This window comes from Paenibacillus oryziterrae (assembly GCF_042610485.1).
Classification (GTDB): Bacteria; Bacillota; Bacilli; order Paenibacillales; family Paenibacillaceae; genus Paenibacillus_AQ.
Window position 1 is genome coordinate 1 of record NZ_JBGJZO010000026.1, and the last position, 57,671, is coordinate 57,671.

General features: G+C 48.4%; 58 protein-coding genes, 1 tRNA gene and 1 other RNA gene (1 of these 60 running past the window's edge). 35 read left to right on the top strand and 25 right to left on the bottom strand.

Annotated features, from left to right (window positions below; genetic code table 11):
* Positions 1–122: 122 nt before the first annotated feature.
* The 3 genes from ACAN55_RS20370 to ACAN55_RS20380 are packed head-to-tail and all read right to left on the bottom strand — an operon-like array spanning position 123 to position 2,067.
* Positions 123–809, bottom strand: a complete 687-nt coding sequence (locus ACAN55_RS20370; protein WP_379137142.1) for a hypothetical protein — start codon at positions 807–809, stop codon at positions 123–125.
* On the bottom strand, positions 806–1,702 hold the full coding sequence (locus ACAN55_RS20375; protein ID WP_379137145.1) for an ABC transporter ATP-binding protein: 897 nt from the start codon (positions 1,700–1,702) through the stop codon (positions 806–808). The genes ACAN55_RS20370 and ACAN55_RS20375 overlap by 4 nt, the downstream gene beginning before the upstream one ends.
* Complete coding sequence (locus tag ACAN55_RS20380; RefSeq protein WP_379137148.1) at positions 1,699–2,067, bottom strand: GntR family transcriptional regulator; 369 nt, start codon at positions 2,065–2,067, stop codon at positions 1,699–1,701. The genes ACAN55_RS20375 and ACAN55_RS20380 overlap by 4 nt, the downstream gene beginning before the upstream one ends.
* 206 nt (positions 2,068–2,273) lie before the next feature.
* Between ACAN55_RS20380 and ACAN55_RS20385 the strand changes: the two genes are divergently transcribed.
* The 3 genes from ACAN55_RS20385 to ACAN55_RS20395 all read left to right on the top strand — a co-directional run bounded on the left by ACAN55_RS20385 (position 2,274) and on the right by ACAN55_RS20395 (position 4,220).
* Positions 2,274–3,002: a hypothetical protein gene (locus tag ACAN55_RS20385; RefSeq protein ID WP_379137151.1), complete on the top strand. Its 729-nt coding sequence runs from the start codon at positions 2,274–2,276 to the stop codon at positions 3,000–3,002.
* Between the two features lie 74 nt (positions 3,003–3,076).
* A tRNA-Leu gene (locus ACAN55_RS20390) sits at positions 3,077–3,160 on the top strand.
* Positions 3,161–3,464: 304 nt separating this feature from the next.
* Complete coding sequence (locus ACAN55_RS20395; protein WP_379137154.1) at positions 3,465–4,220, top strand: SDR family oxidoreductase; 756 nt, start codon at positions 3,465–3,467, stop codon at positions 4,218–4,220.
* Positions 4,221–4,380: 160 nt separating this feature from the next.
* On the opposite strand, the gene ACAN55_RS20400 is transcribed toward ACAN55_RS20395, so the two are convergent.
* Positions 4,381–5,019 (bottom strand): HAD family hydrolase, encoded by a 639-nt coding sequence (locus tag ACAN55_RS20400; protein ID WP_379137157.1) that lies wholly within the window; start codon positions 5,017–5,019, stop codon positions 4,381–4,383.
* Positions 5,013–5,522, bottom strand: a complete 510-nt coding sequence (locus tag ACAN55_RS20405) for a DUF5677 domain-containing protein (protein ID WP_379137161.1) — start codon at positions 5,520–5,522, stop codon at positions 5,013–5,015. The genes ACAN55_RS20400 and ACAN55_RS20405 overlap by 7 nt, the downstream gene beginning before the upstream one ends.
* 164 nt (positions 5,523–5,686) lie before the next feature.
* On the opposite strand from ACAN55_RS20405, the gene ACAN55_RS20410 reads away from it, so the two are divergent.
* The gene (locus ACAN55_RS20410; protein WP_379137164.1) at positions 5,687–6,646 is read left to right on the top strand and encodes a LacI family DNA-binding transcriptional regulator; all 960 of its coding nucleotides are present in this window, start codon (positions 5,687–5,689) and stop codon (positions 6,644–6,646) included.
* A gap of 192 nt (positions 6,647–6,838) precedes the next feature.
* Positions 6,839–10,324: a PAS domain S-box protein gene (locus tag ACAN55_RS20415; RefSeq protein WP_379137167.1), complete on the top strand. Its 3,486-nt coding sequence runs from the start codon at positions 6,839–6,841 to the stop codon at positions 10,322–10,324.
* 54 nt (positions 10,325–10,378) lie between these two features.
* Here the strand turns inward: ACAN55_RS20415 and ACAN55_RS20420 are convergent, their stop codons facing one another.
* The 3 genes from ACAN55_RS20420 to ACAN55_RS20430 are packed head-to-tail and all read right to left on the bottom strand — an operon-like array spanning position 10,379 to position 13,302.
* A complete protein-coding gene (locus ACAN55_RS20420) occupies positions 10,379–11,248 on the bottom strand; it encodes a TIGR03943 family putative permease subunit (RefSeq protein WP_379137170.1) in 870 nt (289 codons plus the stop codon).
* Positions 11,249–11,287: 39 nt separating this feature from the next.
* Positions 11,288–12,277: a permease gene (locus ACAN55_RS20425; RefSeq protein WP_379137173.1), complete on the bottom strand. Its 990-nt coding sequence runs from the start codon at positions 12,275–12,277 to the stop codon at positions 11,288–11,290.
* Positions 12,274–13,302, bottom strand: a complete 1,029-nt coding sequence (locus tag ACAN55_RS20430; RefSeq protein ID WP_379137176.1) for a CobW family GTP-binding protein — start codon at positions 13,300–13,302, stop codon at positions 12,274–12,276. The genes ACAN55_RS20425 and ACAN55_RS20430 overlap by 4 nt, the downstream gene beginning before the upstream one ends.
* A 192-nt stretch (positions 13,303–13,494) precedes the next feature.
* Here ACAN55_RS20430 and rpmG point away from each other — a divergent pair, with 192 nt between their 5' ends.
* From rpmG to ACAN55_RS20450, 4 genes are all read left to right on the top strand, one after another.
* The gene (gene rpmG, locus ACAN55_RS20435) at positions 13,495–13,644 is read left to right on the top strand and encodes a 50S ribosomal protein L33 (RefSeq protein ID WP_379137180.1); all 150 of its coding nucleotides are present in this window, start codon (positions 13,495–13,497) and stop codon (positions 13,642–13,644) included.
* 46 nt (positions 13,645–13,690) lie between these two features.
* Complete coding sequence (locus ACAN55_RS20440; RefSeq protein WP_379137184.1) at positions 13,691–14,899, top strand: GTP-binding protein; 1,209 nt, start codon at positions 13,691–13,693, stop codon at positions 14,897–14,899.
* A 295-nt stretch (positions 14,900–15,194) separates the two neighbouring features.
* Positions 15,195–15,929, top strand: coding sequence for a GNAT family N-acetyltransferase (locus ACAN55_RS20445; RefSeq protein WP_489685781.1), 735 nt, complete (start codon positions 15,195–15,197; stop codon positions 15,927–15,929).
* Positions 15,922–16,551, top strand: coding sequence for a class I SAM-dependent methyltransferase (locus ACAN55_RS20450; RefSeq protein ID WP_379137190.1), 630 nt, complete (start codon positions 15,922–15,924; stop codon positions 16,549–16,551). The genes ACAN55_RS20445 and ACAN55_RS20450 overlap by 8 nt, the downstream gene beginning before the upstream one ends.
* Before the next feature lie 107 nt (positions 16,552–16,658).
* Here ACAN55_RS20450 and ACAN55_RS20455 read toward each other — a convergent pair whose 3' ends face one another.
* Together ACAN55_RS20455 and ACAN55_RS20460 are read right to left on the bottom strand one after the other, a co-directional pair.
* Positions 16,659–17,462 carry an MBL fold metallo-hydrolase gene (locus tag ACAN55_RS20455; RefSeq protein WP_379137192.1) on the bottom strand — a complete coding sequence of 268 codons (804 nt, stop codon included), beginning with the start codon at positions 17,460–17,462 and terminating at the stop codon, positions 16,659–16,661.
* 101 nt (positions 17,463–17,563) lie between these two features.
* Entirely contained in the window at positions 17,564–18,154 is a 591-nt protein-coding gene (locus ACAN55_RS20460) for a helix-turn-helix domain-containing protein (protein WP_379137195.1), read from the bottom strand.
* Between the two features lie 165 nt (positions 18,155–18,319).
* Here ACAN55_RS20460 and ACAN55_RS20465 point away from each other — a divergent pair, with 165 nt between their 5' ends.
* The 9 genes from ACAN55_RS20465 to ACAN55_RS20505 all read left to right on the top strand — a co-directional run bounded on the left by ACAN55_RS20465 (position 18,320) and on the right by ACAN55_RS20505 (position 24,077).
* Entirely contained in the window at positions 18,320–18,607 is a 288-nt protein-coding gene (locus ACAN55_RS20465; RefSeq protein ID WP_379137197.1) for a Dabb family protein, read from the top strand.
* 221 nt (positions 18,608–18,828) lie between these two features.
* On the top strand, positions 18,829–19,269 hold the full coding sequence (locus ACAN55_RS20470) for a DUF86 domain-containing protein (RefSeq protein WP_379137199.1): 441 nt from the start codon (positions 18,829–18,831) through the stop codon (positions 19,267–19,269).
* 76 nt (positions 19,270–19,345) lie between these two features.
* Complete coding sequence (locus ACAN55_RS20475; RefSeq protein WP_379137313.1) at positions 19,346–19,942, top strand: helix-turn-helix transcriptional regulator; 597 nt, start codon at positions 19,346–19,348, stop codon at positions 19,940–19,942.
* A gap of 135 nt (positions 19,943–20,077) precedes the next feature.
* Positions 20,078–20,527 (top strand): YtxH domain-containing protein, encoded by a 450-nt coding sequence (locus ACAN55_RS20480; RefSeq protein ID WP_379137202.1) that lies wholly within the window; start codon positions 20,078–20,080, stop codon positions 20,525–20,527.
* Between the two features lie 226 nt (positions 20,528–20,753).
* On the top strand, positions 20,754–21,560 hold the full coding sequence (gene racE, locus ACAN55_RS20485) for a glutamate racemase (protein ID WP_379137205.1): 807 nt from the start codon (positions 20,754–20,756) through the stop codon (positions 21,558–21,560).
* A gap of 209 nt (positions 21,561–21,769) precedes the next feature.
* The gene (locus ACAN55_RS20490) at positions 21,770–22,981 is read left to right on the top strand and encodes a M14 family zinc carboxypeptidase (RefSeq protein WP_379137208.1); all 1,212 of its coding nucleotides are present in this window, start codon (positions 21,770–21,772) and stop codon (positions 22,979–22,981) included.
* 127 nt (positions 22,982–23,108) lie between these two features.
* Complete coding sequence (locus ACAN55_RS20495) at positions 23,109–23,372, top strand: hypothetical protein (protein ID WP_379137211.1); 264 nt, start codon at positions 23,109–23,111, stop codon at positions 23,370–23,372.
* Between the two features lie 115 nt (positions 23,373–23,487).
* The gene (locus ACAN55_RS20500; protein WP_379137213.1) at positions 23,488–23,790 is read left to right on the top strand and encodes a HesB/IscA family protein; all 303 of its coding nucleotides are present in this window, start codon (positions 23,488–23,490) and stop codon (positions 23,788–23,790) included.
* 41 nt (positions 23,791–23,831) lie between these two features.
* Positions 23,832–24,077, top strand: coding sequence for a YuzB family protein (locus ACAN55_RS20505; RefSeq protein WP_379137216.1), 246 nt, complete (start codon positions 23,832–23,834; stop codon positions 24,075–24,077).
* Between the two features lie 58 nt (positions 24,078–24,135).
* Here the strand turns inward: ACAN55_RS20505 and ACAN55_RS20510 are convergent, their stop codons facing one another.
* Together ACAN55_RS20510 and ACAN55_RS20515 are read right to left on the bottom strand one after the other, a co-directional pair.
* Positions 24,136–26,085 carry an LTA synthase family protein gene (locus ACAN55_RS20510; protein ID WP_379137219.1) on the bottom strand — a complete coding sequence of 650 codons (1,950 nt, stop codon included), beginning with the start codon at positions 26,083–26,085 and terminating at the stop codon, positions 24,136–24,138.
* 94 nt (positions 26,086–26,179) lie between these two features.
* Entirely contained in the window at positions 26,180–27,325 is a 1,146-nt protein-coding gene (locus tag ACAN55_RS20515) for a THUMP domain-containing class I SAM-dependent RNA methyltransferase (RefSeq protein WP_379137221.1), read from the bottom strand.
* A gap of 149 nt (positions 27,326–27,474) precedes the next feature.
* Here ACAN55_RS20515 and ACAN55_RS20520 point away from each other — a divergent pair, with 149 nt between their 5' ends.
* Complete coding sequence (locus ACAN55_RS20520) at positions 27,475–28,104, top strand: O-methyltransferase (protein ID WP_379137224.1); 630 nt, start codon at positions 27,475–27,477, stop codon at positions 28,102–28,104.
* A gap of 105 nt (positions 28,105–28,209) precedes the next feature.
* Here the strand turns inward: ACAN55_RS20520 and ACAN55_RS20525 are convergent, their stop codons facing one another.
* A complete protein-coding gene (locus tag ACAN55_RS20525; RefSeq protein ID WP_379137226.1) occupies positions 28,210–29,427 on the bottom strand; it encodes an MFS transporter in 1,218 nt (405 codons plus the stop codon).
* A 216-nt stretch (positions 29,428–29,643) separates the two neighbouring features.
* On the opposite strand from ACAN55_RS20525, the gene hemE reads away from it, so the two are divergent.
* From hemE to ACAN55_RS20575, 10 genes are all read left to right on the top strand, one after another.
* A complete protein-coding gene (gene hemE / locus ACAN55_RS20530) occupies positions 29,644–30,705 on the top strand; it encodes a uroporphyrinogen decarboxylase (protein WP_379137228.1) in 1,062 nt (353 codons plus the stop codon).
* A gap of 32 nt (positions 30,706–30,737) precedes the next feature.
* A complete protein-coding gene (gene hemH / locus ACAN55_RS20535; protein ID WP_379137232.1) occupies positions 30,738–31,694 on the top strand; it encodes a ferrochelatase in 957 nt (318 codons plus the stop codon).
* Positions 31,691–33,124, top strand: coding sequence for a protoporphyrinogen oxidase (gene hemG, locus ACAN55_RS20540; RefSeq protein WP_379137235.1), 1,434 nt, complete (start codon positions 31,691–31,693; stop codon positions 33,122–33,124). Before hemH ends, hemG begins: the two co-directional genes overlap by 4 nt.
* Positions 33,125–33,301: 177 nt before the next feature.
* Positions 33,302–34,618 (top strand): CapA family protein, encoded by a 1,317-nt coding sequence (locus tag ACAN55_RS20545; RefSeq protein ID WP_379137238.1) that lies wholly within the window; start codon positions 33,302–33,304, stop codon positions 34,616–34,618.
* 27 nt (positions 34,619–34,645) lie between these two features.
* A complete protein-coding gene (locus ACAN55_RS20550) occupies positions 34,646–35,380 on the top strand; it encodes a glycerophosphodiester phosphodiesterase (RefSeq protein WP_379137241.1) in 735 nt (244 codons plus the stop codon).
* A 33-nt stretch (positions 35,381–35,413) separates the two neighbouring features.
* Positions 35,414–36,037: a fumarylacetoacetate hydrolase family protein gene (locus ACAN55_RS20555; protein WP_379137243.1), complete on the top strand. Its 624-nt coding sequence runs from the start codon at positions 35,414–35,416 to the stop codon at positions 36,035–36,037.
* 73 nt (positions 36,038–36,110) lie between these two features.
* Positions 36,111–36,914, top strand: a complete 804-nt coding sequence (locus ACAN55_RS20560) for a DUF92 domain-containing protein (protein WP_379137246.1) — start codon at positions 36,111–36,113, stop codon at positions 36,912–36,914.
* Positions 36,915–37,011: 97 nt separating this feature from the next.
* Positions 37,012–37,611, top strand: coding sequence for a TetR/AcrR family transcriptional regulator (locus ACAN55_RS20565; protein ID WP_379137249.1), 600 nt, complete (start codon positions 37,012–37,014; stop codon positions 37,609–37,611).
* Between the two features lie 42 nt (positions 37,612–37,653).
* Positions 37,654–39,588, top strand: coding sequence for an ABC-F family ATP-binding cassette domain-containing protein (locus ACAN55_RS20570; RefSeq protein WP_379137252.1), 1,935 nt, complete (start codon positions 37,654–37,656; stop codon positions 39,586–39,588).
* A 143-nt stretch (positions 39,589–39,731) separates the two neighbouring features.
* Positions 39,732–40,685 carry a stalk domain-containing protein gene (locus ACAN55_RS20575; RefSeq protein ID WP_379137255.1) on the top strand — a complete coding sequence of 318 codons (954 nt, stop codon included), beginning with the start codon at positions 39,732–39,734 and terminating at the stop codon, positions 40,683–40,685.
* Positions 40,686–40,724: 39 nt separating this feature from the next.
* Here ACAN55_RS20575 and ACAN55_RS20580 read toward each other — a convergent pair whose 3' ends face one another.
* The 6 genes from ACAN55_RS20580 to ACAN55_RS20605 form a co-directional block, all read right to left on the bottom strand.
* Positions 40,725–41,552, bottom strand: a complete 828-nt coding sequence (locus tag ACAN55_RS20580; protein WP_379137258.1) for a hypothetical protein — start codon at positions 41,550–41,552, stop codon at positions 40,725–40,727.
* Entirely contained in the window at positions 41,536–42,582 is a 1,047-nt protein-coding gene (locus ACAN55_RS20585) for a M42 family metallopeptidase (protein WP_379137261.1), read from the bottom strand. The genes ACAN55_RS20580 and ACAN55_RS20585 overlap by 17 nt, the downstream gene beginning before the upstream one ends.
* A 21-nt stretch (positions 42,583–42,603) precedes the next feature.
* Positions 42,604–42,909: a LapA family protein gene (locus tag ACAN55_RS20590; protein ID WP_379137264.1), complete on the bottom strand. Its 306-nt coding sequence runs from the start codon at positions 42,907–42,909 to the stop codon at positions 42,604–42,606.
* Positions 42,910–43,025: 116 nt separating this feature from the next.
* Positions 43,026–44,816 carry an oligoendopeptidase F gene (pepF, locus tag ACAN55_RS20595; RefSeq protein ID WP_379137267.1) on the bottom strand — a complete coding sequence of 597 codons (1,791 nt, stop codon included), beginning with the start codon at positions 44,814–44,816 and terminating at the stop codon, positions 43,026–43,028.
* Positions 44,817–45,030: 214 nt separating this feature from the next.
* Complete coding sequence (locus ACAN55_RS20600) at positions 45,031–45,201, bottom strand: hypothetical protein (RefSeq protein WP_379137270.1); 171 nt, start codon at positions 45,199–45,201, stop codon at positions 45,031–45,033.
* A 6-nt stretch (positions 45,202–45,207) separates the two neighbouring features.
* Positions 45,208–45,441: a hypothetical protein gene (locus tag ACAN55_RS20605; protein ID WP_036654325.1), complete on the bottom strand. Its 234-nt coding sequence runs from the start codon at positions 45,439–45,441 to the stop codon at positions 45,208–45,210.
* 172 nt (positions 45,442–45,613) lie between these two features.
* Between ACAN55_RS20605 and ACAN55_RS20610 the strand changes: the two genes are divergently transcribed.
* Complete coding sequence (locus tag ACAN55_RS20610) at positions 45,614–45,811, top strand: cold shock domain-containing protein (protein WP_379137273.1); 198 nt, start codon at positions 45,614–45,616, stop codon at positions 45,809–45,811.
* A gap of 219 nt (positions 45,812–46,030) precedes the next feature.
* On the opposite strand, the gene ACAN55_RS20615 is transcribed toward ACAN55_RS20610, so the two are convergent.
* Together ACAN55_RS20615 and ACAN55_RS20620 are read right to left on the bottom strand one after the other, a co-directional pair.
* Positions 46,031–46,678, bottom strand: a complete 648-nt coding sequence (locus tag ACAN55_RS20615) for a nitroreductase family protein (protein WP_379137276.1) — start codon at positions 46,676–46,678, stop codon at positions 46,031–46,033.
* A 55-nt stretch (positions 46,679–46,733) separates the two neighbouring features.
* Positions 46,734–48,038 (bottom strand): MFS transporter, encoded by a 1,305-nt coding sequence (locus ACAN55_RS20620; protein ID WP_379137280.1) that lies wholly within the window; start codon positions 48,036–48,038, stop codon positions 46,734–46,736.
* Between the two features lie 191 nt (positions 48,039–48,229).
* Here ACAN55_RS20620 and ACAN55_RS20625 point away from each other — a divergent pair, with 191 nt between their 5' ends.
* Both ACAN55_RS20625 and pfkA read left to right on the top strand, forming a co-directional pair.
* The gene (locus tag ACAN55_RS20625; protein WP_379137283.1) at positions 48,230–49,312 is read left to right on the top strand and encodes a tetraprenyl-beta-curcumene synthase family protein; all 1,083 of its coding nucleotides are present in this window, start codon (positions 48,230–48,232) and stop codon (positions 49,310–49,312) included.
* Between the two features lie 64 nt (positions 49,313–49,376).
* On the top strand, positions 49,377–50,348 hold the full coding sequence (gene pfkA, locus ACAN55_RS20630) for a 6-phosphofructokinase (protein ID WP_379137286.1): 972 nt from the start codon (positions 49,377–49,379) through the stop codon (positions 50,346–50,348).
* 101 nt (positions 50,349–50,449) lie between these two features.
* On the opposite strand, the gene ACAN55_RS20635 is transcribed toward pfkA, so the two are convergent.
* From ACAN55_RS20635 to ACAN55_RS20650, 4 genes are all read right to left on the bottom strand, one after another.
* Positions 50,450–51,823, bottom strand: coding sequence for an MATE family efflux transporter (locus tag ACAN55_RS20635; RefSeq protein ID WP_379137289.1), 1,374 nt, complete (start codon positions 51,821–51,823; stop codon positions 50,450–50,452).
* A 128-nt stretch (positions 51,824–51,951) separates the two neighbouring features.
* Positions 51,952–53,163 carry a putative glycoside hydrolase gene (locus ACAN55_RS20640; RefSeq protein ID WP_379137291.1) on the bottom strand — a complete coding sequence of 404 codons (1,212 nt, stop codon included), beginning with the start codon at positions 53,161–53,163 and terminating at the stop codon, positions 51,952–51,954.
* Positions 53,164–53,405: 242 nt separating this feature from the next.
* Positions 53,406–53,594: a hypothetical protein gene (locus ACAN55_RS20645; RefSeq protein WP_379137295.1), complete on the bottom strand. Its 189-nt coding sequence runs from the start codon at positions 53,592–53,594 to the stop codon at positions 53,406–53,408.
* Between the two features lie 166 nt (positions 53,595–53,760).
* Positions 53,761–54,552, bottom strand: coding sequence for a YitT family protein (locus ACAN55_RS20650; protein ID WP_379137298.1), 792 nt, complete (start codon positions 54,550–54,552; stop codon positions 53,761–53,763).
* 346 nt (positions 54,553–54,898) lie between these two features.
* On the opposite strand from ACAN55_RS20650, the gene cshA reads away from it, so the two are divergent.
* The 3 genes from cshA to ssrS all read left to right on the top strand — a co-directional run.
* Positions 54,899–56,572 carry a degradosome RNA helicase CshA gene (cshA, locus tag ACAN55_RS20655; protein ID WP_379137315.1) on the top strand — a complete coding sequence of 558 codons (1,674 nt, stop codon included), beginning with the start codon at positions 54,899–54,901 and terminating at the stop codon, positions 56,570–56,572.
* Between the two features lie 179 nt (positions 56,573–56,751).
* Positions 56,752–57,555 (top strand): YesL family protein, encoded by an 804-nt coding sequence (locus ACAN55_RS20660; protein ID WP_379137301.1) that lies wholly within the window; start codon positions 56,752–56,754, stop codon positions 57,553–57,555.
* A 102-nt stretch (positions 57,556–57,657) separates the two neighbouring features.
* Positions 57,658–57,671, top strand: a non-coding RNA gene (gene ssrS, locus ACAN55_RS20665) — 6S RNA; it runs 178 nt beyond the window's last position.

Sequence of the window (57,671 nt, forward strand, 5' to 3'; positions counted from 1 at the left end):
TGCTGGCATAAAAAATGCACCCCTTGGAATTACATCGGATTTACCCAGGGGTTTTTCCAATGTCTATTCTAAGGGGTGCACTTCAGAAGAAGCAGCCGAGTATTTTAATTGAATAGTTTGAATTAAACCGTTGATCTGCGCAGCAGAAGGTAAGAGAGGAGGGAATAGATCAGGCTGAGTCCGAATAATCCGGTGGCTAATTCGACTGAATTAACACCTGAGAACCAGTCCCCTAGATCACTCCAGAGTTTGTAGTAATTAATAAGGACAAGGGTGACCGTTAAGATCAATGGTATAGCTGTTAATAAGGTGAACGTTCCAGCTCTTCCGAACCTCCGGTGAATGCAGGAAATGATAAAGCCAAGGAAAAAGAAGTGAATCAGCAAGGAGAAACTTACCCAGATCTGTGCTATGGCAGAACCGTCACCGATATAAGGCAGATGGAAAAAGTGTACATGCGCTCCCCAGCCTCCGGTGAGCTCACTTTCTACATAACCCAGCACCCAAAGCAGTACAGCGAATACGGCGCTCATAGAGGTAATCGTAGCCAATGTTCCCCAGAAATAATCTTTTCTTCGGACCCCAAAGCCAATTACGAAAGGAAAGCTCTGGATCACACTCATAACCCCAAGAACCAGCATGTAGACATAGATGGAGGCTAAGCCTCCGGTATAAAATTGTTCTTCCTGCATGGTGTACCCTAGAATCCAGTTAATAGCAAAGCTGCTGAGCATAATGATCCACGGTAAAAAAATCCATCCCAATCGGTCTTGAAGCTGCGTCCTCATGACGCCGGCGATCCGGTTCATAGTGTGTTCTCCGCCTTTCTGTCCCATTTTCCGTTCGTCAGGTGTACGATCATCTGCTGCAGCGAAACTGGTGAGAATTCAAGTCCTAATTCGGCTGCTTGCTTGAAGTCTGCGGAAGACATATTTCCCATAATGGTTGCCGAGAGTAGTCCTCCAAGCGGTTCACGGTGGATCACCTGTCTGCCGGATACAAAAGAATCAACTTTCGCAGCTGCTCCTACAACGGTTTGGGCTCTGCCGCGCAGAGTCTCCGCATCTTCATCGATAATCAGCTTGCCCTGGTCAATGACGATTACATGCTCGAGCAGTCTGCTGACCTCGTCAATCAAATGCGTCGATAAAATAATCGTGCGCGGGTTCTCTGCATAATCCTCAAGGAGCCGGTCATAGAACAAGCCCCGGGATACTGCATCTAAGCCTACATACGGCTCATCGAATATTGTAAGCGGCGCCCGGCTGGCGAGGCCGACGACAATTCCGACGGAAGATAACATCCCTCTGGAGAGCTTTTTCATTCTACGGTCTACCGGAAGGCGGAAATCCTGTAGCAGAGACTGGGCGTACGCTTCATCCCAATGGGGAAATAACAGACTTGCTACATTCAATACATCCATGATCCGGAAATTGTCAGGGTACCGCTGGCTTTCCTTGATGAAGCAAATTTGATTGAGCACGCGGTTGTTCTCGTATGGCTCTTCCCCAAACACCTTTAATTGTCCGCTCGACGGAAAGAGCTGGGCCGTAATCATATGCATGATCGATGTTTTACCGGCGCCGTTTCTGCCCAGTAGGCCGTAGATCTGGTTCTGCTCAATCGTAAAACTGACGTTATCCACTGCTTTGAATTTCCCGTAAGTCTTAGTCAAATTGCTGATTTCTACAACTGTACTCATCGCGATTCCCCTCTCCGGATCATTTCCGACAACTGCTCGGTCGTGATGCCGAGCTTATCTGCCTCGCGCACCATGGTTACAATATATTGCTCGTAAAATTGTTCTCTGCGCTTATCCATCAGCTTCTCCTTCACACCTGTTGCCACGAACATACCGATCCCTCTTTTCTTGTACAAAATGCCTTGATCTACAAGGAGGTTAACACCCTTGGCTGCGGTAGCAGGATTGATCTGGTAGAAGGCGGCGAACTGGTTCGTGGAGGGAACCTGCGATTCCTCCGGAAGCACGCCTTCGATAATATCGTTCTCAATCCGTTCGGCGATTTGTACGAATATCGGGCGGTTGTCATCGATTAGCAAAGCCAATATTTTCACCGCCTGTTCATTGGTTAGTTACTTGTGTAATTAACCATACAAGTGAATGACTTGAATGTCAAGCCCAATAAATTTATTGATTGCATATTTTACAGAAGATTTCGATTAGGTTATATTGGGAGGATATGGAAACCGGACTTATCCCGTAAGATCTGAGCGCCGTATCCATGAGTTGTACGTTGAAGGGGGAATAAAGATTGAGTAAATCACTTGTTGTTATAATTACTGTAATACTTACACTGATTTTATTATCCCCGGTTATTTATGCAGAAGATGAAGTGCCGCAGGATATTAGAAGACAGGTAGAGGCAGATTTTGAAAAGTATAAAGGCGCACTGAATGCAGATAGAGAAAATTACGGACTGTCAGAACAGGATACTGCAGTTGGTTCAGTGCTTGGGGAGGGTTATGCCTATTATGTGGTCTCTAAAGCTTTCCTTGATGATAAGAGTGCAGAAATGTTTTCTTTCGCAGGATATATCTTTCCGATAATAGCGGGTTCGAAATCTGCAGGGATTGTAATTGCAGAACAACAAGAGGGGATATGGAAGGTCTCCAGTATTTCAAGCGATCTGACACTCGAACAAGATATTAAGGAGGGGCGGACAAATTTCAAGGATCCCAGCCGTAGTTTTCTCGTGTGTGATGAATCATTTCGCTTAACTGCCCTTACTGATGGTAAAGACAGTTTGGTATCCATCAAGGACAGAATCTATTCGGATTTGAAAAAGAATGAGGTTCATTCGCTCAAGGAGATCGGTATACAAATTAAATCGGAGTACGAGATAAATAAATTACAGAATAGGAACGGTGGATTGATTATAGAGGAAAGAGAATCGAATTCCTTATTAGTCTGGATTCTTATAGGTAGTATAGCTGCTGCCGGATTAGCTTATATTGCATTCAGATTATATAAAGAAAAATAATATTAGCTTGCATTTCTTTCTGCAAAGGAGTATTATCTTATATACAGTGATTATATCGCTGTGATACATAATGTGCGGTCGTGGCGGAATTGGCAGACGCGCACGGTTCAGGTCCGTGTGGTAGCAATATCGTGGAGGTTCGAGTCCTCTCGACCGCATCCTGCTTAACAAAAGAGGTTCCTTGGTTGGCGTAAAGCCGACAAGGAACCTCTTTTGTTGTGTTTAACATTTAAACCTATGCTGCTGATATCCGCATGAGCTTGTTAGTTTCAGCTTTTNCCTGCTTAACAAAAGAGGTTCCTTGGTTGGCGTAAAGCCGACAAGGAACCTCTTTTGTTGTGTTTAACATTTAAACCTATGCTGCTGATATCCGCATGAGCTTGTTAGTTTCAGCTTTTTGTGTCACAAAAGAATACTCTTCCTTGTCTAACTGTAAGTAGACCTAATCTGAGGAGGATAATCATGAAAATTGTAGTTTTCGGCGGAACTGGACTTATCGGAACAAAATTGGTGAACAAGCTGCTTGTTCTTGGCCATGAAGTGGTTGCAGCTTCACCTTCGAGAGGGATTAATGCAGTCACAGGTGTGGGACTGGCTGAAGCGCTCAGCGGAGCTCAGGTGGTTGTTGATGTGACGAATTCGCCTTCGTTTGAGGACAATGATGTTATGGAGTTCTTCACTACATCCACACGAAATCTTCTGGCCGCTGAAGCAGCGGCAGGAGTGGAACACCATATCGCACTTTCAGTTGTTGGCACCGACCGCTTGCTTCAAAGCGGTTATTTCCGGGCGAAGATGGCTCAGGAAGAGCTGATTCAGGAGTCGGGTGTTCCTTATACCATCGTTCGTGCGACACAGTTCTTCGAGTTTGCAGGAGGCATTGCTTATACAGCTACAGAAGGCCAGACCGTACGCCTGCCATCCGCTTGGGTACAGCCAATCCTTGCAGAAGATGTTTCTGCTGCACTGGTTGACTATACACTTGGCGTGCCTGCGAACGGCATATCAGATCTGGCAGGTCCGGAACGTCTGCGCCTTGACGAATTTGTCAGACAATTCTTGAGTGCTAATCAGGATCCACGGCAGGTGATCGCGGATGCGGACACCGGTTATTTCGGTGCAGAGCTGAGCGAAGACTCACTTGTTCCAGTTCAGGGCAACGCCCGCATCGCAACTACCCGTTTTGGAGAGTGGCTCGCCACCTTTGTGACGAAATAAGCCAGGAATAAGGAATAACAGTGACGGTGATCGTTGAATTCGCTGAAACTGAATATTCCAGATAGAGCCGTTATCTTTCCGCCAAGTAGAAATGACTTGGATGGAAGGGATGACGGCTCTTTTTTTGCGTGCGGCGAATGGAGTCTGTTATCGATTCGTATTAGACAGCCTGCTTTATGAACTGCATAAATTCCTGAGTATTCTTAAAGAGCCAACCCGGCTTCAGGGCAGTAAGCTCTTCAATCTGAGTAGTCTCTGCCCACGCGGCGGCTACTACGGGGACCCTGACTTCACGGGATTCAATAATATCGCTTGGCGAATCTCCGACATAGATGCATTCCTCAGGAGCGAGACCCAATTGCCGGAGCACATTCTGTATTCCTTCTACTTTACGGGAGCCTTGGGGCGATCCTGTCTCAATATGATCAAAATAGCTGTGAATCCCAAATGTGGACAGTGTAATGACTGTACCCTGCGCTCCTTTGCCGGTTACGAGAGCCATTTGAATGTTACGGGTTTTGATATAATCGAAGATTTCTGTCATCCCGGCAAAGGGAGCAACGCACATCGTATGCAGATTTTGATAATGTAACAGGTAATTATGCATTCCCTCCTCGCGGTATTCAGGGATTAAGGCTTCCATGATTCCCTCTTCAGAAGGTCCGAAGGTAGCACGGATCTCTTCGTCGGTGAACAATCTGCCGGCTAATGGCTCAATCGATTGTTTCAGTGCAGCAATACAGAGCGGGAGTGTATTTCCAATCGTACCGTCCAAATCGAAGATGATGCATTTCAACATATAAATCTCTCCTTTAGCATTAGTGCAGCCAACTGACACGCTTTAGATAACATATCATTGGCGTTAAAGGGGGCAGGGCCCGCCGGAAGAATTAGCTCTCCAGCCTCCATTCTTAAATGTGGATGAAACCAATCTGTTATGTTCGCTTCACAGGTGATGTCTATGGGCTGTCCGTCATGGTTGTGCAATAGAAGAGGGTCTTCCGCAAACCGGGCAGCCCGTTCTTCCGGGTCTTTCCGTATCCACTGCAGGGTCACTGAATATTCCTCCATCATGCGAAGGATCACGTATGCCTCATCAACGAAGCCGGACACCAGTATTAAGCGCAGGGCAAGCATAGACTTATGAAACTTCGTGATCAGGTACACCGTTACGTGGGACAAAAGATTGTGCGGTTGTTCTTCCATCAGATACTGATCCATCCGACGGGCCCAATCCTCATAAAGCTCCAGTGCTTTGCGATGACAGTAATTCATTTCCGCGGCGATCTCAAGATCGTACATACCCCTCTCCCCCTACTCAGTCTTCCGGTTTTCCGGCAGAACCACTGTAATTTATGAAACGCCTTTCATGTCAAATCTTTTATTTGTTTTTGAAAAAAACTAAGGTTTATGCTTAAATAAATGAATCTCGGTTCGATGTACGTTCTAAAGAGAAGGGTGACATTATGGCGAATATCAAGGATATTGCCAGGTTAGCTGGCGTGTCGGTAACAACAGTGTCCCGGGTTATTAACGGCCATCCTTACGTGAGTTCGGTGAAGAAGGAAGCGGTTAAGAGAGCCATGGAAATGGCTGATTATGAACGTAACATCAACGCGGTTCATTTGAGTAAAGGGAAGACGAATTTGATCGGTGTCGTCGTCCCCTCGATACGTAGGCCTTATTACGGAATGGTCGTAGAAGGAATCGCTGAAGAGGCGATCAAAGATAATTATAAGCTGGTGTTTATCCAGACGGGGTATGAGGTCGAACGGGAGATGGATGCGCTGATGATGCTGAAGCTCAAGCAGATTGACGCGCTGATTATTTGTTCCAAGACTATCAGTTGGGATATCGTTGAGGAGTATGTGCAGTTTGGTCCTATTGTTGTATTGGAAGATGGCCGCGGCCGTAGTGTCTCCTCCATATTCATTGACCATTATCAGAATTTCTCGCAAGCGTTATCCTATCTAAGAAGCAAAGGTCATAATAAAATCGGCTACTGTCTGGCCCGTTCGTCCAGTCCGAACAGCAGACAAAGAGCAGCCGCTTACCATGATTTCTATAGCCGGTTGAACGAAACCTACAATCCGGATTATTTCTTCTATGATTGCGTACATCTGGAAGACGGAGAATGGATTATGCAGCGGATACTTCAGATGCAGAATCCCCCGACTGCGCTACTAGTTACCAGCGATCAAGTGGCGGCGGGTATATTAGCGTTCTGTAAGGATCATAACATCGTTGTTCCGGATCAGTTGGCTATTGTAGGGTTTGATAACCAGCCGATTGCGAAAGTAATGCATATTACGACGTTTGAAATCCCTTTGGTAGAGATCGGAAGAAGAGCCTTTCTACGAGTATTGGAAGGGGATCATACACATGAGGAGATTCCAATTCATTTAATCGAACGTTTAACGGTGTAGAGTCTGTAACGAAGTTATCCGATGTAGCTATTAATCTGTTCCTCCACGGATCTTGGCCCCTGATTCTGGAATGTCGTTTGATTACCGAATCAGGGGAGTTTCCGGTGTCTTTTATATAAAGATTATTTGAATAAAAGAAGGTATACTGTTAATAATCTTTGTCCCCTATCTTTTTAAGAGGAGGCTCTGCCTATGTCAGTAACTATCTATCAACACCTGTATAAGCAATCTTCGATTGGCTTTGCGGAAGTCTCTACGAAAGACGGGTCACTACTTCAAATGAATCCTGCATTTTGCAGAATTCTGGGATATGAAGAATCAGAACTTTTAAATATACGGTACAGTGACATAATATCCCCGGAAGATACGCTGTCAATAGATCATGGATTGATCATGAATGACTTAATGCAATCTCACGAAGAGGCGGTTCATACCGAAAAAAGATTCATTCGCAAGGATGGTAGAGTTATTTGGGTCTCCCTACATATATTTCTCATTCTTGACGAATCTTCTTCTCAGAAGCCGCTCCATTTAATTGTAGAAATGTCCGAAATAACTGATCAGAAACTTGCGGAACAGAAGGTTGAAGAGCATCGTCAATTATTTGAACTGATTACCCGGAACACTCCGGATATGATCTCATTTGGGGATGCAGAAGGTACTCTGCAATATGTGTCTCCATCCGTTGAGGAGATTTTAGGGTATACGCCTCATGAAATGATAGGCAAGAAACGGCCGGAGTTCTATCATCCGGATGATGCCTTTGAAATGAAGAAGCGGGGAACGGATTATTCGGATGGTGATGTATACACACGCCGTGCTAAACATAAGAGTGGGCATTATATATGGATAGAGTCTTCCTTTCAAGTGATCCGCAATAAAGAAGGTGAAGTAGAGCAAGTACTCGCCATTGCCCGCGATATTACGGAACGGAAGAAATATGAAGAAATGCTGGCTAAAGCTCAGAAACTTGCACAGATAGGCTCCTGGGAATGGGATACCGTGAATAAGCGGTTATCGATCTCTAAGGAAATGAGGCAGATATTCGGTATTTCAGCAGCGAATACCAGCTACTCGGCCTATACGCCTGAGCTGCTTCAAGCTTTTATACTGCCAGAGGATCTGGAAGGCGTTCTTCATGTGATCCGCCACTCGCTGGTGAACGGTGTCAATGGACATGTAGTGTTCCGCATCAAGGCAACTGGAGGAACTATTAAGTGTGTACAAGCTTACTGGGAAGCGGTCCGGAATGAAGCAGGACATACCGTACAGATTAGCGGAGTTGTTCAGGACGTGACTGATCAATACCGGATGGAGGAGCAACTACGCGAAAGCGAACGGAAATACCGCTTAATCTCTGAGAATTCACTGGATTTCATTTCCCGTAATGCAGCGGATGAGGATGCCACTTTTCTATACGCTTCACCCATTTGTTACTCTATGTTCGGATATACTCCGGAAGAATTAGTGGGGACTAAAGGAATGGATTATGTGCATCCCGAAGATGCCCCAATCGTGCGTGCGTACTTACAGAGCTCTGCAGATAAACCAAGAGTTGAACCGATTGTGTTCCGATACTTGTGCAAGGATGGCTCCTACGTTTGGGCAGAGTCGACATTACGATATATCTGCACAGGTGATGGCGAGGGGCGGGAGATCATCTGCGTTACCCGTGACATTGCTGAGCGCAAGCAGGTTGAAATGCGGCTCCAGGAGAGCCAGAATCGTTATAAATCACTATTCGAGTTTAATCCTTCCGGGATCAGCGCTATGGATCTAGAGGGGCGCATTCAATCGGTTAACGCGAGTCTCAGGCATTTGACCGGCTATTCTGCTGAGGCTCTGCTGCTGTCCGGTTATGATGAAACCATTTATCCGGAAGTAGTAGAATATGCCAAAGAACGGTTCAAGCAGGCTGCAGGCGGCGCGGCTCAAATCTTCGAGAGCAGTCTGATTCACCGCGATGGCCATTTGGTGGAAGTCAGCGTAATCTATGTTCCGATTATGGTGAACAAAGAGGTTGTAGGCGTCTTTGGCATTATCAGTGATATTACCGAGCGTAAGCGTCATATGGATCAGATCGAGAAGCTAAGCTATGAGCATGCATTAATCCTTAATTCGGTATCCGAAGGCATCTTTGGTATGAATCTGGAAGGTAACACTGTATTTATCAACCCGGCTGCAGAGGTTATGCTGGGTTATGATCCGGGAGAATGGGCAGCAGGCAGCAGACTTCATACCATTCAGCAGACATGGCTGGACAATGACCCGTATTCAGGCGGTGTAAGAGGCTGGGTATCTCCATTCCCGGATTATATCTCTTACGAAGAACGGGAAGGAGTGTTCTGGCGGCAGGACGGTTCAAGCTTTCTTACCCGTTATAGGTTAACCCCTCTATACGACAATGGGGAACGAAAAGGGACGGTAGTTGTCTTCCGAGATATTACCGAAGAGAAGGCCATCGTCCGTGCAAAAGAATCAGCGGAACAGGCAGACAAGGCTAAATCTGAGTTTCTGGCGATTATGAGCCACGAGCTGCGTACTCCGATGAACGGCATCATTGGCATGGCGGATCTGCTTCTTGGAACGGAGCTTAATGAAGAGCAGCGGTATTATACACAGATTATTAATAAAAGCGGAGAAGAGCTTCTTCATATTCTGAATGAAGTGCTGGATTTCAGCAAAATTGAGGCTGGCATGATGACACTCGATATGCAGTTGGTCGATTTAAATGATTTGCTGCGAGGAGTTAACGATATTTTTTATCCGAAGGTGAAAGAGAAAGAAATTACGCTGAGCCTTGAGGTTGATCGGGATCTTCCGGGAGTTATCGTAACGGATGAGGCCAGACTGCGGCAGATCATGGTAAATCTCGTAGGCAATGCGGTGAAATTCACGGAAGAGGGCCAGATCGTGATCACGGTCAAAGCGCTGACACCTCTCCAATCAGAAGAACTTGTCGTGCAATTTACCGTAAAAGATACCGGGATCGGCATTCCTCTTGAGAGCCAAGGCATGCTCTTTCAATCCTTCTCCCAGTTGCACCCATCGATTAATCGTAAGTACGGGGGAACGGGCCTGGGACTTGCCATCAGCAAAAAGTTGGCGGAGCTCTTGGGCGGCACGATTGGTGTTCAAAGCATTGAAGGTGAGGGTTCGGAGTTCTATTTCACCATTCGCGCCTATCTTGCTGAGGAGCACAAATTGGGAATTTATCTGGGGCAAGGGCTGGAAGTCCAAGATGCGAAATCCAGCGTTCCTGCCGAAGAGGTAAGTGTAAATCATTCAGATGATGGAGAATTTGGACCGTTGTCAATCCTCATTGCTGAAGATCATGGGGTTAATCGCCAATTACTGCACGCCTATTTGAAGCGTAGAGGCTATAACGCGGATATGGTGCACAATGGTGAGGAAGCAGTGCAGGCTGTGCTCTCCCGGCCCTATGATCTTGTCTTTATGGATATCCAGATGCCAGTGATGGATGGTATCGAGGCCACAGGTTTAATCAGGGAGAAGCAGGGGGTGTTCCCGGTCATTATAGCGGCTACCGCCTTCGCTCGGAAAGACGATAGGACATTGTGCCTGAAGGCCGGGATGCAGGACTTTATCTCCAAACCGATTCAGGTGAAAGAGCTCGACCGTGTGCTGAAAAAATGGTCGCTTCGCCTTCGGGGATAACCGAATCGGGTGATTCATGCTAATCCTTGGATCGGGCAAAGATGAAATGGATGCTTATCGTGCGTTCAGTTCCTGCAATTCTATCCATGCTGCAATGGAGTCCGAATGGGTGTAAATATATGGTGTGGAAGGCTGAGGGACCGGTATAACTGAATCCGCAGCAATCTGCATAATCTGTTGATCGTTATGTCGTGCAATTTGAAGCTTGCCCCGGACCTCTATCCAGGTATCCGTGGGCAGGCTTATTTGTGTGCCAGGGTCAACTATAATTCCCAGGGGCGTGGCATCGGCAGTGCAGCATTGCACTAGAAACCGGCTCACGGCAAAATTCTCAGCACTGCGTCCCGTTACGTCAGGATATAAAAACCCGGTTACGATAATTTCTTTACCCGCGAAGTTTGATTTATAACGGTCAATCGCTCCGAATATCTCAGCGTACAGCTCAGGATAAACATTGATCACGGGTTGTTTGTATAGAATCCGGGCTAACTCAGCATATTCTTGATCATTTGGACTGGATGACTCGAGGGTTACACCAGGTCGTCCTTCATATGATGTAAAAGTAAACGCGATTCCTTTACGGGCTGCGGCTATACTATCCAATGCACGGTCAGGCAGCAGGAAGCCCAGCAGCAGCGGAAAGAGGAACAAGCTGTACAAGGCCGCAATCCGGAACCCTGATCTGGGAAGCTTGTGCCCGCAATCGCATATGTTGCTGTTACTGCCGAACAAGACCTGAACGGCCAGACTCACAGACATCAGGACCAGAGGAACTGGGCACAAACGGACCCAACGGGCCAGCTTGGGTGCCACGTAATAGTGGAGGGTACCCTGTTGTACAAGATAACCGATATATAAAGCGAAGGTCAGCAGAAGGATTGCCCTGACTCCGTAATGCAGCCGAATGCTCCGCACATCATTCATTTGAAACCCTCCGATGAACTTTTTGGATTTTCCGCATGATTACAGCCAACCAGACATCGCAGTGGCGCCGATAAATACACCCGCAATAATCAGGAAAAAGAGATACAACGCGAACTTGGTTTTGAACAGGGAGAGCAGCATCAGAGCGTTTTTGAAATCGAGCATCGGACCCAGCACCATAAAGGCCAGCAGAGATCCTTCCGGAAAAGTGTGCAGAAAGGTAGAGGCGACAAAGGCATCTGAGGTGGAGCAGAGTGAAAGCACGAACGCAAGCCCCATCATGAACAAATAGGACCCCAGCGGTTGTGACCCAATGGCGGTGAGGCTCTCCCGGACCATAAAGGTCTGAATTCCGGAGGTTAGAAGACAGCCGATGATCAGGTATTTGCCCATTTCAAAAAATTCATCCGAGGTGTGCACCCATACTGCAACCAGCTTTCCTCCCCGCGTCTCCTTGTGCTGAGACTCCCCGGCTTCACGCAGCATGGAGTGGCGCAGTGGTGTCTTCTTCACGGTAGTCCATATGATTATTCCGATAGTACAGGCAACGGCAAACGCCAGCACCATCCGGGCATAGGCTAAATCGGGATGACTGCGGAATGCGGTGATTGTTGCCCCATATACGACGGGATTCAGAATCGGTCCGGATAATATAAACACAATAGCGACATACACGGGCATCCCTTTATGGATCAGCCGGCGGACGAGCGGAATCATCCCACATTCGCAGACGGGAAAAATAATGCCGAGCAGGCAGGCGAAGAGAATCGCCGGTATCGGACGTCGAGGAATCCAGCGCGAAATCACTTCATCCGGAACGAACACCTGAAGTAGTGAAGAGAGCAATGACCCTGCAAGCACAAACGGCAGAGCTTCCAGCAATATGCCCATAAAAGCCGTTTTGAATAAGCCGATATGAGCATTGCCAGGAAGTGATGTAAGTTTCGGAAGCCATAGGTTGCACAGGATAACAAGGAGTGCCGAAGGTAGCAGCAGAGGCAAGATTCTGGAAAGTGAATACGACCTCAAGGCGTGAATAAAGCGGCCCAGCCCGCAGCCAGCTTAACCTCGTCCAGATTGAGTCCAATAAATACCACGTACGGCTGCCCAGGATAATGCGAAGCTTCCCAGGTTGTGCGTTGACCCGCATATTGGACTAACTCAACCGCCTCCTGTCCTGCCAGCCGTACATGCCCTTTAGCCCGCAGCAGACTTTCATCCCACTGCACAAAGAAGTGCTCCAGTTGATCCTTTGTTGGCAGCCCTGTTCCAGGCTGAGGATAAGTTAAGGTAACGGCAGCCACTTGGGAAAAGGAAGCATGCTGTTCTTCAGGCACTTCTTGAACGGCTGCGCTGCTGCGCCCGGAATGTGCCTTTTGCAGCGAGGCGCCTTTAAAGGTAAACGGAGCCCGCTGAGGGGAGAGACTATGATTCTCCCTTGGAGTAATCCCGGCAAGAAGCGGTGCCAGATTGATCTGACTGTAGTGGGTAAATACAATTTCAGCCTCTGTATTATATTTATGGACGACCTTCTCAATCTTCCACAAAGTCTCCGGCTCAACCAGATCACTTTTATTAACAACAATCAAATCGGCAGAAGATATCTGTCTGCGAAGTGTTCGTACCAGCTGTTTATCGGCAGACAAACGGCTGTTGTATTCCAGAATATTTTCAGCGTCGAGGATGGTCATAAGGGATTGCAGCTCCAGCCGCTCCCGCAGATGTGTTCCCTCCAGCATGGATACAATCTCCTCGGGGTCGGCAACACCGGTAAGCTCGATGTATATCGCATCCGGCCGGCGTCCGAGTAGAGTGGATAGGCTGTCTGCCAAATCCTCCTTGCGGTTACAGCATACACATCCATCCAGCAGCTTCTCTACTCGTGTTCCGGTATGCTCCTGCAGGATATATCCATCCACATCGCGTTTCCCCAGCTCGTTCATGATCACGCCGGGATTGAGTCCCCGCGCATAGCTTTCACGCAGAAGAGCCAGCAGCAGAGTTGTTTTTCCGCTTCCCAAGAAACCGCTAAGAATAATTACCGGAGTTCTCATCGTTCACACTCCCCTTCCAACTTGGCATACAGCCATTTCTATTAATTCCATCTATACGTGGTTTGTCCCCTGGAAAGACCAAAATCCATACAAATGAACAGTTTCAAGATCGGAGGTTGACATCAGTGAGGGGTAACATGTAGAATGTGTAAATCGTAATAATTACGAATAAGATATAGGAGATGAATGTGGATGAGAGTAATCGTTACTTTAGCCTGCACGGAAACCGGGGACCGGAATTACACCACAACGAAGAACAAGAAGAACCAGCCGGGACGCATGGAACTGAAGAAGTATAGCCCCCGCTTGAAGAGAATGACGTTGCACCGAGAGACCCGTTAAACATAAAACCATTCTGAAGCCAATAATAATATCAGGAGTTGAATATATGAAAAAAATTCCCGTAACCGTGCTTAGCGGATATCTGGGCTCAGGCAAAACTACTTTGCTTAACCACATTCTGCAGAACCGCGACGGATTAAAGGTCGCCGTGATCGTTAATGACATGAGCGAAGTGAATGTGGATGCCAATCTCGTGAAGTCGGGGAATACCTTGTCCCGTACGGAAGAGAAGCTGGTGGAAATGTCCAATGGGTGTATCTGCTGCACATTGCGTGATGATTTAATCGTTGAAGTGCAGAAGCTGGCAGCGGAGGGACGGTTCGATTATATTCTGATCGAATCCTCAGGTATCAGTGAGCCGGTTCCGGTAGCGCAGACCTTTACGTATGCGAATCCTGAACTGGACATTGATTTATCCATGTTGGCCCAGCTGGACACTATGGTGACTGTTGTAGATGCCAACCGATTCTGGCATGATTTTGCTTCGGGAGACAGCCTTTTGGACCGCAATCAGACAGCGGGAGAAGGAGACTACAGAGATATTGTAGATCTGCTGATTGACCAGATTGAGACCTGTGATGTATTGCTGCTCAATAAATGCGACCTGGTAGAGGAGAAGGCGCTGGACAAGCTGGAAGCGGTGCTGCGTAAGCTGCAGCCAGCAGCGAAGATTATACGGACGGTTAAAGGCGTAGTTGATCCAAAGCTTATTCTCAACACAGGATTATTTGATTTCGATAAGACCAGTATGTCCTCAGGCTGGATAGCGGAGCTGGAGAAAGAAGAGCATTCACCGGAAACGGAGGAGTACGGTATTGGATCATTTGTATTTCGCCGCAGAAGACCGTTTCATCCGCAGAGATTAAGTGATTTCTTTGACCATTGGCCGGAAGCGGTCGTGCGCGCCAAAGGCCTGGTCTGGCTGGCAGCCCGGGGTGATCTGGCAGCGTCATTAAGCCAGGCCGGACCCTCCATTCAGTTCGGCCCCGCGGGGTATTGGCTGGCTTCATTACCACGGGAGCAGCAGCTTGAGGTTCTGGAGAATGAGCCGGATATGAATGAGAAGTGGGATGGACAGTGGGGAGACCGGATGAATGAGGTCGTGTTTATCGGGATTGGAATGGACCGTTCCGGAATAGAGGCAGCACTGGAAGTCTGCCTGCTCACGGATGAGGAAATGATGCAGGACTGGAATGTTTTTGACAATCCGCTTCCCTGGGTGGATGAGGATCAGCTTGAGGAATTGGTGCAATAATGTGCTTTGTCGGTCACATCAATCTTAGTGTGATCTGCTAAACACGTAGATAACGTGTAAGAGAATAAAGGGTAAGGTTTGAGGAACGGCTGAATCTCCACTATTCAAAAGGAGATGAGGCCGTTTCTTCGTTCTATGCTAAAATCCACATGTGGATTATTATAGAATAAATGATATTTTTCCACAGGAATGGGGGATGAGGCTGTGAGGAGGGGAAGAATTGAAGCTGCTGAACGCCATGCGTAATAAACGTTCGTGAGAGGAGCGGGGTCAACTGTACAAGTCTATTGAAGAGATAACATTGAATACCTGGCCTGCAGAGCAAAGTGTTCTTATGGAGGGATGGGTACTGCGTACATCATCCGGTTATACCAAACGGGCCAACTCGGTAAATCCGTTGTATGGAGCACAGGCGTCAATTGACGAGATTGCGGGGAGAATTGAGCGGGCCGAACGATATTATCTGGATGCCGGACTGAAGCCGGTATTCAAAATTACACCTTATGTGCAGCCGATTGAATTGGATGAATTCCTTGCTGACAGGGGTTATGGGATCGTAGAGCCTTCATCTGTAAGGGTGCGTAATCTGGACAACCTGGCAGTTGCGGATCACAGGTATTCCATTACAGTCGGGGATGAGCTGAGCGAAGAGTGGCTGGATGTTTTTGCCGAACTGGGCGGGTTGTCATTGGAACAACAGAATACGCTTCGGAGGATGCTCCAGTCTTCAAATTTGCTTCAAGGATTCGCTATATTGCGTAATGAGGGTGTTCCGGCATCTTGTGGGCTTGGGGTTATCCAGCATGGGTACATAGGGTTATACGATATTATAACGGCTCCCTCACAGCGCCGCCAGGGAATGGCTGAACAGATGCTGTTGGGACTGCTGGGTTGGGGCAAAAACCGCGGGGCGACCGATTCCTTTTTACAGGTGGTTCAGGCTAATCGTGGAGCTTCGGCGTTGTATGACAAGCTGGGCTTTAAGGAAATCTATCAATATTGGTACCGAGTGAAGAATAAGTATGTCTAAATACTGGAACCGGCGGTTTGCAGAGGAAGGTATGATTTGGGGGAGCGAACCCAGCCCTACTGCTTATGAGGCGAGTGACTGGTTCCGGCGGCATAATGTGAGTTCGGTGCTTGTGCTTGGAGCGGGTTATGGCAGGAATACTAAGGTGTTCTCCGGAGAGTTCGACACCTATGGAATTGAATTAAGCCGGGAAGCTCTTGAGATAGCGGGAAAGTGGGACCTGGATACTCGTTTTATTGCAGGGTCGGCTTTGGAATATTGTCCGGGTGTACCGCAGGTGGGGGCAGTGTATTGTTATGATGTGCTGCATCTGTTTCTGGAGCAAGACCGGCACAAGCTTGTGGCGAACTGCCTGAAGCTGTTACAGCCGGGCGGACTGCTGTACTTCACCTGTTTCTCCGATGAGGATTTGAACAATGGCTGTGGTAAAGAGCTGGAACCGGGAACCTTTGAATATAAAAAAGAGAAATTCGCCCACTTTTTCAGTGAGGAAGATTTAAAGGTGCACTTTGCCGGAACGGAAATACTGGAGTCGGGTTCATGTGCAGAGACGTTGCATAGTCCCGAGGGTGGTACCCATCAATACATATTGAGATATCTGATTGCGCGGAAGGCTAAATGAACGGAAAATATACCTTTTATTGAGCCATCACAAGTGAACTTGGCCGCAGGAACAGCAAAAATGCCGCTCATTGAACGCGGCGGCATATTGTTTCCTAATTGGACGATCTACACAAACTTGCCTTGCTCCGGAACAGCGATCTCCTGGAAATTCTTGCACACATGTGCCAGTTGTACCGACAGCTCAGGAGCTTTCATCGGCTGGCCGTGTCCAGTAAGTGCAATCTGGGGATCCAGCAGAGCCAGCTTGCGTACCGACTGCTCAGCTTCTTCCCAGTCTGTTGTGAAATATGTGGGCGGACCGTGAACCTCCTGCTGCTGCATGAGAACAGCAAAAACAGATTCCTGTTTAACCGTTATAAAGGCATCGCCTGCAAGTAGTATTTTGTCGGAAGGCCGGAAAAGTGAGATATGCCCCGGGCTATGTCCAGGCGTATGCACCCATTGCCAGCCCTTTGCACCGGGGACACTTCCATCCTGAGGAAGCGGCTTTATTGCAGATCCCAGATCGATACCTTTGTTCGGATACATGGAGGATACCATAGCCAGAAGCCCTCCGCCTACAGAAGGGTCAGCCTCCGGATAATCTTGCTGTCCATTAAGGTAAGGAAGCTCGAGGGGATGCGCATAGACAGGTACATTCCATTCTTCTACCAGCTCTTTAACAGTACCGATATGATCAAAGTGCCCATGTGTAAGGATAATGGCTGCCGGTGGTTTGCCAAACCGTTCCCGGGCAACATCCCTGATGCTTCTTGCGAACTTGCCAAGTCCCGTGTCCACCAGTATCCAATCAGATGACGGCTCTCCGACATAGGCAATATTTACAAACATCGTACGAAGTCCCGCAACATCTGGAGCAATCTCCCAAAGATCAGTCATACCGGAAGACAGCATATTTGCATGATTCATTGTGTTCCTCCTCTTCATTTCAGCCCGGTAGCGTTATACGGCTTACTTTATCATTTCCTGCCGGAAGGAAAATTAGTGGAGAGCGGCACAATAAATCTGCTTTATCGGTTGTCCGGGTCGCAATCGGCAAATAAGATGCTGGGTGAAATCCGGAAAAACTGCGAAGCTTTGTCCTGAAAGGACAAAGCAGGGAGGTGGCCATAGTGCAGCCATTTGCGGAATGTCCCGGGATGAATGCCAATCCAACGGCTGACATCCGTTACGGACAGATCATAGACCATACAGAGTCCCGTCAAAATTACATTACGTTTAGGTGAATGGGACAGGGCCCTTTTCATAAAGCGGGAAGGATCCGGCTGGCACAGAATAGGACTTTGCCGGATAACCGTTTCATTGAACAGAATATGGGCGGGATAACCGAGCAGGCGGCAGGCTTTATCTATATTATTCCTGGAAGGGATGCGACCCTCGTATACCCAGGCACTAACACTGCGTGATGAAACGGACAAATCTTCGGCAAACTGTGAGAGTTTGATATCTTTAGCCATCAGTATGGCAAGCAGCACCCGATTGCGGATTTGACTGCGCTGGGGACGGCGGAACCGTTTGACACGGACCCCCTGGCCTAGATATTTACGGTTTATCTTGGCCCAAGCCTGTATTTTATGCGGTTCTGGTTGGTTTCTAGGCATATTATCCTCCGATTTTTTAATAAAAATTTTACAATACTTTACCAAGGTGGTGCAATGGATAATCTTGTAACTCGTATGAAGACATCCCGGGCTTCTTTCGGAACGGATAGGGTTATGTTATATTTTAATTTATAAATACACAACAGACAGGGAGCGATTAGTCGCATGATCAAGCATATCGTATTCTTCAAACTGAAGGACCGTTCACCTGAAAGCGTAGCTGCAACCGTGGCCGTTCTGCGGAATATGGAAGGTAAAATTCCTCAGCTGCTTTCGATCGAAGTCGGTACAGATATTATACACTCTGAGCGTTCCTTTGATATTGCATTGGTAACTGAGGTGGCTTCCCTGGAAGATTTGCAGGCTTATCAGGTTCACCCGGCCCATAAAGAGGTTATTGTCCATATTAATGAGGTCAAAGACGTTTCTATTGCTGTCGACTACGAGCTATAGAAGTTTGCACATGGGCTCAAGGATGATTGTTAAACTAACGGGAGAGCGGTGACGGGTATGCGCGAGCTGGAGTATCCGATGGAAGCGTTAACGTATCTGGTTGTTTTTCTTGCTGCCTGTGTCATTATGTTCTTCTGGCTCAAGAAGAGGGGCAAACGCGGGAAATAAGCAGTGCACGCTTTACAGTAAAATAAGATTCTAACCCTTTTGGAGGTAGTGCTGTGTATTATGTGAACCGGAAACAAATCGAACGTATTCTGGACCAAATTCCCGGTATTATTACAGGCCTGCATTCAGCTGCGGGGAATTGGGACGGCGGCACAATAATGGGGCTGGTGCAGGAGCGCAGTCTGCATCTCGCGATAGAAGTTGTCACGGATATCGGCAGCTGTCTAATCGACGGGTTTATTATGCGTGATGCAGGGAGCTATGAGGATATTATTTCGATTATTCATCAGGAAGATGTATTTAACGACAGCGAACTTCTGGATAAATTGATTGAGCTGGTCGCGCTACGCAAGCCGCTGGTTCAAGAATATTACATCTGGGACCGCAGTCAGCTGCATCCATTAACTCTAGCACTTCCGGAGGTTCTGGAGCGCTTTGCAGCTGAAGTCAGGAAATATCTCGATAAGGAACTGGGCACCGGCATACTCCAATAAGTTTTTTTATAAGTTACATAATAGAAGGGAGGTCCTTGAGGTGAAAAAGGGGCAAGAAAACGGTTCGACAAGGCGGATGATTATGAAGCTCCTGAAGACGAAAGGACCGCTCACAATCGGCGCACTTGCAGAAGAACTGGATATTACGGAAATGGGCGTACGGCGCCATGTGCTGCAGCTTGAGCAGGAAGGAATTGCTAAGACCAAAGTCGTACGCCAGGCGATGGGCAGACCCCTGCATGTATATTCACTGACGGACCTGGCTGAGGACTATTTCCCGAAAAATTATCACAACTTGGCACTGGAACTGCTGCGTGAACTGGATCACGGGAGCGGGGTCGAGGCGGTTAATGTACTGTTTGAAGGCCGCCGCCGCCGGATGTTCGCCCAGTATGCGCCCATGATGGAGGATCGTAGCCTGGAGGAACGGGTAGCTGAATTATCTTCGATCCAGAATGCCGGAGGGTATATGGCAGAATGGACCCGGGAAGAAGATGGTTCCTATGAAATAAGAGAGTACAACTGCCCCATCCGGCAGGTGGCTGGACAATACCGTAAGGCTTGTCAATGTGAGCAAAGTTTGTTTGAGGAGCTCCTCGATGCGACGGTATCACGCAGTGAATGTATGGCTGAAGGTGCGAGATGCTGCCGGTATTCGATAGTGCCCAAGTAAAATTTTCACTTGAAACGATCTCCTTTGCTGTCACAGGACGAGGGCTCTCCGCTTATGATAGAAGCAGATATAGGCATTCGCCCGGATGTTCCGGCCTGCAGATGCTGCAAAGTGAATAATAAGGAGAGATGTTAAATGAAAAGCAATAAAAGTTTATTGTGGGGCGTTATCGCTGGAAGCGTTGTAGGTACGGTGACAGCGCTGCTGTTCGCTCCAAAAGCGGGCAAAGAACTCCGTAAGGATATCGCGGATGGAACAGCAGCAACGCTTGAGAAAGTGCAGGAGGTTGCCGGCCAGGCTGGTGACAAAGGCGCAGAGATTATCGATAAGACTAAAGAAGTTGTTATTCAAGTCCGTGAGTGGGGCAAACAGCACCTGGGCTTGGACGAAGAAGAGGTTGTTGAGGTCAGCGGTTTTGCTGTAGCCGAGACAGAAGATGCCGTTTCTGAGTTAGATAATGAAGTTGCCATCGAGCTTGCGGATACTGATCAGGAGATCGCTCCAGCGGCTGTATCGGATATAGAGCTTGAGGAAGTGACTACCGCAGACGTACAAGATGAGTCAGGCAAGATTAATATCGGGTAAGCAGCAGCCAAAGCGTGCAGCAATCGTATTCCTGCCATCCATAATGATGCCTATATAGTACCGCTCTTCGCTTCCGGCGAAGGACGGTACTATTATTTTGCAGAAGACTTGTCTTGAACAAAATGAGAAATAGGAGTATTATCTGCAATTGGGGCACAAAGCCAGGTACACTTTGTTTCCACCTTACATAAGCTACAAAAAACAAGTAGAAGGAAGCGGTGTGTTCGTGCAGCAAGCTATTGCAATACTAGACTCAGGTGTTGGAGGGCTGACTGTTGTCAAAGAAATAATGAGACAGCTCCCGCGGGAGAAGATTATTTATTTTGGAGACACCGCCCGCGCGCCCTACGGACCACGTTCCACCGAGGAAGTAAAAAGGTTCACGGAGCAAATTGTAGATTATCTCATTCAATTCAATCCTAAAATGATAGTTATTGCCTGCAATACGGCAACAGCGGCAGCACTCGACTATATTTCTGCTAAGGTGTCCATCCCGGTGATTGGTGTGATTCACCCCGGTGCACGTGCAGCAATCAGTGCAACTAAAAGCGGACAGGTCGGAGTGATCGGTACTGTCGGAACCATCAACAGCGGAGCTTATACTACCGCACTGCAGCAGTTGTCTCCATTCGTACAGGTCGTCAGTCAGGCGTGTCCTAAGCTTGTCCCGCTAGTAGAGCAAGGCATGTTCCGTTCAGCGGAAAGCTACCAGGTCGTGGAACAATCGCTGGAAGGCATTAAGAATGATAATATTGACACTCTGATTCTTGGATGCACGCATTATCCCTTCCTTATGACCTCAATCGGGCAGGTGATGGGCAACCGCGTGAAGCTGATTAGTTCAGCGGATGAGACGGCAAGAGAAATCAGCACCATATTGTACGATAAAGGAAAACTGGCCAGCGGCAATGATAGTCCGATCCATCAATTCTTTTGCAGCGGGGATGCGGAAATGTTTCAGAAAATCGCGCGCGACTGGCTGGGTGAACAAATCAAACGTACCCCTGTAGTGTGGCAAGTATCGTCGTTATAAGCGAAAATCCGCCAGTTTCAGGTTGGGACAACTCCCTATAGGATCACAAAATAAGAGACTGCCGAACTGTCCTTTTATGGACACCTGGCAGTCTCTTATTTTGTGAAGATACGCTACAGAATCTGCTAAGAGTCGCGCACTCAGCATACACTTAGATAAATAGCCGTTCCTGAGTAATCGCGGCATTTCACAGCTGGGGGGATGAAGGGATGAAGCAGTATATCACAAGCAGGGGAGACACCATCAGCCGCATTGCCGCTTCACATGGTTTGACGCCGGAGCATATCATTCAGGGTAACCCGTGGGTGGTGAAGCAGGCTTATCTATATCCGGGACAAATTCTATTTCTGCCTTCGGCTCCGCGCAGGCGGTATGCCATGCAGGAAGGAGATACACCGGAAGCAGTAGCAGCAATATTCGGAACGGATGTTTCAGAACTGGAGAAACTGAATCCCGGAGTAACTTCGGGCCGTTGTTATCCGGGTAAGATATTGGTGATTCCTGCATCACAACCTGAACGGCTGGTATGCTTGCGGGGGGAATATGGGCCAACTGATGTGGATAAAGATATTCGGATGCTTAAAGAAAAATATCCATGGATTGAGATAAGAACTATCGGCCAAAGTGTACTCGGCAAGCCGTTGCAATTAATCAAGTTCGGCACCGGTTCCCGGCATCTGCATGTGAATGCTGCTCTGCATGCGAATGAATGGCTCACCACCCCCTGCCTGATGGCCTTTATCGAAGATTATGCCGCTGCCTACGCGAAAGGGCGGCCATGGAACGGTCATCACCCGGAGGAATGGTATCGAAATTGGACGATATGGGCTGTACCTATGGCGAATCCGGATGGTGTGGAGCTTGTTCAGGTAGGGGCTCTGCCGGATCATCCTTTTTATGGAGATCTGATCAAGTGGAATGGCGGGCGGAGGGGGTTCCGTCACTGGAAAGCCAACATTCGGGGAGTCGACCTGGGGGACCAATTCCCTGCACATTGGGAAGACGAGAGGGAACGCCGCGGAGTGCCGGGCCCGGCGCCGCGTGATTATGGCGGTACTTACCCGCTCAGCGAGCCGGAAGCGGCTGCACTTGCTGCGCTGGCGGAAGAGATTCCTGGTGATGCTGCTGTTTCACTGCATAGCCAAGGCGCAGAGATCTATTGGAATTACCGCGGTTACGAACCGCCAGAAAGCGCTGACTTAGCCGATAAATTGGCTTCCGCCAGCGGATACCGGGCAGTCAAGCTGACGGGCAGTGATGCCGGATATAAAGATTGGTTTATCATGAAATTCGGCAAACCGGGTTTTACCGTAGAACTGGGCATAGGCAAGAATCCATTGCCACTTGGGGATTTTGAAGATATGGCACTGGATACCGGACTTATACTTGCCTCAATTCTCTCAAGTGTGAAAGAAAATTGAAACAATTTCAGCAATCATGCGTAATATGTATCAGAGGGCATGGCCGCAGTCGTCTCATACACGTCTTTCGCGGCTGTACCCTTTTTACATGATTAAGGGTTACCCTTACTCAAGAAGGAGGGTCACAATGAAACTGAAACGAATCCTATCATTGAAGCAATGGGCCGATATCTTCCGTCACTCATGGCACTACATTCTTTCTCCCCAGGTTGCTGTTGGGGACAAGCTGTTGTTCACCATTCCGGTAATTTTATATTGGGTGTTGCCTGATGTTTTACCGCTCCTTCCCATTGATGATATTGGTGTGACGATGCTGCTCACCGGCTGGTTTGTCTCCAGAATGGAACGTAAATATCCAGTTTTGAAGATCAACAATGGAAGACCGGTCTGAACGTAGTCTGGAGATGCGGGTAGAAATTGAGTAAAAGAGTTGCTTTTCCCGGCCACTTTCCTTTAAAATAAATTATTGAGCTTTTAAATAATAAGTGTCGGGAGATGGACTGGACATGAACGTCAAAATTACCCGCAATGCGGCTAAAGTGATAAAGAAACAAATGGAGCTTGAAGGAAACAGTGAGTTGAAGCTGCGCGTAGCGATTACACATGCTCACGGCGACCACGCCCACTATGGTCTTGATTTGGACACGCCTAAGGAGAACGATGTTGTGGTCTCCACCGATAAGGAAATCGATGTAATCTTGGATCCGAACCAGCCTTTGCTGGACGGCGTGAAGATCGATTATCTGTATTTCCCGCAGGAAGGTTTCGTTATTACTAATCCGTCAAAAGGGAATCACGGCGATCATTAAGCTTACGACCGGAATCCAAGGACATAAAGAAGGGTTGCTCCATGGCTAACGATATAAGAATATGTGACGAATGCAATCATATCAAGATGAAGACTTTCGTGCCGAAGCTGCGCAAGATGGCGCCTGACGCTGAGATCAAGACGGGATGTATCTCGTATTGCGGTCCCTGCGGCAAACGGCCGTTTGTGTATATTAACGGTCGGTATATCAGCGCACCAACTGAGGATGAGGTGCTGAAGAAGGCGGAAGCCTTCGTCAAGCAGCCTGCAGTTCAGTCTCAGCAATAAGATTAGAATAAGCGCTTTGCGGAGATTCGTTCCGCAGGGCGCTTTTTTGAACCTTTTTCTACTTCAATTTACGCAACGCATCATATTTCATAATATCATCCGAGATTTGCAGCCGCTTTAGGCTTTCCTCGTAACCGGACAGGCACTGCTTCGTTTCAACCGGCAGCCCATCGTCTCTGGAATAGCAGACGCCGCTCTCAAATTGCCCGTTCTGGTCAGGAATATAGGTCAGCTCGCTGTCAGAGAAGGACCCTGTACGAAGCGTAACCAGCCGTTGCTTGCCGCTGAACAGGTTGTTGCCCATGTGATAATAACCGTCCGTTATCCCCAGCAAATGAAGCAGTGAGGGAGTGAGGTCCAACTGTCCGGCAGGCATATCGTCTTTGAATCCGGCTGTTTCGCCCGGAAGATGAATGAGCAGCGGCACCTGGTTCATGATCTCATGCATTTCGTAAGCGGACAGGCTTTTGCCAAGAAACTGCTCGTAATAAGCAATATCTGTAATCGAATTATCATGGTCACCGTAGAAAACAAAAATGCTGTTGTCCCACAATCCTTTTTCCTTAAGTCCATCTACCAGTTGCCCTACAGCCTCGTCCGTGTAGTGAATAGCACTGAGATAATCACCGAAGATGGTACCGTCATATTCTCCCGTATCCAGCGACTGTACCGGTTCCGGAAGAGAATAGGGATAATGGCTGGATAGTGTCGTCAGAAACGCGTGAAATGGCGGCTTCAAGCCGTCCATGACGGATAGCGATTGGCGGAAAAAGGATTTGTCTCCGAGCGACCAGCCCAGCGGTTCATCCATTATAAAATTCTTTTTACTGTAAAAGGTGTCATACCCCATCGCCGTATACATCAGCTTCCGGTTCCAAAAGCTGCTCTCGTAGGCGTGGAATGCATTGGTGCTGTAACCCTTGTCTTTCAGTATAGCGGGCAGAACATTAAACTGATGATCAGGATAACGTACAAATACAGAGCCCGAAACCAGAGGATAGAGCGAGCCGTTCGAAGTGAAGTCCGCATCGGAGGTACGCCCCTGCGAGGTCTGATGATAATAATTACTGAAATATAGATTATCCTTGAGGAGTGCATTCAGATTGGGCGTTATCTCCTGGCCGTTGACCGATCGCCCCACCATAAAGTTCATAAAGGCTTCTGCCTGCACAATGATGATATTGCTGCCCTTATACTTACCAAAGGTGTCATTCCGCTCAGCTTGTTCACTTCTGTGCTGGTCAAACCATTGCTCCATAGAGGCTTTCTCCTCGGCCGGTAGACTAGGTTGAGGGCCGAGATGCTCTTTGGAATACTGGTAGGCATCATAGGCATGAAAGCCGATAAGTCCCGTCACGTTGTACATGGCAAGGCTCCACCAGTTGCCGGTGAATAAGTCACGCGCCCAAGTGGTGGCGTAGGAATGGATAGGCCCGAAAGTTAAGACCATCCCGAGCAGCAGTGCGGCGGCGCCGGGTCCGGCTTTTCGCAGCCAGCGTAAGGAAAGATCTCCTCTTGTTCTTGATAAACGGTATGAGCTCGAGGGAGATTTCCCTTGATAAGGACCAGCCGGAATTGATAATTGTGATACTGCGTTCCGGCGCTGTTTTATGAAGCGGATAATTCCATAACACAATAGAATCAGCCAGTCCGCGAACAGCCATAAGTCGCCCGGACGAATCAAGGCAAGTACACTATCGCCGAGCGCATCCATCTGCCCTGCTTGGAACAGAACAGGAATAGTGATGAAATCCTGAAAATAACGGTAGTATAATATATCCGCATAGATTAGTCCTGTCAGCAGCACGTCCAGTGTGATGAGCGCAATGATGCGCCCCCTGCGGGGAAGCCACAGACTCCAGAAGGAGAGCAGCATAAGGGAGCCGATAGAGATCAGCATGTCCATCCGGTTCATGTCGATATTCGGAGCATGAAGTCCGCTGTGGAGCTCAATCAGCTTCATCAGCAACACAGTTATGAGTAAGAAGTATCCGATATAACGTTTCAAGGGCAAACTCCCTTTCTATCCGAAAAATTGGCAAAAAACGGACATCGGCTCCAGGGAGGGAGATGTCCGTTGTGATGTTGCAGTGACGGGCAAATTATTGTTGATTCTGATTTCTTGGAGGCAGCGGGCCTAAGTATTGATAGTATTGACATTCAATACGTCCGTTGTACAGCTTGCGCCGCTTGTCCGATTTCCGGCCAAAATACGTCTCGAATTCCTTGACGGGACTGATGGCGAAGAACGACCAGGTAGGAAGATACAGCATCATCTCTCCGAATTGGCGGGTTAGCTTCTCAACTTCTTTGTCATTGGCCAACCGTTCCCCATAAGGCGGGTTGGTTATAATGCAGCCATATTCGCCCTGAGGTCTCGCTTTGGCGGCTCCAAGGACAGAGAACGTGATCTCTCCGGACAAGCCTGCACTTTTGGCAGCTGCTTCGGCAACTTCAATTGCAGCCGGGTCAATATCGCTGCCGGTCAGTTGGAGCGGATAATCGTCGCGAACGGCATCAAATGCCTCTTCTCTTGCTTCTTCCCATGCTTCACGCGGTATTACCGGCCAATGCTCGGAAGGGAAGGAGCGGCGCAGACCGGGAGCGATATTCCAGGCAATCATCGCAGCCTCGATGAGAAGTGTGCCGGAGCCGCAGCACGGGTCGTAGAGCGGCCGGTGGCCGTTCCAACGGCTCAGCAGGATCAGAGCAGCCGCCATCGTCTCCTTGAGAGGCGCTTCAGTAGCTAATCTGCGGTAGCCGCGTTTATGCAGTGCAGGCCCGGTAGTGTCTAGTGTAATCAGTGCGATATCGTTAAGAAGAATCACTTCGATAACGTAGCGGGGACCGTTCTCCGGGAACCATTCCGTCTGGTAGGATAGCTTCAACTTCTCGACAACCGCTTTTTTAACAATACCCTGGCAGGCAGGAACACTGGTCAGTTGCGATTTGTGGGAGCGTCCCTCTACGGGGAATTCACCGTTCTCCGGAATCCATTCCTCCCATGGCAACGCCTTGACGCCCTCGAACAGCTCGTCAAAGGTTTTGGCGGGGAATTGACCCATTTTTATCAAAACCCGATCCGAGGTGCGCAACCATAAATTGCAGCGGCAGATATCGATATAGTCTCCGCTGAACAGCACCCGGCCGTTCTCAACCGTGGTCTCATAACCCAATTCATTTAATTCTCGTGCTACAACAGCCTCAAGTCCCATAGGGGCTGTAGCGATTAATTGTAACTTACCCATTGATCTCAACTCCGTTTAACTTGTAGATAAATATAGAAAGCCAGTACAATCAAGTATAGGGTAATGCGCTGAACTTCACAATGCACCTTAACCTGAAAAAGGAATATACACATAAAGCCGCCTACGGCGATATCCGAAGGAGACACGATATGCTTAACCAAGAACAATACAGCGAGGAACTTTATACAGAGGATGACCTGCTTCTTCAGGTCAAAGAAACGATAATGGAGAACGGGATGCCGGAGGTTTCGATTGCACCGGGTTATGGCCGTCTGTTGTCGATGCTGGTCAGCCTATCCGGCTCAACTTCGATTTTGGAAATCGGCGCCCTCGGCGGATACAGCGGCATTTGCTTAGCTCGGGGTCTTCTGTCCGGCGGCACATTAACTTCACTCGAGCTGAAATCTGAATACGCTGATATGGCGCACCGGCATTTGGAGCTGGCTGGATTCGGTGACACTGTCGAATACAGAATTGGTCCTGCACTGGACAGCCTCAAAGCTTTGGAAGCCGAAGGCAGAACGTTCGATTTCTTCTTTATTGATGCAGATAAAGAGAACTACCCGAATTATCTGGAGTATGCCATCCGTCTGGCGAATCCGGGAGCCATTATTGCCGGCGACAATATTTTTCTGCGTGGCCGGACTTTAAACACGGAGAAGAATGGCCCAGCCGTCCAGGCCATGCGCAGGTTTAATGAGATGATTGCTAAAGATGAGCGGTTGTCCAGCACACTGCTCCCGGCCTATGATGGCCTTGCATTGGCCAGAGTTAAATAAGAAGCGGCATTCAGCCTGTCTGGCTGGATGCCGTTTTTACAATGTCGGAGGTGTCACTCCACGGATGTTAGACCGTTCTTTCTGTGGTCGGATCATTGAAAGCATCTAGCGGAATAGCTGCTTGGGTGTTTCCTTGTACAGCTTGAGCCGCACCCAGACGGTGTTGATCAGCAGGAATCCGCCGGAGACGATGAACAATCCCTCAATTCCAATGAAGCTGGACATGAAGCCGCCGATTACGGCTCCCAGCATATTTCCGAGCGCCAGTGTACTGCTGTTAAACCCGAAAGCTCGGCTCTCCTTGCCGTCAGGTGTGTATGACCGGATCAGCGCGTTTACACTGGGCAGTAGACCTCCCATAAAGACGCCCATCATAAATCGTACGATAATCAGCTGCCAGACACTGGTGACGAAAGCTTGGGGGATGAGAAACACTGCGGCACCAATCAGGGCGTAAGTCAGAATCCGGTGCGCTCCGATCTTGTCACTTAACCTGCCGAGAACCGGGGAGGCTAACATGTTGGATATCCCGGTAACGGCGCTGACCATTCCCGCCCAAAAGGCGATGTTGACGGCTGTGCCATGCAGCTTCTCCACATAAATCGGCAGTAGGGTCATTGGACTGATCATCGCGAACTGCAGCAGAAAGGTAACACCGAAGAGCGCTGGAAGCTGAGGAATCTTGATCAGTTCTTTAAGACCTTCGTAGACAGAGATCTGCGGGGCTTGAGCGGCTTCACTGCGGCTGAAGTTCTCCTTCACGAGGAATAGCGCCAGCAGCGAGGCGACAAAGAGCAGCGCACCCACCACGTAAAAAATCGGGCGGAAGCCGATCCAGTCCGCCAGAAGTCCGCCAATGAGCGGTCCCAGGATCGTTCCGGCCACGGAACCGGACTGCATGAGACCCATGGCAAAACCCATCCGGGGTTTGGGTGTCGTGCCAGAGACAAGTGCGATGGAGGCCGGGTTAAAACCGGAGATGGTTCCGTTCAGCAGCCGGAGTAATAAGAGATGCAGCGGGGTTTGTGCAAACCCCATCATCATAATGACAATCGCCATGCCGAAGCTTGAACGAAGCAGCATGATCTTTCGTCCATATTTGTCTGCGAGCTTGCCCCAGAGCGGCTGGAACAGGAACGAGGTCATGAAATTGGCGGCAAAGATAAGACCAGCCCATATTCCGATGGCATCTCCCTTCACACCAAGATCTTTAGCCAGATAGAGGGATAAAAAGGGCGTAATCATGGTCATACCGGCATTGACCAGAAATTGTCCGAACCAAAGCACGATGAGGTTGACTTTCCAAGTCTCCCATTTCTTCAAAGTGCTTTCACTTCCTTTCAAATTTGAGAATTCATATTCACGAAAAATTGACATTCTATCAGTATAGCATATTAATAAACGATTTCGTTGCAACTCATAACATTGTAATGTGTCATAGGATTGTCATTGGAGCTGCAAGTGTGATAGTTGTTACTTACTTTTAAAAGGGGCATAATATATATTAAGAAATTAACTAAATTTAATGGAGATCTTATCATGACCTACAACGACAATTTTATCCGCGCCTGCAAAAAGCAAAGGGTGGAGCACGTTCCCGTATGGTACATGCGGCAGGCTGGCCGCTATGATCCCGATTACCGTAAAATCAAGGAGAAGTACTCGCTGCTAGAGATATGCAGGCAGCCGGAGCTAGCTGCAGAGGTTACCATGATGCCCGTCCGTAAGCTGGGTGTGGATGCAGCTATTTTGTATTCTGACATCATGAATCCGGTTGCTTCCATCGGCATTGATTTTGACATTGTTAAAAATATCGGTCCGGTCATACATAATCCGATCCGCTCTGCGGCTGACGTGGAGAGATTAAAGCCGATTGATGTTGAAGGAGATCTCGGACATATCCTGGAGACAATCGCCATGCTGGATAAGGAATTGGACGTTCCTTTGATTACGTTCGCAGGCGCACCTTTCACGATTGCAAGTTACCTGATCGAAGGCCGCCCTTCCAAAGGATACATCCGTACGAAGGAAATGATGTATAGCCAGCCCCGGGTCTGGGAGCAATTAATGGAGAAGCTTGGCGATATGGTTATTGCCTACCTTCGCAGTCATGTTGCGAGTGGCGGCAAGGCATTTCAGCTGTTCGACAGTTGGGTAGGAGCGCTTGCTCCCCGCGATTTTGAAACTTATGTGCTGCCGACAATCACCCGCATCTTCAGCGAGCTTTCGGATCTGGATGTGCCTAAGATTTATTTCCCTGGAGTAAGCTCCGGAGAGCTTCTCCCGTCACTTTCTAACCTGAAGGCTGATGTTATCGGTCTCGACTGGCGTGTCAGTATTCGTGAAGGCCGCCGCAGAACAGGCGGGAATTTTGCTGTGCAAGGCAACCTCGATCCCTATGTGCTGACCGCTCCGATGGATGTGATCAAAGCCCAGGCGAAGTTGATTTTGGATGAAGGGATGCTTGAGCCCGGCTATGTATTTAATCTCGGACACGGTTTATTCCCTGAAGCTTCACTTGATAAACTTCGCGAGCTGACCGAATATATTCACGAATATTCACATGAACATTTTATAGAATCAGTAAAAGCACCTTCCTGACATACTACTAATCGTAAAAGGGGATGGAATTGTTGACAACAAAAATCGGCGTTCTTGTTATGTCCTACGGCACTCCTGAAAGCATGGAAGATGTTGAAGCTTATTATACACATATCCGGCGAGGCAATCCGCCGTCTGCAGAACAGCTTAAAGAATTGAAAGACCGCTATGAAGCTATTGTTGGCGGTGTGTTCCCGCTTCGCGAGAATACGGACCGCCAGGTTGAGGCGCTGGAAGCTGCCCTCAATAGCAGCAATGATGATGCTGAAGTGAAGTATGTCTGTTACCAGGGCCTTAAGCATGCCAAGCCGTTTATTGAGGACGGAGTTGAAGCGATGGTCCGTGACGGCATCACAGAAGCAGTCGGAATTGTGCTGGCTCCGCATTATTCTGTGATGAGTGTAGGCACATATATTAAACGCGCACAAGCCAAAGCGGAAGTCAGTGGAATTACCATGGCTTTTGTAGAGAGCTATCATCTGCATCCGGAACTGATTGATGTACTCACCCGCAGAGTTTCAGCACGTCTTGATCAGTTTGAGGAGGCTGGAGCCAAACGCGATGCGGTTCGCGTTCTGTTCAGTGCACACAGCCTGCCGGAACGGATTCTGTCCATGGGCGACCCGTACCGCGATCAACTGCTTGAGACCTCAGCGGCTGTTGCCAAACAGGCCGGTGTTGCTTCCTGGCAGTTCACCTGGCAGAGCGCGGGCCGTACCGCCGAGCCGTGGCTTGGACCGGATATTCTTGATACGCTCCGCGAGCTTAGCAAGGAACAGGTCGAAGATGTGCTTGTAGCCCCGGTCGGGTTCGTATCCGATCATCTCGAAGTTCTATATGATCTGGATATTGAAGCTCAGGCGATTGCCGGTGAACTGGATATGCGTCTCATGCGGATTGAATCGCTGAACAGCGATCCGGCGTACATGTCTGTTCTCAGCGACGTGGTGCGCAGCCGGTTCAAGCAAATGAAGGTGGATTCCCTATGACAGATTTGCCTTCCCGTAAAATTGTAATCATAGGCGGAGGCTTAAGCGGACTCAGTGCCGCCTTTTATATCCGTAAATTCTATAAAGAGGCCGGCGTAAAGCCGGAGATTACAGTGCTTGAGAAAGATAAAGTGCTTGGTGGTAAAATTGAAACCTTGCACCGTGACGGTTTCGTCATCGAGAAGGGACCGGATTCGTTTCTGGCTCGTAAAACTGCCATGATCGATTTGGCTAAGGAATTAGAACTGGACCATGAACTGGTCACTACCAATCCCGAGGCCAAGAAGACGTATATTCTCCAGCGCGGTAAGCTCCATCCTATGCCAGCCGGACTAGTTCTGGGTATACCAACGGAAATCGGTCCTTTCATGAAAAGCGGACTGGTCTCTTTTCAGGGTAAAATGCGTGCTATGATGGACTTCATACTGCCTCCCCGCAGAAGCAAGACAGATGAAGCGCTGGGGGATTTAATTGAACGCCGTCTGGGCACAGAGGTGCTCGAGAACATGACGGAACCGCTTCTTGCAGGCATCTATGCCGGTGATATGCACAAGATCAGCCTTCAGGCCACCTTCCCTCAGTTTGGTGAGGTGGAGCGCAGCTATGGCAGTCTCATCCGTGGAATGACGACCGGGCGCAAGCCGGTAGAAACCCATACCGGAACGAAGAAAAGTGCCTTTCTGACCTTCCGTCAGGGGTTACAAAGTCTTGTTCATGCACTGATTCACGATCTGCAGGATGTTAATCTGCAAGCCGGAACCGCGGCAGCGGAGATCATTGTACACGCTGGAGATCAGGATAAACCCCGTTACGAAGTACGGCTGGAGAACGGCGAAAGTCTTCCCGCAGATGATATTATTATCACGGTTCAGAATTTCGCCGCAGCGGGTCTGCTTCGTCCGCATGTGGACGTATCTCCGCTCGATGCCGTGAATTATGTTTCCGTTGCCAACGTGGTGATGGCATTCTCCAAGAAGGATATCGCAACGGAATATGACGGCTCCGGCTTTCTGGTTCCCCGTAAAGAAGGCCGCAATATAACCGCCTGCACCTGGACCTCAACCAAATGGCTGCATACCAGCCCTGATGATAAGGTGCTTCTGCGGTTTTATGTCGGTCGTGCCGGGGATGAACAGAATGTAGAGCTTCCGGACGAAGCGCTGGAAGAACTCGTGCGCAAGGATGTGCGTGAGGTTATGGGAATTACAGCCGAGCCGCTGTTTACGGAAATAACCCGGCTTATGCACTCCATGCCGCAGTATCCGGTCGGCCATCCTGACAATATTGCCCGGCTGCGGGCGGAGTTGGATTCCAAGCTTCCCGGTGTGTATGCGTTTGGCGCAGGTTATGACGGTATTGGTATGCCCGACTGCATTAAATTCGCGAAGCTGACAGCAGAACTTGCAGCCGGGAGATTATCTGCCGTATAGTAACGAAGCGTTATACCAGAGTATGAATAACGGTGAAGCACGGATTCAATCTGCTTCACCGTTTTGTTTTAATGTATCTATTGGCATCTCGTCGGGGTGCCTGCCTGTTTGGAGTGTGATACAGCTGATATGCTATAATAAAACCAATTTAACGGCAAAGGAGTTTACTTCAACCCCATGTACCCGCCGAGATCAAAGAAAAAAAGGCAGAAAAAAGACGCCGGCGGACGCCGCCGCAAAGTGGCTTGGGGCTGGATTAACGCAGTCCTGATCCTACTGATTACCGCGATGCTGGCTTATTATTTCATTGAACAAAAGGGAAGTGGAACCGCTCCGCCTTCCACGGCCGAAAACGTTGAAACACCAGCCCCGGATGACAATCCTGCAGCAACGCCGGACACTACGGGAGAACTGTCTCCGGCAGAGCCTGATGCCAGCCCATCTGCAGATCCGCAGGGAACGACGAATGAACTGCCTGAACAATCGGATTCTCCGGGAATGATTGATGATAATTCAGGCACAGAACAGCCCGATGAGACCCCTTCCGGCAATACCGTGAAACTAAGCTTTGGCGGTGATGTGATTTTTGCAGGCAAGGTTGGTGAATTACTGGAGAAGCAGGGGTATGATTATCCCTACGCCCAGCTCGACGGCTTATTTACACGAGATGACCTCTCCGTGATTAATCTGGAGACCTCGGTAACGGAACGTGGTACGAGTGCGGATAAGCAGTTTGTGTTCAAATCCTCTCCGGAAGCGCTGGATTCCATGAAAGCCGCAGGGATGGACGCAGTAAATCTGGCTAATAATCACACGCTGGACCAAGGTGTGCAGGGACTTCGGGATACGCTTGAACATCTAGACGACAGAGGAATATCTCATGTCGGCGCAGGGCTTAATGAAGCATCCGCTTATGCCCCGCAGTATTTCGAGCGTAAGGGCATAACGATTGCTCTGCTGGGCTTCACCCGGGTAGTTCCGGAGGCATCATGGAGAGCAGGGAAGAATAGTCCGGGATTAGCGGCGGTATATGACAGTGAGGCGGGTCTCAAGGCCATAGCCGAAGCACGTACCAAAGCAGATATCGTCGTCGTTATCGTCCATTGGGGCATTGAAAGAGCACATGAGCCAAATGATATTCAGCAATCGCTGGGCCGCAGCTTTATTGATGCCGGAGCTGACCTAGTCATTGGCGGACATCCTCATGTCCTTCAAGGAATTGAGCCTTATAAAGGCAAGTGGATCGCCTATAGTACCGGAAATTTTATTTTTACCAAATCCAAAGCACCGGATACTTGGGATACGGCTGTATTTCAGGCAGAATGTAACGCAGAGGGGCAATGCTCACTGGAATTGAAGCCGTTACATGCCGAACTCGGTCAGCCGGTTCCCATGAAGCCTGAAGATGGGCAGAAGCTGCTGGATAAGGTTGAATCCCTTTCCGGAGGTCGTATCAGCATCGGCAGCAACGGTAAAGTGTCCGGGCTCCGCTAGTTCAGGTCAATAAGGAGGGCTCTTCTTATGCTCAAAAATTTGTGTGTTGCCCACCGGGGATTTTCCGGTAAGGCTCCGGAGAATACGTTGGCAGCTGTCAGAATGGCGCTGGCCTTGCCCTTTGTCCGCTGGATGGAGATTGATGTTCAGCTCAGTAAAGACGGAGTGCCAGTTGTCATCCATGATTTCAGTCTGGACCGGACCACCAACGGACACGGCAAGGTCAAAGATATGGAATGGGCACAAATGAAACGGCTGGATGCCGGGAGCTGGAAAGGCAGGGCGTTTAAAGGTGAGAAAGTGCCATCTCTGGAAGAGGTACTGGATTTGGCAAAAGGACGCTTGCATCTCAACATCGAGCTGAAGACGGTAAAGAACATGTATCCCGGAATCGAAAAAGCAGTAATTGATCTGATTAATGCCAAAGGCATGCAGGATGAGGTGGTGCTTACCTCTTTTGATGCCGGAGTCCTTCAGACCGTCAAAAAGCTGGATCCTGTGATCCGAACGGGGCTCATCTATGATTCCAGATTGGGAGATCCCGCGAGACAGGTACAAGAACTGGACTGTACTTTTCTGTCCATCAGTTTTACGCGGTTAAATCCGGGTCTGGCCAAGCTGCTTACGGAGCAGGGTGTGAAAGTCATGGCTTGGACGGTGGATAAAGCAAGGGAGATGCGTCGCCTTGCAGACATGCATTCTGATATAATGATCTGTACGAACCGCCCGGACATATGGGGCGATACGTTTCTGGAAGTATAACTACAAATCGACGGGAAAGTGAGCTGAAGTCTGATGTGCGCTGATGTAAATAACCTGTATTGCGTTGGACGTAACTACAAATTGCATGCGGAGGAACTGGGGAACAAAGTCCCTGTGGAACCTCTCATTTTCATGAAGCCCTCACATGCGGCTGTTTCCCTCGACAAGGCTATCATTCAGCTTCCTAAAGATGCTGGACAGGTTCACTATGAAGGCGAGCTGGTGCTGCGCATTGCCCGTGATTATGTCCCGGGGATGAGCGTTGAAGAGCTGGTGGATGTGATGGCACTTGGCCTGGATTTCACGCTGCGCGATGTGCATAATGATCTGCAGAAGAAAGGGCTGCCATGGACTGCGGCTAAAGGCTTTAAGAATGCGGCTCCGATCACACCATATATCGCTTTTCCAGAGCGCGAAGAACTGGAAGGAACGGATTTCACCGTTGTCAAGAATGGTGTAGAGGTCCAGCGCGGCAACGTGAAGAATATGATATTCTCACTGCAGACCATTATTGATTTTATCGCTGCCCGGTACGGGCTTGGCAAGGGTGATGTTATATTTACCGGGACCCCTCAAGGGGTGGGGCCTACCGTTACAGGTGATTCGTTCGAGTTGTATTGGGGCGACCAGTTGATGGGAACCTGTCTGATCGGCTAGTCCTAATGATTACAGACGACGGCTGCTTTATCATGAAGGACGGCGCAACTGTTTCTTCCTAGGAGATGAAGGTATGCTATGGGTTATCGGCGCCATCGGCGCCCTTTTGCTAGCCGGTGCGGCCTATATTAATCAATCGTTGAGCTTCTCCGGCATGCTTGCAGCGGCAGTGATGGGAACGATTTATTTTGGAGCTGGAAATGCGTTCTGGTTCGGTATCCTGCTGGTCTTTTTTATCTCCTCCAGCTCACTGACGCAACTTCATCACGAGGATAAAGCAGAGCTGGAATTGAATTATGATAAGACAGGTCGCCGCGATGCCGGGCAGGTCTTCGCTAACGGAGGCCTCGGCATGCTGGTGGTTCTGTTCAATGCACTTTATCCGCTGGAACTGTGGTCTTATCTGTTCATTGGAGTGATGGCTACCGTCACTTCGGATACGTGGGCAACCGAGATTGGAACCTTAAGCCAAAAGGCACCGAGATCTGTTCTAACCGGTAAGGTACTCCCCACAGGCGCTTCCGGCGGTGTATCCTTGCCGGGTACGCTAGCCGCAGCGGCAGGCGGCGTGCTCATCGGTGCGGCTTCTTGGCTGCTGCAGCTTGTGTCAGGGATGGAAGAACAGTCTGCTGTTCTGATTATTTTAGCGGGACTCATGGGAGGCTTGGCAGGTGCTTTTGCCGACTCCATACTCGGCGCAACAGTCCAGCGAATGAACCGCTGTACCATCTGTGGACGGGAAGTCGAGGCCAGCAGCCACTGCGGTGTGCCTACAGTGCATGCCCGTGGGTGGCGGTGGATGAACAATGACGCCGTAAATTTTATAAGTTCCTTATTCGGCGGAGTCGTTGCTGTACTGATCGGCCTGTTGGGGTGAACTGATTAAGTTCTGATTACACCCGAATACAGAAGGGTATCGGTGTTTATTAAATATCAGCCAATCTATTGTGATGGCATAGTAAGGAGGTGAACCGATGAGCAGCGTGTCCAAGGACAAGCATACGGCGATTCTGGATGCCGCATATGAGCTCTTCGGTTCAAGCGGATTCTACGAGACGAAGATGTCTGCAGTCGCTTATCAGGCCGGAATTGCCAAAGGGACGGTATATCTATATTTTAAAAGCAAGGAAGAATTATTTATGGCGGTAACACGCCGTGACTGCGAGGGGTTTCTTCAGGGGCTGGCAGAAAGACTGCATCAGCAGGACGATCTGGACGGCAAGCTTAAAGTCATCGCAGAGCATCATCTAAGCTACTATTATGAGCGTAAGCAGCATACGAAGTTATTTTTTATGGCTCCTACCAATAATCCGGAGCTGATCGCGTATATGGCCTTTTTTATGGAACAATACATGATGATGGTAGTGAAGGTGCTTGTGGAAGAAAGAGCCGTCGAACCGGAGCTGATGGCCCAGTCCTATATCGGAATGCTGGATCGCCTCAAGATGGATATCTTATTTGATCCGGATTTCAAGGAAGAGGATGCCAGAACGAGGGCTGTGTTTGCTGCAAGCCTCTTCAGCAGAGGGGCCATAGAGAAGCTTCATCCGCCCGGTGCAGGGCACAAGTGCTGATTGAATGAATGAGAAGAAATAAACAGTAAACGAGGATCAAGTATGAATATTATGACCGTGGAACACCTCTCCAAAAGCTATGGGGAGAAAATACTGTTTCGGGATGCCTCATTCGGAATGGATGATCGTGACAAGATTGGCATTATCGGAGTAAACGGAACCGGAAAATCGACCTTTCTGCGGATAATCGCCGGGCTGGAGACCCCCGATGAGGGGCAAGTTTCTATAGGGAATAATGTGCGGGTTCAATACCTGGCACAGAATCCGCCATTTGATCCGGAGAACACCGTACTGAAGCAGGTTTTTGCCGGGGAGGCACCTGAGCTGCGCAGCACCCGTGAATACATAGAAACTATGGCGCAGCTGGAAAATAACCCGGGCAATAAGGAACTGGAAGCCAAACTGGTAACTTTGGGCCATGAGATCGATGCACTCGGCACATGGCAACTTGAAAGTGAAGCTAAAAGTGTGCTGTCCAAGCTGGGTATCGAACAATTCGATGCTCTGATGGATACTCTCTCCGGTGGCCAACGCAAGCGGGTTGCCTTGGCGGCTGCGCTGATCACCCCCTCCGAGCTGCTGATTCTGGATGAGCCTACCAATCACATTGATACAGACTCTGTGGCTTGGCTGGAACAGTACTTACAGAAGCGTCGCGGTGCTTTGCTCATGATTACCCATGACCGTTACTTTTTGGACCGGGTTGCTGATGTAATGCTCGAGCTGGACGGAGGGAACCTCTTCCGGTATGAAGCGAATTATTCCCGTTTTCTGGAGCTGAAGGCGGATCGCGAGGAGCGTGAGGCTTCAGCCGAGCAGAAGCGCAAAAACCTACTAAGAACAGAACTCGCCTGGATTCGCAGGGGAGCTAAAGCCCGGACGACGAAACAGAAGGCTCGAATCGACCGGTTTGAGAAATTGAAAGAGAGCGGACCTTCCGCAGTTGGCGGTTCAATGGATATATCGGTAACTTCTACGCGCCTCGGCCGTAAAATTATTGAACTTCACGGTCTGTCCAAATCCATGGATGGACGTAACTTGATAAAGGACTTAACCTATATTGCCGTTCCTGAGGACCGAGTAGGTATCGTAGGACCTAACGGCAGCGGCAAATCCACACTGCTTAATCTGATCAGCGGGCTTCTTGCGCCGGACAGCGGCGAGGTTCAGGTCGGAGCAACGGTGAAGCTGGGTTACTTCACGCAAGAGCATCAGGATATGGATGAGACGATGCGTGTGATTGAATACGTGAAGGAAGAAGCAGAGGTTATTCGTACCGCGGACGGCAGCACGATCTCGGCCGGTCAAATGCTGGAAAGGTTTCTATTCCCTCCAGTCATGCAGTGGACGCCAATCGCCAAGCTTTCCGGGGGCGAAAAGAGACGTCTGTACCTGCTGCGTGTGCTCATGAGCGCACCTAACGTGCTGCTGTTGGATGAGCCTACAAATGATCTGGATATCAGCACTTTGGCAGTACTTGAAGATTATCTGGAAGAGTTCCCGGGCGTAGTCTTCACGGTTTCTCATGACCGCTTTTTCCTTGACCGTACCGTTGATAAAATTCTTGCCTTCGAAGAGGGGGGAATCCGTCTTCACGTGGGCAACTACAGCGAATACGAGGAATGGATGGCACAGAATGTTGCGTCCCGTTCACAGTCGGGTAAGGATGAAGGAGCAATGAAGCGGAGCAGTGCGGGTACATCGGGCCAAGAGATTACCGCCGCCCCTCCTGTCAGAGAGAAACTCAAATTCAGCTTCAAGGAGCAACGTGAGTTCGAAGGTATTGATGAGCAGATCGAGCTCGCGGAGAAGGCTTTGGTTGACATTGCTGCACAAATGGAGGCGGCCTTCGCTGACTCAGGGAAGCTCCAGGAACTGGTGGCTAAGCAACGTGAGGCAGAAGCCCATCTGGAGCATCTGATGGAACGCTGGACGTATCTGAATGAACTGGCAGAGAAAATTGCAGGCAAAGCCTGATTTCATCATCTTGAATCCGAACCAGCACCCGCTATCCGGGGGCTGGTTTTTTGCATTTCTGACATCGTTAAAATTTCCCTTTATTAGAAACATAATGATTCTTTGCGCGTCATTACTACCATACAGTGAAAAGGGGTGTTTTAATGAAAAAGTTCATCATCGGTCTAATTTGCGGAGTAGTAATAACCTGCTCATCCGCTGCTTTTGCTTCAGGCTCCATTCAAGCAGTCTTGTTTCCGGCGGTCTTTCAAATCAACGAGCACACTGTTCCGCTAAGCAAGGATTATAAGGTTGTAAGTCTGGATGGGCATGCGTATGTTCCCGTGCGTTTTGTGGCTGAACATCTAGGGGCGGTCATTGGATACGATCCGGAACTCCAGAGTATTCAGATTAAGAATGGAGCCCTGAACTTAACTGACCCTGATTACACCGGGATAAGCGTAGGAAATCTAGTCCTAACCAAGTCGGGGAGCGGTACGAATGTAACAGGTCAATTGAGGCTCGAAGGGGTTGGTAATACTCAGAATAAGATTACTGCTACCGTGTCCTTCTATAATGACAACAGTCAGAAGATCGGGAGCGTCACAATAAACGGGAATGCTTTCGGGGTCGATGCAAAGACGTTTAATTCATATGGAACAGGAGATTTCAGAGCTTATTCTGCAGTTAATCTACATATCGATGCAGTGAATAACAAGCCTATACTAAAGGCCCTTCCCATTGTGTATGAGAATGCCAAATACAAGTTTACACTCGAGCTGCCTAGAAGCTGGGAGGGGAAATATGAAGTGACTGAACAATCGAACCCGGACAGAGGAACAGAAAGCTACAGTTTTATCAACACTTCCAATAAAGCAGAGTATGGTGGTTATCTCTTCGGGATCACGGTTATGGATATTAAAAAGTGGAATGAAATGGCCCAGACAGCTATGGAAGTAGCGCCGATTTGGAAGGTAGGAGAGAAGGGAGGCAAGGCATTTATTTTAATTCCGGCAGGTGATGTACAGTACAATCCGAACGATTCCCAATTGACAGAGGATTACATGTCGATGAGTAAATACATCAATTCCATTCGGACTACGTTTAAGGTTAAATGAAATAACGTGTTTATCGAAAAAAAAAGATGGCGGCCACTTTCAGCCGCCATCTATGGCAATCATCTGCACCACGGGTCTGGAATCCCCGGGTAACACCGCCTCATCCGCATTCATCTGAGACGATCCGTCACCGTCAAGAAAGATCCCTTCCCGTCCATCACCGGGAACCGTCTCCAGAATGGCAGTCCGGAATTCGGCTGCCGTACAAAGGGTTGGGGTGACAATCAGCCACACATCTCCGGCATTGTTATAGATCAACCCCGAGCGCATCCGCCGCTCGTCTGCGAACGGTAGATGTTCCTGCGTTGCCTGCTCCAGCCAGGCCGCCTCATCAGCCAAATTCATGCTGATGCCGCCTTGAGCGAAATAATGGTTCCGGTCACTGACGGCAATCTCATCTCCGGACGAAACAACCTGAACTGAGAATTGACGTTCCTTACCGTCCCATACCAATGTACCGCGCGGGTATTTAGCGTTGAACCAGCCGGAGCCGTAAGCATTCCGTACTCCGCTTACTGGGACGTCATTCATGATGGCAATGGACAGAAGGTCATTGCGATAGAAGAACCCACCATTAATGCCGTATGCCGCAATCGGCCGTAAAGGGCTTCCCGCAGCCCTTAGCACAATGTTATCCGGATTTACGGCCATCATACATAACTCGGTTTGTCCGGAACTGATTGCTTCGCGATAGGAGTAGAGATGAGGGAGGCCGTGGAAGGCCTCCCTATTTGGTCTGTAGCTTTGGAGTGACCAACCGGCTACAGCTGCTATGACAAGCAGCAACAGACTAATCAAGAGGAGGATTCTTCGGCTGCTGCTCCATAACTCTCTTGCTCTACGGGCGTTCTCAGTTAGCGCCGACATAAGCAGCAAGCAGCTTGGTTGTATTCAGTACAGCCTGTTTATGTGTGCGTTCCATCGAGTGGGAGGCATGGACACCAGGACCGATTAGAGCCGCTTTGATGTTGTTCCCGGCGCGCAGAGCGGCAGAAGCATCTGAGCCGTAATTCGGATATACGTCCACTGCAAACGGGATAGCCAGGGCATTTGAAAGCTCAATCAGGCGGCTGGTCATTGCATAATCATAAGGGCCGGAGGAATCTTTGGCACAGATCGAGACATCCGTCTCCTTGCAGTTCAGATCATCTCCAATGACGCCCATATCCACAGCGATCAGCTCGTTGATCTCACCGGGAATCCAAGCCGCGCCATGACCGACCTCTTCGTAGTTAGAGATCAGCAGAGACAAATTGTGCAGCGGCTTCCAGCCCTCGCGTTTCATGCTTTCCAGCAGACCGAGGAGCGCAGCTACGCTCGCTTTATCATCAATATGACGTGATTTGATGTATCCGCTTGGTGTTACGACTGCACGGGAATCAAAGGAGATGAAATCGCCAACGGCGATGCCAAGCTTGCGCACCTCATCCTTGTCCGATACCAGCTCATCGATACGTACTTCCATATTTTCCTCAGCGCGTTTAATATCACGGGCTTCAGCCGAATACGCATGTGCGGATGGATTAACCGACAGGATCGTTCCTGTATACGTTTGACCGCTGCGGGTATGAATGACACAGTATTCGTTCTCGATGCTGTTCATGGTGAAGCCGCCTACGGAGGTGATGCGCAGCTTGCCGTTTGGTTTAATCGCCCGGACCATGGCTCCCAGCGTATCTACATGCGCGCTAAGTCCAACCGTACGTGAAGGATCAAGACCTGCAACAGACAGGACAACTCCGCCTTTTTCATTCCAGGTTAATGGTACACCCAGTGAAGCAGCCTCCTCCGCAATCACATTCATCACCTGCGCCGTGAAGCCGCTTGGGCTAGGAGTATCGAGCAATTTCTTCAGAATAGATACAATATAATTCTCGTTTGGCAGTATATTTAGCATAGGTAATCCTCCTATTATAAATTAATTAACTGGCAATTCGCCAGGCTCGCTGTTCAGAGTTTCCATGGATGAATTAGAGTCCCGCAGCTTGGATAGTTCGGCAGTCAAGCCTTTAATTTGTTTTTGAAGCTTGTATTGCCGGAAAATACCGTAAGAACCAACGATAACTCCTCCGATTAGTGCACAGCCAAGAATCACCAGAATCAGCGGGATACTCACAACATCAAATCCGAAATTGACTTGTACCGGATCCACATTGATAACAGCGAACAGGGCGGTCAGCAACGCAAAGATGAGTCCGGCAATCAGCGACCATTGAAATCTCATAAAGTGCCCCCTTTTTGGAAAATGGTAGAGAACCTGCATTTTACACAAGAAGAAACGGCTGCGCCGTCCTTGTTGTCAAGAACGGCGCCCGTTTCCCGTAAAAGTTACATTTCTTGTTATTTGGTGAGCTCTTCCATCTGTGAGATGACGCTCTCGAATACGCTCATGGCTTCACGAATGGGCTCAGGTGAAGACATGTCAACGCCCGCTTTGGTCAAAATGTTGATGGAATAGTCACTGCCGCCGCTCTTCAGGAAGCCCAGGTAACGGTCAACCGCTGGTTTGCCTTCCTCCAGAATCTGTTTGGCAAAGCTGGTAGCTGCCGAGAATCCGGTAGCGTACTTATAAACGTAGAAGCTGTTGTAGAAGTGGGGAATCCGCGCCCATTCCATTTCGATATCCTGGTCAACCACCATACCCTTGCCATAATATTTCACGTTAAGGTCATAGTAGATCGACGACAGATCTTTTGGAGTGAGGGACTCACCGGCTTCGGCACGCTCGTGAATAATTTTCTCAAACTCGGCGAACATGGTTTGCCGGAAGACGGTCGTGCGGAACTGATCGGCATAGTAGGTCAGCAAGTACATTTTTTCCTTCGGATCTGTGGATTTATGTAACAAATAATCCATCAGCAGTGCTTCATTTGTTGTTGAGGCAACTTCGGCAAGGAATATTGTGTACTGGGCATCACGGTATTTCAGCGCATTGTCCGAATAATACGAATGCAGGGCATGACCCATCTCATGAGCCAGTGTGAACATACTGTTCAGATTGTCATTATGGTTCAGCAGCACATAAGGATGTGTGCCGTAAGCACCCCAGCTGTATGCACCAGTCCGTTTATTCTCATTCTCGTATACATCAATCCAGCTATTGTCATAGCCTTCCTGAAGCACTTTCAGGTAATCTTCACCGAGCGGCTTTAAGCCTTCCTTAGTGATCTTCTTGGCCTCTTCGAATGGAATATCCAGTTTATATTCGTCCACCAGCGGCGCAAACAGATCATACATATGCAGCTCGTCAACGCCTAGCAGCTTCTGGCGAAGCTTCATGTACCGGTGCATCAGCGGCAGGCTTTCATGAATGGTGTCAATCAGGTTGGTATACACTTCTTTATTGATGTTGTCACCGTAAAGTGACATTTCCAATACGGAAGGGTACTTGCGCACACGGGAATAGAATACATTCTTATTCACGTTGGCACTGAGAGTAGCTGCGATTGTATTCTTTTGTTTCCCGTAAGTCTCGTACACAGCTTTGAATGCATTGCGGCGGACTTCACGGTTCGGGCTTTCCAGGAACTTGATGTAGCTGCCATGGGTCAGTTCGACCTCATTGCCTTCCTCGTCCTTGATCTTAGGGAACTTGAGATCCGCATTATTGAGCATGCCGAAGATATTTTGCGGAGCCTGCGACAGGTTGCCAACCTGAGCGAGCAGTGCTTCTTCCGCTTTGGACAGAACATGTGCCTTCTCACGTTTCATTTCCTTTAAAGTGAAGGTATAGTCCGAAAGCGCTGGATCAGCGATGAACTGGTCCAGCTTCTCGGTAGGCAATGCCAGGATTTCAGGCGTTACAAAAGAAAACGCCTCGCTGGCTTCCACACCAAGCTGTTTCGCCTTTTGGGAGAGTGCTTGATATTCAGGTGCTGCGGTGTCCTCGTCTTGGCGCATATGAGCATATACATAAAGGCGCTCAGTGTTAAGCGACAGTTGATCATCGAGCTGGAAGCATTCTTTGAGGGAACCGGCGGAATCCAGTTTACCCTGGAAATCAGCAGCTTTTTTGATTAATTCCTTGGCTTCGGTGTAAGTATGATCCCATTCCTTCTGGGAAGCGAACATATCTTCAAGCTTCCAACGGTTCTCAGCAGGTACTTCACTTCTCTTCAGTAATTGTTCCATGGTTATCCTCCTCGAATGATGGGATGAGATAGGTATATTCTTTACGGGCAGATCTGCTGCAGATATTACATCCCCGTGCAGCAGGTTGACCGAAAGCAGCACGGGGAGTAACTTGGTAGCTATGGACAAAAGGGCCGCCTCCTGTAATCAAAGGTCAGCCTAGTATGCCCTGAGGACTTCAAAATATGATTCTTGGAGCCCGCAATATCAGAAGTTATGCCAAGAAATTATAAATAATGAACACGAATGCCAATGCGATCATAATGACTGCGGTTAACGCCAAGCCCCGCTTCAGTTGAGGCGGAACTTTGTCTTTTGCCATGATTAGAACAGCACCCAGGCATAGAACGACAATGACATAAATCGTTAAGCTTTCAGTATTCATAGGGGTCTACACCTGCTTGAATGCTGCGATAATATTTTTGTATTCTTCTTCGTTATCTTTGTAAGACTCTTTGTTAAAGCGGTTGTTCACCCATTGCATCATAGCAGGGCGACTGAGGAAGGTATGTGTTTCTTCTCCCCATTGATCTGAAATTTCGCGAAGAACAATATATTTCCCCTGAACTTCTACGGTCATCATGTTCCACTTGTCTGTTTTGTATATTTCATGTTTTTTGATCATTGTTATTCCCACCCTGGCGATTTTTGGCTTTTGGATAAATGATAACGCACGATGTACGTTAAAAGCAAATTAAATCAGGAATAGGGCCCGTACTTCAATTGATTTGAAGAAAAAGATGGAGTATAATGTAATCATACGCCATATATGGCGGTATTTTTAGGAGGTTGTTCATTTGAAAGGTACAGTAAAATGGTTTAACGCAGAAAAAGGTTACGGTTTTCTTCAAGTTGAAGGCGGCGAAGATGTATTCGTTCACTTCTCAGCAATCCAAGGCGACGGCTTCAAGACTTTGGACGAAGGCCAAGCGGTTGAATTTGATATTACTGACGGTAACCGCGGTCCACAAGCAGCTAACGTAATTAAACTTTAAGAAACGGCTGGACAGTTTCACTGTCAGCTACACATATATCTGCTAGCGCTTAATGTTTGGTATTTGTACAGACTGGCGAATACGGAATACACAGTTCTCCCTATGGGAACTGTGTTTTTTTATGGCCTTCCTAGACAAGCACATAGACGTGGAACCTAACATAACTAAGACCCTGCCATCTGTGGAATTATCCAGATGATAGGGTCTTAGTTGTTATTTTTATTCGAGAATAGTCAGGATTTCTGCTACGGATTTCCGTGCGATCATTTTGGGAGCTGCAGCCGGATGTCCGAGGGCAACCACCATGTTAATCATCCTGTTCTCTGGGATATTCAGATAGGAACGCAGCTCCTTCTCCGCAAGGAGTACAGGTCCGGTGAGAGGGCAGGTGGCCAGTCCTTTGGAATGCGCTGCAAGCATCATATTTTGAACCGATAAGCTGCTGCTCTTTAAAGATTCCTCCGCCCAGATCTCCATACTTCCGAATTCCAGTGGATCGAATATTTTCTCGCGGAATTTGGAGCTGTAAGGTGTAGTCAGGCATACAATCAGTGCTGGTGCACCGCCAAAGGCAGTGGCGTAAGGCCCAAAGGATTTAAGAAGAAGTTTGGCTTCGCGTGCGAGACCTTTATCTTCAGCGGCAGAGGCAATTGCATGCAACTGGTCCCAAGTGAAACGTTCAATCTCTTCAATAAGGCTCCGGTTCATAACGGCAATGAATTCCCAAGTTTGTGAATTCGTGTCGCTAGGCGCATAACGTGCGCAGTCGATAATATCCTGCACGTCTTCGACAGTGACAAGCATGTCACTAAACTCACGGACACTTCGCCGTGACTGGGCTAATTCCCTGAATGCTTCATAGTGCATATCCGGGCCCCCTCCATCTTTGTTACCAGGTACTAATACCTGATGTTAAGTTACATTATAACGTAACCTGTTCCTGATGGGAAGGGGATGGAGTTTCTTCAATAATAGCTTGAACTGCCTTAGGATTAATGGTGTGATTTTGGGCATTATCAAGCAGATGTTTGATAAGGAATCCTGCAAAAGCAACGAGTGCTAACAACATGGCGATCATATAAAAATAAGGACGTCCGGACTCTTCGAAAATAAACCCTCCAAATGTTCCGCTGAGGAGACCGGCCGCGCTAGACCAGACAACTGTGAAGATCGCCATGCCCGTAGCCCGCAAATGATCTGGAATAATCCGGGTAATGTAGCGGACGGCTGTTACATAATACACGCCAAAGGAGACGCTGTGCATAGCCTGAATCGCGATTACAGCACCCGGGTGCTCTGCTTTCGCCATGAGCAGGAAGCGGAGGGCAAACATCAGGCTCGCGAATGCGAGCAGCGGCAGTTCCTTAAAGCGTTCGCCGTATTTACTGAGCGCAAAAAATACCGGTATCTCACTAAGCGCAGAAGCGAGCAAGGCCCAACCGACCAGTTCTTCGCCAGCTCCCATCTCTTTCAGGCTAAGTGTGAGGAAAGCATCATTCATCCGGTACCCCAGGGCCAGAATAAAAACACAGCTAAAGAACCAGATGACCTCTTTCTTTAGTAGGATCTCTCGTAAACCGCTCCCCTTAGTTTGTGAACTTGGGTGGTTCTGAACGGTTGAACCCTTACTTTCCGTCGGGACTTTCTTAACATCCTTCAAGCAAAATGAGATCAGCAGTGCGGTTACTATAATAATAAGACACAATGTCATACTCCATGAAGAACCTAGGGCTCTAAGGATATACCCGACTGAAAGCGCGAAAAAAGCATAACCTAATGATCCGAATACGCGGATCGTGATGAAGTTGCGCCCATATCGCTGCGCCGTTTTAATGGCCATCGTATCTGCCAATGGAAATACAGGGTAATAGAAGAAATAGAATACGGGCAAAATAAGGATGACCGTTGAGAATTCGGTTGCCTTGGTCAAAAGCAGCACCGAAATAAGTTGGCCGCCCAGCAGAATAATCATTACTTTTTTGACGGTACCCAACCTGTCGCTGATGGAACTCCAAAAAAGGTTGGAAAGGATAGAGATTAACGGGCCAAGGGAATACAGGAGTCCGACCTGCGAGCCGCTGAAGCCCAAATGTGAATAAAACAGCGGGAAGTAGGATACTGCCAGGACGCTGGTTCCAAATACAACGAACATGAACGTACGCAGCCAATTCTGCTCACCGTAGCCGCCAGGTGGCAGCTCTTGTGGGAACGGCTCTTTTAAAGACATGAAATTGCACTCCTCCGATTAAGAAATACGGATAGTATAGCATAAAGTAATTTAACCATGTTGATGAATGAAGTGTAAAAAGTGAAACTTTGAAGGTGTTGCAGAGTGAATTTGTTATTTGTACAAATACGATGATCATATTATAATAATGGTGATTTGGATAAGGAGACAACAATGTGGAGGCAGCGTCATTGAGTGAAATTGAGCAAGGCCGTTACCTTAGCCCGCGTGGTCCGATTGGACTGATGAGCAGGGTCTACAAGTACGTGCTCCCGGAAGTGAGAGAATGTCTCCATTTCTGGCGTAAAGAAGCGGATGGGATTCCCGACCCTGAGCTGCGGAAGCAAGCGCTCGCCAGCATTGAAACGAAGCAGTTTCACTGCGAAGGCGGCGGGATTTATGCTGCCGGCAACTTGTCGATGAGACATATACTGATTCCGCTTATTGTTGCATATCAAACGATCAGCGACTATCTGGACAATCTGTGTGATCGAAGCACTTCGCTTGACCCCGCAGATTTCAGGCTGCTGCATCAATCCATGCTGGATGCTGTGAATCCGGCTGCTAAACCGGTTAACTATTATGCGCTCCGCAATGAACAGGATGATGGCGGGTATTTGCAGAATCTAGTGCTTAAATGCCAAGAAATGATCTCCTTGCTGCCAGGTTATTCTGCTGCGGCGTCAGAGATTCATGATTTGGCTGTGCTCTATACCGATTTGCAGGTGTACAAGCATATTAAGCCTGAGCTAAGAGAAGATGCACTTCAGGAATGGTGGAAAACTGAAGGAAGCCGGGCTCCGCATTTACATTGGAATGAATTTGCGGCCGCGACAGGCTCTACCCTTGGTGTATTTATGCTGTTTCTGGCATCATGTGATCCCAAGCTGAGCACAACGGCTTCAACGTCGATTCGTGCCGCTTATTTTCCGCATGTGTGCGGACTGCACATTATGCTGGATTATCTCATTGATCAAGATGAAGACCGGGCTGGCGGTGATCTTAATTTCTGTAATTATTACGACAACGCCGATACGATGCTGAACCGGATCGCTTCCATTGTGGAGTGGGCCCGCAAAGATGTCCGGAGTCTTCCCGAGACCTCCATGCATCGAATGGTCATCGAAGGATTGCTGGCATTGTATCTATCCGATCCGAAAGTAAGTGAACAGCGGGAGGTTCGCTTGGTATCCAAACGGCTGATGAGAGGAAGTCCGTTAACCAGACTATTCTTTTTCGTCAACAGCCGGTGGATACGCAAACACATGTATTAGCAATACTGCGAAAGAAGCATCCGAAAGGCTGCTGCTTCGCACAATTTTGAGGAGGAACACTAGAATGTCGAAAATCAACAAAATCGCAGTACTCACGAGCGGAGGAGACTCCCAAGGGATGAATGCCGCTGTTCGTGCGGTAGTACGCAGTGCTCTTTTTTACGGAATCGAAGTTTTTGGAATTCAACGCGGGTACCAAGGTCTGCTTAACCGGGATATCTTCCCAATGGATCTGCGCAGTGTAGGCGATATTATTAACCGTGGTGGTACTATCCTGCAATCCGCTCGCTGCCTGGAGTTCTTGAAACCGGAAGGTCAGCAAAAAGGCGCGGACATCCTCAATGAAATGGGTATCGACGGCTTGGTAGTTATCGGCGGAGACGGCTCTTATCAAGGTGCTAATAAACTTAGTAAGCTTGGCATTAATACAATGGGTCTTCCAGGTACAATCGATAACGATATTTCTTACACGGATTACACCATCGGTTTTGATACAGCTGTAGGCGTCGTGGTTGATGCGGTTAATAAACTCCGTGATACCATGTCTTCCCATGAGCGTTCCTCTATTGTAGAGGTTATGGGCCGTCACTGCGGAGATATCGCTCTGCATGCGGGACTTGCTTCCGGGGCGGAAACGATTCTTGTACCGGAAATGCCTTATGATCTGAATGAAGTTGCTGATCGTATGAAAGAAAACTTTGCAAAAGGCAAACGCCACAGTATTGTGATTGTTGCAGAAGGCGTGGGCAAAGGCGAGGACGTTGCACAAGCACTGAAAGACCGCCATTCCTCATTGGATGCACGTGTTACGGTTCTTGGCCATATCCAACGTGGCGGCACTCCAACACCTGCTGACCGTAACCTGGCAAGCCGTCTCGGCGACTTTGCTGTACGCAGCCTGATTGCTGGCGAATCCGATAAAGCTTGCGGTATCATTAAAGGTGAACTTACACTCACAGATATCGATCTCGTTGTTAACACCAAGAAAGCTTTCGACAAAGATATGTTCGAACTGGCTTCCCGCTTGTCCCAATAAGAATAAGCAATACAAACAAGAGCCTTGCGGAGCGAATCCGCAGGGCTCTTGTTTTTTTGAGATGAAATTTTAGGTGAGTGTATCCTGTATCTCTATAATGGTTATTCCGGCAATGGATGTACGGCAAGCCGCGCTGCATAACGGCGTTGTACCTTTATCAAACGTGTCAGCAGCAGTACGGCTCCAATGGCAAGCCCCGTGATCAGTCCAACCCAGTAACCAAAGGCCCCCATCTCCGTGTAGGTAGCGAGGACATACCCAACCGGCAGACCAATAATCCAATAGGCGATGAAACAAATAATAAAGGCGGGAGTGACATCTTTATACCCCCGGAGTACACCCTGTGTAGGAGTGGCGATAGCATCTGAAATCTGGAAGAAAATCGCGTAGATCAGAAAATGCTGAATCAGCGAGATCACTTCTGGTTCATCAGAATACAATCCAGCTACATGATTGCCGGCGAAAAAGAGGATGAGTGCCGTCATCAGCGAAAGGACTGCTGCTGAGCCTATCCCCAGTATTGAATATTTGCGCGCATCCTTAAGCCTGCCAGAACCTGTCTCGAAGCCGACAAGGATCGTCAGGCTGAGGCATATGCTCAGCGGTATCATATATAAGGTAGATGCGAAGTTAATTGCAGCTTGGTGGGCCGCAATGGTCACTGTATCAAAGCGGCTCATCAGAAGGGTAACCGCAGAGAAGACAGCTGTCTCGAAAAAGATTGAGAATCCGATAGGCACCCCGATGGACAGAAGCTCCTTAAAGCTGCTTAATGAAGGGCCGAAGTACTTCCGAAATAGACTTAACTGAATAAACGGCTGCGTCCGGTAAATGAATAACAGCGCAACAGCGAAAATAACCCAATACGTGATAGCTGAGGCAACCCCTGCACCGACTCCGCCCAGTCTTGGAAATCCGAAGTTGCCAAAGATCAGCAGATAGTTGAGTCCAACATTTACTGGTAGAGCAATCAGTGTGATAAGCATTGAAACTCTGGTCTGACCCAATGCATCAATACAGCTGCGTAGCACCGTATATCCGAACAGCGGAATAATTCCAAATGAGATTGCGAGCAGGAAGCGGAATGCGATGTCATGGACCGAAGCCTCCAGGTTCATGAAATTAAGGATAGGGGACAGGCAAATAAACCCGGCGATAAGCACCAGTATGGATACCAGCAATGACAACCACATTCCTTGAGTAACCTTGTAGGATACCTCGGTTTCTTGCCGGCCACCCATAAGGTGGGACACAATTGGGGTGACACCCATCAGAATTCCACTGAGACCGGTTTGTATAGGAATCCAAAGACTGGTGCCAATAGCAACTCCGGCCAGATCAGCAGTGCCAAATTTACCTGACATATTGGTATCGAAAAAGGTAATAGCGGACAGAGCGATCTGCGTCACAAGAATCGGGAATAGTATATGCAAGAACTGAACTGCTTTTTGTCTATATGAAAAAGTCTGCTTCATGAAATGGGGTCCTCGTTATCTAAAGTTTCTGTAGTATTTATATCCAGCAAAGGACCCGGCGGGATGCCGGGTCCTTTGCTGGTATTAGGAACATATAAGTTCATTCAAGGAATAATGGCTGTAAGTTGTTATTTTTCGTAATCAACGCCTGCGGTATAGCGGTTATTGGCATTCCAGAGCAGGAATTCATCCACGTGTTCTTCTTTTAGAGCACGAATCTGATCTTCAACCTGTTTTTTACCGTATTTTACATAGTGGCCGCTACCGAGCCAGCTTGCTGTAAAGTCTTGAATCCACGGTCTTATAATGGGCTTGTAGCTGCCAAGCGGATCGAGTTTTTTGTGGGTATCCACCATGGAGCCTTTGATGGTCGCATAAGGGTTCTTATCCGGATCCTTCACGTCAAACCAGCCGGTTGAGTAATGACTTGGATAGACCATCGGGCTGATGATGTCGACATTCTTGGATATTTTCACAAAATCCTGTCCGATTCCCTCAGCAGCAGGTACTGACGCGGCATATCCGAAGATATCTACCGACACTCGGACTCCAAGCGGTCCAAGCTCAGATCTGGCATATTTGACGAAATCTGAGATGATCTGTACCCGTGACAGGTCTGATTTCGTGTACTTAAGCGCATCGGCTCTTTTTTCAAAGCCCTCAGGGAACCTTACATAATCGAACTGAATTTCTTTGAAGCCTAGTTTAGCAGCTTCCTTGGCAATCTCTACATTATATTTCCATACCTCTTCATTGTATGGATTAACGAAGCTGTCGCCGCCCTTGTTCTTCCAGACGGTGCCGTCTGCATTTACAAAGGATAATTGCGGATTTTTTTTGGCAAGGACAGAATCCTTGAATACAACGATTCGGGCTATCGGATATACATCATGTTTCTTTAGCCGTTCCATCAGTTTGTTGATATCTCCGATGAAAGGTTGAGGGTGGCCCTTAGCCTGCAGATCTACATTATCCGTTTTATACGTGATATAGCCTGCATCATCTTTAATGTCAATTACCATGGAATTCAATTCCGTCTGATCGATCAGGTTCAGTAGAGTTTCCATCCGTGCTCCTCCGGCACTGTAAGCAGTAACATAAATACCCTTGATTTTCGGGGCATCCGGCTGAGGGTCCGCTAATTTCGCGGTATCCAATCCGGGTGTGGCGCTAGGAGATGCTGAAGGTGTTGGCGATGCTGCGTCGGGATTGCTGTGTTGTGAGACGATGGGTGGGTTCATGGCGGTTTGCAGAGCTGCGGCCACATCGGCTTCATGCTGGTCTTGCTGCACGCCTACGCTACCCAGGGCCATCATCAATAGAGCCCAGGTGATGTTCATTCGTATTCTCTCCCTTTATGTACATTCCATTTAATTATAAGGGAACAGATGCCCCTAAAAAGAACAGGTTTGTAACAATCTTGTAGCAGATCCGTTAAGAACTGCGGAAGATTCACCGTCCCTTAAATTTATAAACGGAATGCACGTTTGGTAAACCGGAGCCTTGAAAAAGTAAATGCCGTCCGGATCCGGCCAAAAGGCCGAATCAGAACGGCAACCATCAAGACTTGTCTTGCGTTCAATCATTGAAGATACGCAGAATTCTGATGTTCACAAATGCTGTAGTTGATGATATCCATAGCATCTGCCGGCTCCAGAATATTTAATCCGTCACGCAGAACAATTACTGAATTAAGTTCGCTCTGCTTGAGAAACGGCATCATATCCGGATACCACCTCATGACGATTGCCGACAATTTTACCGTTTCCATTTCCACAAAAATCACCCTTTCCTTTTTCGAATAGTACTGAAATGAAATTCAGGTCATCGGAAAAGCGAAGTGCCTGGAAAAAAGAGGGTAACTCACAATCTTCATGAAAATTGATTAAGATTCTGCGTATTATGAATATATCACAATTTTGAAGCAAGTGCATGTTTTATCGTTTGCGGAAGGATCCCATCACTCCAACGGTTTCCACGATATTGACGAATGCCTGAGGATCACTTTTTTTAATGATACGCTGTAGCTCAGCTAATTCGTACCGAGTAGTGACTGTCATTAGCATATCCTTTTCAACGTGGGAATAAGCACCCTCTGTCTTAATTTTTGTGACTCCGCGCTGAAGAGCCAGAAGTTCGCGAAGCATCTCGTCAGTACGGTTCGTTACAATAAATACTGTGACTTTAATATGGCTGATATGGATCATATCCACCACTTTGCCGCTGACATAAATGGAGACCATTGAAGCAAGTGCCAGATTCCAGTTGTTGTCCAGATAACCTGCGGCTAGAATGACGAGCGCATTAAGGCTGACGAGAACATTACCGACCGGGAAATCCCGGTAGCGGGTAATAATGGAACCCAGTATGTCGAAGCCTCCGGATGATCCGCCGACCCGGAATGAAATTCCACTGCCAATTCCTACAAGCACGCCACCAAATACAGAAGCAAGCAGCATATCCGAAGATACAGCTGTCACCGGGACAAGTGTCATCAGCCAGGTGGTTGCCACAACAGATACGATGCTTAGTACAATAAAGCGACGTCCGAGCTGGAACCAGCCCGCAACAAGCAAAGGTATATTAAATACCAGATACAGCAGACTTATATTGAGGGGAGTGAAATAGCCAACGAGCATGGATAGACCCGACACGCCGCCACTCAATAATCGATGGGGGATCAAAAAAAGATTAAAACCTGCCGCAATTAACGCGGAACCTAAAAACATGACAATGTAGCACCAAACCTGTTTAAACAAGTAATTCACCTCGGCATAAAAAATGTAAGTAATGAAAGAAAGGAATACACTGGTATTCCTCTTTAGGTTTGTGATATAATGTATAGGATATTCTTGAGTAGAACGTTACAATGGTATTTTTGCATTGCTTCGGATGTGAAGCTACAGTTGTTCGGGTACAGAAAGTACCTGATGATAGGACGGCTTTTCGTCCCAATGCGCGCTAAACCATGCAGAGAATCCGGCATGTTTGGACAGCCTATAAATGTGTTTACCGCTACTTAAGAATACAGACAAGCATGTGGAATGTCCACTGTATAGAAGGAGCATGAATAATTTGAAAACATTCGCAGAATTCGGCTTGCAGCCCAAAGTCATGCAAGCAATCACTGAACTAGGATTTGAGGAAGCGACACCGATTCAAGAGCAATCTTTACCACTGGCATTGGCAGGATCGGACCTAATTGGCCAAGCACAGACAGGTACAGGTAAGACTGCTGCATTCGGTATTCCCCTCATTTCCAAAATTGACCGTGAGGATGAAAAAATCCGGGCACTTATTATGGCGCCTACACGCGAACTTGCCATTCAGGTAGCAGAAGAAATCGGCAAGCTGAGCAGATTTAAAGGTCTTCGTTCCCTTGCTATTTATGGTGGCCAAGATATCGGCCGTCAAATCCGCGGACTGAAGAAAAAACCGCAAATCATCATCGGTACGCCTGGACGTCTTCTTGATCATATTAACCGTAAAACCATCCGTCTTGATGATGTTCAGACGGTTGTCCTTGACGAAGCAGATGAAATGCTGGACATGGGCTTCATGGAAGATATTCAGTCCATTCTGAAGCTAGTACCGGAAGATCGTCAAACCATGCTGTTCTCGGCTACAATGCCTCCGAACATTCAACGTCTGGCTCAGCAGTTCCTGAGAAACCCGCAGCATGTATCGGTTATCCCGAAACAAATCAGTGCTCCATTGATTGACCAGGCTTATATTGAAGTGCCAGAACGCCAGAAGTTCGAAGCGCTTAGCCGTTTGGTTGATATGGAATCTCCTGAACTTGCCATCGTATTCGGTCGTACCAAACGCCGGGTAGATGAACTTGCAGAAGCTCTGCAAAAACGCGGTTATTCCGCTGACGGTCTGCATGGTGACTTGTCGCAGAACCAGCGTGATGCTGTAATGCGCAAATTCCGTGACGGAAGCATTGATGTTCTGGTAGCAACTGACGTAGCAGCCCGCGGCCTTGACGTGTCCGGTGTAACGCACGTTATCAACTTTGACCTTCCGCAAGATCCAGAAAGCTATGTTCACCGTATCGGCCGTACAGGCCGGGCAGGTAAAGAAGGTACTGCATGGTCTTTCGTGACACCTCGCGAAATGGATCACCTGCACCTGATTGAGCGTGTTACTCGTCACCGCATTACACGCAAACCGCTTCCAACAATGGCTGAAGCTATTGAAGGCAAGCAACGCATCACAGCAGAGCGTGTACTCGCAATGGTGGAGAGCGGCGAATTAAATGAATACAAAGGAATCGCTATCCAATTGTTGGAACAATATGATTCCGTTCAATTATTGTCTGCGGCAATGAAGTTGCTGACTGGCGATAAGAAGGATTCCGAAATCGAATTGACTCCGGAAGATCCGATTCGTGTTAAACGCCGCGGAGGCAAAAATGACATCCGCAGCGGACGCAAGCCAAGCGGAAGCTACGGTGGCGGATATCGCGGTGGTAACAGCGCTGGCGGATCCGGTACTGGTGGCGGAGGCGGCTACCGTGGTAACCGTGACAGCAACAGCGGCGGTGGCAGCGGCAGCCGTGGTGGTTACGGCAGCGGCAGCGGTTATGGTAGCGGCAGTGGCGGCTATGGTGGCGGCTACAAAGGTAACCGTGACGGAGCTGGTGCAAACCGTGATTCAGCAGCGAACCGCAGCGGAGATCGCAAGCCTTCCCGTCCGTCCACTAGCGCAAGCCGTCCGGCTAAACGCGAAGATTCTTTTGAATAACTAAAGATAAAAAGACGGAACCCTTGTAGGGTCTCGTCTTTTTTTTATGTTTTTTTACATATAAATGTATGGGATTCTACAAGGTTCCAAGCTCAATAAACTAGGGCTATGGAAATGACCCGGTCAAATAAGGTATAGTTAAATTACGCAGTATGCGCAGACAGACAGGAGGAAGGAAAGTGGAGTTTAAAGGAGCTATGGGCGGTTTATACCGCATCACGGAATGGATCACACGTATCGCCTTCAGTAATATTTTGTGGGCGGTTACATCAGTGCCATTTCTGTTTTTTGCCGTTTTGAAATTGATTACGCTTGCGACCGATACAGTGGGTCCGAATGAGCAAGTGACCCTGAACTGGGCCATGGGCATTGCAGCACCATTTACAGTGTTTCCAGCGACTGCGGCGCTATTTACCGTTGTCCGCAAATGGGTGATGGGCAATACGGATGTTAGTACATTCCGTACTTTTTTCCAAGGATATAAAGAGAATTATGTTAAAAGCATGCTGGGCGGACTGATTTATACGTTGCTGTTCGTTATCATGTATGTGGATGTAACGGTTTATATGACCCGAATGGAAAGCTTCAAGATCGTTGGGATTTTGATGCTCGTCTTTATGATTATTTTATTGGTATCGATGTTTAACTTCTTTTCCATCGTGGTGCATTACCAGATGACTTTTAAAGAAGTGATGACCAATTCCATTCTGATTACGATCGCCCGTCCGTTTCGGGTGTTCTCTTCTTTGATTGCTGCAGCGGTTTTGGTCTATGTAGGACTAAGGTACCCTGCACTGTTCTTTATCTGTATTCCGACACTTATTGCAATGGCTGCATTCTTTAACTTTTTTGCTACTTACAACAAGCTGCAAATGCAGATGGAGAAAAAGAAACAAGAAGAGCTTGAAGCCGAAGAAGCCGCGTTCGACCACGATACAGGTGTGGATGATGAGCTCGCGGAAAGTGATACGAAACGCATATAACATGCATTAATGCGAATGATATATATCAGGCAGTCCGATAATTGGAAACGAATAAAGCGCATACAAGGTTTACTTTTTCGTTAAGACGCAATATAATAGTTATAAATCCTGCGATG

Coding starts and splice junctions, on each gene's coding strand:
- ACAN55_RS20370 (WP_379137142.1), bottom strand. CDS start 809: ATGAACCGGATCGCCGGCGTCATGAGGACGCAGCTTCAAGACCGATTG.
- ACAN55_RS20460 (WP_379137195.1), bottom strand. CDS start 18,154: ATGCCTAGAAACCAACCAGAACCGCATAAAATACAGGCTTGGGCCAAG.
- ACAN55_RS20645 (WP_379137295.1), bottom strand. CDS start 53,594: ATGGAAACGGTAAAATTGTCGGCAATCGTCATGAGGTGGTATCCGGAT.
- rpmG (WP_379137180.1), top strand. CDS start 13,495: ATGAGAGTAATCGTTACTTTAGCCTGCACGGAAACCGGGGACCGGAAT.
- ACAN55_RS20505 (WP_379137216.1), top strand. CDS start 23,832: ATGGCTAACGATATAAGAATATGTGACGAATGCAATCATATCAAGATG.
- ACAN55_RS20555 (WP_379137243.1), top strand. CDS start 35,414: ATGTGCGCTGATGTAAATAACCTGTATTGCGTTGGACGTAACTACAAA.
- hemE (WP_379137228.1), top strand. CDS start 29,644: ATGACCTACAACGACAATTTTATCCGCGCCTGCAAAAAGCAAAGGGTG.
- ACAN55_RS20590 (WP_379137264.1), bottom strand. CDS start 42,909: ATGAGATTTCAATGGTCGCTGATTGCCGGACTCATCTTTGCGTTGCTG.
- ACAN55_RS20580 (WP_379137258.1), bottom strand. CDS start 41,552: ATGTCGGCGCTAACTGAGAACGCCCGTAGAGCAAGAGAGTTATGGAGC.
- ACAN55_RS20500 (WP_379137213.1), top strand. CDS start 23,488: ATGAACGTCAAAATTACCCGCAATGCGGCTAAAGTGATAAAGAAACAA.
- ACAN55_RS20545 (WP_379137238.1), top strand. CDS start 33,302: ATGTACCCGCCGAGATCAAAGAAAAAAAGGCAGAAAAAAGACGCCGGC.
- ACAN55_RS20570 (WP_379137252.1), top strand. CDS start 37,654: ATGAATATTATGACCGTGGAACACCTCTCCAAAAGCTATGGGGAGAAA.
- ACAN55_RS20495 (WP_379137211.1), top strand. CDS start 23,109: ATGAAACTGAAACGAATCCTATCATTGAAGCAATGGGCCGATATCTTC.
- ACAN55_RS20415 (WP_379137167.1), top strand. CDS start 6,839: ATGTCAGTAACTATCTATCAACACCTGTATAAGCAATCTTCGATTGGC.
- ACAN55_RS20520 (WP_379137224.1), top strand. CDS start 27,475: ATGCTTAACCAAGAACAATACAGCGAGGAACTTTATACAGAGGATGAC.
- ACAN55_RS20620 (WP_379137280.1), bottom strand. CDS start 48,038: ATGTCTTTAAAAGAGCCGTTCCCACAAGAGCTGCCACCTGGCGGCTAC.
- ACAN55_RS20405 (WP_379137161.1), bottom strand. CDS start 5,522: ATGTACGATCTTGAGATCGCCGCGGAAATGAATTACTGTCATCGCAAA.
- ACAN55_RS20640 (WP_379137291.1), bottom strand. CDS start 53,163: ATGAACATCACCTGGGCTCTATTGATGATGGCCCTGGGTAGCGTAGGC.
- pfkA (WP_379137286.1), top strand. CDS start 49,377: ATGTCGAAAATCAACAAAATCGCAGTACTCACGAGCGGAGGAGACTCC.
- ACAN55_RS20395 (WP_379137154.1), top strand. CDS start 3,465: ATGAAAATTGTAGTTTTCGGCGGAACTGGACTTATCGGAACAAAATTG.
- ACAN55_RS20420 (WP_379137170.1), bottom strand. CDS start 11,248: ATGAATGATGTGCGGAGCATTCGGCTGCATTACGGAGTCAGGGCAATC.
- ACAN55_RS20450 (WP_379137190.1), top strand. CDS start 15,922: ATGTCTAAATACTGGAACCGGCGGTTTGCAGAGGAAGGTATGATTTGG.
- ACAN55_RS20375 (WP_379137145.1), bottom strand. CDS start 1,702: ATGAGTACAGTTGTAGAAATCAGCAATTTGACTAAGACTTACGGGAAA.
- ACAN55_RS20565 (WP_379137249.1), top strand. CDS start 37,012: ATGAGCAGCGTGTCCAAGGACAAGCATACGGCGATTCTGGATGCCGCA.
- ACAN55_RS20465 (WP_379137197.1), top strand. CDS start 18,320: ATGATCAAGCATATCGTATTCTTCAAACTGAAGGACCGTTCACCTGAA.
- ACAN55_RS20575 (WP_379137255.1), top strand. CDS start 39,732: ATGAAAAAGTTCATCATCGGTCTAATTTGCGGAGTAGTAATAACCTGC.
- ACAN55_RS20615 (WP_379137276.1), bottom strand. CDS start 46,678: ATGCACTATGAAGCATTCAGGGAATTAGCCCAGTCACGGCGAAGTGTC.
- ACAN55_RS20605 (WP_036654325.1), bottom strand. CDS start 45,441: ATGATCAAAAAACATGAAATATACAAAACAGACAAGTGGAACATGATG.
- pepF (WP_379137267.1), bottom strand. CDS start 44,816: ATGGAACAATTACTGAAGAGAAGTGAAGTACCTGCTGAGAACCGTTGG.
- ACAN55_RS20515 (WP_379137221.1), bottom strand. CDS start 27,325: ATGGGTAAGTTACAATTAATCGCTACAGCCCCTATGGGACTTGAGGCT.
- ACAN55_RS20480 (WP_379137202.1), top strand. CDS start 20,078: ATGAAAAGCAATAAAAGTTTATTGTGGGGCGTTATCGCTGGAAGCGTT.
- ACAN55_RS20475 (WP_379137313.1), top strand. CDS start 19,346: ATGATTATGAAGCTCCTGAAGACGAAAGGACCGCTCACAATCGGCGCA.
- ACAN55_RS20650 (WP_379137298.1), bottom strand. CDS start 54,552: ATGTTTTTAGGTTCCGCGTTAATTGCGGCAGGTTTTAATCTTTTTTTG.
- ACAN55_RS20550 (WP_379137241.1), top strand. CDS start 34,646: ATGCTCAAAAATTTGTGTGTTGCCCACCGGGGATTTTCCGGTAAGGCT.
- hemG (WP_379137235.1), top strand. CDS start 31,691: ATGACAGATTTGCCTTCCCGTAAAATTGTAATCATAGGCGGAGGCTTA.
- ACAN55_RS20400 (WP_379137157.1), bottom strand. CDS start 5,019: ATGTTGAAATGCATCATCTTCGATTTGGACGGTACGATTGGAAATACA.
- ACAN55_RS20440 (WP_379137184.1), top strand. CDS start 13,691: ATGAAAAAAATTCCCGTAACCGTGCTTAGCGGATATCTGGGCTCAGGC.
- ACAN55_RS20600 (WP_379137270.1), bottom strand. CDS start 45,201: ATGAATACTGAAAGCTTAACGATTTATGTCATTGTCGTTCTATGCCTG.
- ACAN55_RS20635 (WP_379137289.1), bottom strand. CDS start 51,823: ATGAAGCAGACTTTTTCATATAGACAAAAAGCAGTTCAGTTCTTGCAT.
- ACAN55_RS20455 (WP_379137192.1), bottom strand. CDS start 17,462: ATGAATCATGCAAATATGCTGTCTTCCGGTATGACTGATCTTTGGGAG.
- ACAN55_RS20490 (WP_379137208.1), top strand. CDS start 21,770: ATGAAGCAGTATATCACAAGCAGGGGAGACACCATCAGCCGCATTGCC.
- ACAN55_RS20430 (WP_379137176.1), bottom strand. CDS start 13,302: ATGAGAACTCCGGTAATTATTCTTAGCGGTTTCTTGGGAAGCGGAAAA.
- ACAN55_RS20410 (WP_379137164.1), top strand. CDS start 5,687: ATGGCGAATATCAAGGATATTGCCAGGTTAGCTGGCGTGTCGGTAACA.
- ACAN55_RS20585 (WP_379137261.1), bottom strand. CDS start 42,582: ATGCTAAATATACTGCCAAACGAGAATTATATTGTATCTATTCTGAAG.
- ACAN55_RS20560 (WP_379137246.1), top strand. CDS start 36,111: ATGCTATGGGTTATCGGCGCCATCGGCGCCCTTTTGCTAGCCGGTGCG.